Below are 40,823 nucleotides of genomic sequence, written 5' to 3' on the forward strand. Positions count from 1 at the left end.
CAACAGGTCCGTGGGCCCGAATGTCTTCTCGGCCTCGCCAATGGCGTTGGCCAGGGCGGATGGGTCGGTCACATCGACCTGTCGGCACAGGCTGTCGGAAAGGTTCATCGCTTGCATGGGTTCGAGTCGGCGCGCCAGCAACAGCAAGGGGTGTCCGGCGCTGGAGAAATGGCGGGCGATTGCGGCACCGATGCCAGAAGAGGCTCCGGTAATGACAACGAGGGGCTTGGTCATGGGTCACCTTTGCGTGTGAAAAGCCGTGCGAGACGGCCTTTGTGAATCGACAGGGGCGCATTCTGGGGCTTGCCGCTATGATGAAAAATCCATCCATTGCAAAATGACTGTTCACATTTTATGAACGATATCCCTTGGCGCTGGACGCGTGCCTTTCTGCTGGTCGCTGAGCACGGCAGTTTTACCGCGGCAGCCCATACTTCTGGCCAGTCCAAGGCGAACCTCAGCCAGCAGATCACCGAGCTGGAACGCGCGCTCAAGGTGCAGTTGCTTCACCGCACCACGCGCCGCTTGCGCCTCACCAGCGTGGGGGAGGGGTACTTCGAGCGCGCGACTCTGGCGTTTCAGCAGCTCGATGCGGCCACCGAGTGGGCCATGCAGTCGACGCGAGAACTCAAGGGCGTGATTCGAATGAACGCGGTGGGTGGTCTGGTAGGCGAAGAACTCATTGCACCGCTGGTGTTTCGGTTCCAGCAGGCGAATCCCGGGGTCGAAGTGGAGTTGGACTTCTCCAGCCTGCGGGTAGACCTGCTGACGAGCCGCTACGATCTGGTGATGCGCATGGGCGAGCTGGAAGACTCCACGCTGGTGGCCAGGCGGCTGCACCAGGTCTCCACGCGCTATGTGGCAAGTCCGGAGTTGCTTGAGCAACACGCACCTGTGCGCAGGCCCGAAGATTTGCAGGGGCTGCCGTTGATCTACGGGAGCGTTGATCACTGGTTATTGAAGCGGGGTAATCAGCAGCGGGTAGTGCACGCCCGCGGAGGCTTCAAGATCGTCAGTGGCCATGCCATGCGTCAAGCCGCGTTGTCTGGCCTTGGTGTCACCCGCTTGGTCGATGTCTACGTCGAGGCGGACATCGCCCGGGGTGACCTGGTCGAGGTATTACCTGATTGGTCTGATACGACTCCCTTGTCGCTGGTCTGCCCGCCCCATCGCTATCAGCTTGAGCGAGTGCGCGCGCTGATGAGCTGGTTGATCCAGGAGTTTACTGACGTGTACACCCGGGCCCTGCGCGAGGGGCTAGCAGCAAAGCGCGTGCGTTAGAGGGTTTTGATGGGCCTATGATGAGCATGAGGGGCTTGGCGAAGGGAGGGCTGTAGCGTCAGTCCCGATGTAGTCGCTGTTTAATTGGCTTTCTTCGTGTGCGTCTTTGCTTTTCCTTGCGTGTTCTCCTTTCGCCGTTCGTCGTTCTCCTTCCACCTCCATCTCCACCTCCACCTCCACCTTTTTCATCTCGACATCTCTGCGTCATGGGGAAGGGGAGCGATGGCAACAGCCGAATGTTGCGTCGGACACCTCTAGAACTTTGGTCTCGAGTATTGAAGAAGCACTGGATTGTGAAAAATACGGTGCTATTTTTCACTTGTGTGAATAAAAAGTTTATCTGATCACATTCCAGTCGCTTTGATCGTGCCGCGATAGAGCTGCGGAAATGTGATGACGTCAGCGGCTCGCTTGCGCCACCGCAGCGACCAGCAAGCGTGGGCACGCCTTGGCGCAGAGCGATTGAGCACTCAAGTCAAAGGAGTTTTCGATGACACAAGAATCGATAACGCATGTCGAAAGCATTCCACCCCCAGGCACTATTGGTCGCCTCTTTGGCCAATATGACCGCTCTCTGTTCTGGCCGGTGCTGCTGATCTACAGCCTGATCATGGCCTGTGCACTGCTATGGCCTGAGCGCATGGGGCAAGCATTGTCATCGACCAGGGATTTTTTGATTTTCAACTTTGGTTGGGGCTTTTTGCTGGGAATGGGCGGTGCCCTGCTGTTCTGTCTGTATCTGGTGATCAGTCCCTACGGAGACTTGAAACTTGGCGCGGATGATGAAGTCCCGGAGTTCTCATACAGCGCATGGATTTCGATGCTTTTCAGTTGCGGATTCGGTATTGGCTTCGTTTTCTTCAGTGTGGCCGAGCCGCTAACGCATCTTTATCAGTCTTCCCATGTCATCGATATGGGGGTTGCCGGAGAGTCGGCTGGAGTAGCTAAGGCCGTACAGTTGACGTTGCTTGATTGGGGCATGCATGGCTGGGCAGTATTTGCGATCGCGGCTTGGGCGATCGCTTTTCCGGCCTACCGCCTGGGCCTGCCGCTTACGGTGGCTACCGGTCTCTACGGCATTCTGGGAGAGCGCTGTAACACCAGCCTATGGGGTCGCTTGGCCAACGCACTGGGGATTATCGGCACCATCGGGGGCAATGCCACCATGATCGGTCTTGGTGTTGCATCCATCAACTATGGCCTATCGACCTTGTTCGGTTTGAATTTCGGCCCTATCGGGCAGGCGTTTGTAATGATCGCGGTCATTGTGGCCTACGTGATTTCTGCCGCCACCGGTGTGGAGCGGGGGATCAAACTGTTAAGTCAGGCGAATATGGTGATCGCCGGCTCTATCTTGCTGGTGCTGCTGTTCTTCGGCCATGCGCCGACCCAGTACTTGCTCAACCTCGGTACGCAACAAATTGGCGATTACTTTGGTGAAGTCTTTGCCCTGCAGTTCTGGAGCGATGCGGGCAACTTTGAACAGCGCGAATGGCTTGGCTGGTGGGTAGTGTTCTACTGGCTTTGGTATATCTCCTATATACCTTTCTGTGGCGGATTTATCGCCCGAATTTCGCGAGGACGAACGCTTAGAGAGTTCATTGTCGGTGTCATCCTTGTGCCGATGTTGCTGGCGATCGGATGGTTCAGTATCTGGGGTGGGTCTGCAGGTTATGTAGAAGTCACTGGCATAGCTCCGCTGTGGGAGGGAGTTCAGCAGAAGCCGGAATCTGGCATCTACGCCCTGCTTGAGACCATGAAAGGTGGCTGGTGGATGAGCTTGGCGGTGCTTTTCAATATTGTCATTTTCGCGGTTACGACATCTGATTCGGCTTCTTTCTTTGCTGCCATGCAGGTCGCCAATGGTGATGAAAATCCACGTGTTTCAATGCGCCTTCTCTGGGGTGTGGTGATTGGTCTTACTGGCATCATGTTCCAGCTTACAGGTGGATTCGATGCGATAAGGAGCTTGGCGATCGTCGTAGGCGCTCCTTTCTTCGTGGTCGGAATCGCTTACATGGTATCGGTCTATCGAATGCTTAAATCGGCTAAGAAAGGTGGCGTCAGTAATGACAGTATCGGCATCTTTCACCGGGGAATGGCGCCTTACCGACTCGGTGGTAAGCCGTCTCATAGCGATGCAGAAGAAGGAATATAAAAGTGGAGAAAGAGGCCAGTTTATTACGTGTTGATGTTCGCCTCGCTCACCTTTCGAAAAGGAGCGTCTGATGCCAGTGCTATCGCCATTTGATCCCAACTATGACCCGCTCAAGAACACTTCTCCCGGTGAAGGACGCGAGTACGCCCCAAGTTATTGGCGCCATCACGCCGGGCCTCCGCCCGAGGATGATGGCCCGGTGGATCGCGACATGGATGTCGACGTGGTGTTGATTGGCGCCGGTTTCACGGGCCTTGCCACCGCGCTCTTTCTCGCCCGTGAGTACGGTATCAAGGCCTCCGTGCTGGAAGCCAACCAGATTGGCTGGGGCTGTACCAGTCGTAATGGCGGGCAAGGACATCTTGCCTGGGGGAGGCTGAGTCGCAGCCAGTGGGTCAAGCGTTGGGGCGAGGACACTGCCCGACGCTTGCATGCCAACAGCCTGGAAGGGTTCGAGGTGTTCCAGTCAATGGCGGAGGATCCTGAGATCGACTGTGAACCCCAGAACCACGGTAACCTGCTGATCGCCCACAGTGCCAAGGCGCTGGATGGTTTGAAGGAAGAGTCGCGACTGTGCAATCGGCTCCTTGGCTACAGCACTCGGGTGCTTGGTCGCGATGACGTACTCGAGGGCTACATCGGCGACCAGGAGGCCCATGGGGCCATGCTGGAGCCGGTCGGCATTGCCGTGCAACCGCTCAAGTTGGCCTATGGCTACGCCCGGATGGCACGTCGATTGGGTGCCCGGATCCACACCGCAAGCCCGGTCGAGGGTTGGACAACGACAGATGGTGTACATCACCTCCAGACCCCTGGCGGAGTCATTCGCGCCCGGGCGGTAGGTATTGCAACCGCCGGGTATACCAGTCCCCAGCTGCATAAGGCAACTGCCTATCGCAACATGCCGATCATGGCCAACTCGGTATGGACCAGGACGTTGACCGATGACGAGATCGAGGCCTGCGGTTTTCGTTCCACCGTTCTGACCACCGATACCCGCAAGCTGCGCTATTACTATCGCTTCCTGCCGGAAAAGCGCCTTCAAATCGGAACGCGCAGCGCGATTAGTGGGGCTGATGCGCAGAACCCACGGCACCTGAAAGTGGTGCACGAGGCCATTGCCCGCAAGTTTCCCGCCATTGCCGGTATCGAGACACCCTGGTTCTCCCACGGCTGGATGGACATCTCCCACGACATGATGCCGCGAATCGTCAAGCCAGATCCGGGTCAGAGCGTTTTCTACGCCCAGGGCTACAGCGGCAACGGGGTCGCTTTTTCTGCCTACGCCTCAAAGAAGCTGGCGGCATTGATCGCGGGGCAAACCCTCAAGGAGGCGGATCTACCGATCTTCAGCACGCCCTTGCCCGGGCACCCGCTGAGGCCGGTGCGTCGCCTGGGCCAGCGAGCCCTCTACCGGTACTTCCAGGTTCTCGACAGCCTGCGCTAGGCATGGGCAGTCGAACGGGGGCGGCGGGCCTTGTCTCGCTGTCTCGATAGTGACGACCACAATGACAGGAGTGATGACGCATGACCATGATCACGAATGAGCAACTCGATCGCCTCTTCGCAGCCTTCAATGCCCACGATGGCGATGCAGTGATGCGCTATTTCGCAGACGATGTGGTCTTCGATACGGTGGCCGGCGACCAGGCCCATGGCACGCGAATCGAGGGGCGCGAGGCGGTCAAGGCCGCTTTTGAGAACACCTGGGGAACCATGCCTGACGTGCAGTGGATCAATGGCAGACACTATTTTGTCGAGGGCGCCAGCGGGTTTGTCGAGGGCGCCAGTGAACAGCAGATGATCGTGTCCGAGTCGACGTTTGTGGCCACCCAGCCCGATGGTAAGCGCGTGGAGGCAGACGGTATCGATCTGTTCACCGTGCGTGATGGCAAGATCACTCGCAAGCAGGCGTTTCGCAAGCAGCGGCCACCTTTCATCCCTCGGTGACGCCTCTCCTTCTTACCGTCGTCTGGTAGTCTAGGATGATCTAACCGATGGCGGAGCAAGCGATGGTCAGCAGTAGGGGGGCGTTCCATGGACGGTAACAGCAGTCGCGCGCCAGAGCAGGATGCCCTGCGGCTTGGCCAGCAGATTCGCGATCTGCGTAGGGCCCGCAAGATGACCTTGGCGACGCTGGCCGAGCGGATCAACCGCTCGGTCGGCTATTTGAGCCAGGTCGAGCGGGGCACGTCATCGCTGCCCATCGGCGTACTGCAGTCGATCAGCGATGTGTTGGGGGTTAGGGTGAGTTGGTTCTTTGATGCGGACGCTGACATAGCGGAGCAGGAGCGCGATGTGATTGTGCGTGCCAGCGCGCGGCGAGCCATGGAGTTCTCCGGTATCGGCGTCCGCGAGGAGCTGCTGTCCCCGCGCTTGAGCGGTCAGTTGATCCTGATCATGACGCGGCTGGAACCGGGGGGGAGCGGCGGAGAGGTGCCCAGGCAACGCAAAGGCGAGGAGGCCGGTTACGTCGAAGCCGGGCAGCTCGAACTCACCATCGGCGATCAGCAGCACCGGCTCGAGGCCGGTGACAGCTTCTCCATTACCGGCGACGAGCCCCACCTTATTCGCAACCCCGGTGACAGTGAGACCCGGGTTATCTGGGTGATGACCGGGGTGGAGTATTGAGAGGTGTTGGTGATGCCCGTCACTCTCGGCGTGTCGCTAGCTCGAGATAAGGAATGACGTGTCCTGCCCAGTGAGAGGCGCTAGCAGTCTAGAGCCTGCTATTCGCATGATTGTTACCGCCCCATCCATCCTCCATCGACCGTCATGACGCTGCCGTGCATATAGTCCGAGGCGCGGGAGGCGAGAAATACGACAGGTCCCTTGAAGTCATCGGGGCTGCCCCAGCGTCCAGCGGGGATTCGGGCCAGGATGTCTCGGGATCTGTCGGAATCTTCCCGCAGTGCCTGGGTGTTGTCGGTGGCAATATACCCGGGCGCGATGGCATTGACGTTCACGCCATGGGCCGCCCATTCATTGGCAAAGGCCTTGGTCAGCTGGGCAATGCCGCCCTTGCTGGCGGCGTATCCCGGTACCGTGATGCCGCCCTGAAACGACAGCAGTGAAGCAGTGAAGATGATCTTGCCGCTGCCCCTGTCGACCATGTGTCGACCGATCTCCCGGGTCAACACGAAAGGTGCACTTAGATTGATGTCGATCACCCGGTCCCACAGCGCGTCCGAGTGTTCATGGGCTGGCGCGCGCTCGATGGTGCCGGCGTTGTTGATCAGGATATCGATACGTCGCTCACCAAGTCCCTCCACCAGCGTCATCAGCGCCTTGCGGTCAGACAGGTCGCAGGCGATACCCTCGAAACGTCGTCCCAGCTTGCGCACCTGTTCACCCAGCTCGTCGCCATCGCTGGCCATGCTGGCGCTGATGCCGATGATATCGGCACCGGCTTCAGCCAAGGCCAGCGCCATGGCCGCGCCGATGCCTCTGCGAGCCCCTGTTACCAGCGCCGTCTGTCCAGTCAGGGAAAAGTGGCTAAGCATTGTCATCCTGTGTCTCCTTGAGCCTGGTGTATCCGTTGGTGGTGAAGAGCAGCTTCTCATCTCGACATGGTGAGGTGCCATCTGCGATCCATCCGTAGGGGGTGGGGAACAGACGTCGTGTCGACTCCACGGCCTGGGTTAATACAAATATTGCCTTGTTATACCTATGTCTAATCGCCAGGATGGCGTCGCTACCTGGCGTGCTATTTTTACGTAAAAAATGTTTTATTTCAGCGTTTTGGTGATTGATGTTGAAAGCGATGTAACATGCTTCTTGGCTCTGAAGAGGTGTGGGGATAGATAAGTTGTAAAAAGTTGTTTGAAAAGCGGCAGGGCGATTTCTATAGTGACCACGTCACTTACCGGCCCGGTGGGCCCAGAACAGGCGAAGCCCATGAGCATCATCAACGATTACCCCCACCCCGAGTTGTCCAGCCTGACCCGTGAGCGCCTGATGCGCGCGTCGACGGCATCGCTGCACACCTTGCTGCACAAGCGTGGCCTGAAAAATACCTACATCCAGAACGTCGGACGCATGAACACCGCCCCGGTCAAGATGGTGGGGCAGGCGTACACACTGCGCTATATCCCGGCCCGGGAAGATCTCGACACGGTCGCTGCGTTTCGTGATCCAGAGCATCCCCAGCGCCTGGCCGTCGAGACAGTGCCACCGGGGCGTGTTCTGGTGTCCGACTGCCGTCAGGATGCCAGCGCCGCCAGTGCCGGGAGCATCCTGCTGACCCGGTTGCAGGTGCGCGAGTGCGCGGGCTTTGTGTCCGACGCGGGAGTGCGTGACTCGGAGTACGCCGAGACCATGTCGATGCCGGTGTTCTGTACCAAGCCCAGTGCCCCGACCAACCTGACCAAGCACCATGCCGTGGACATCCAGCAGCCCATCGGCTGTGGCGGCGTCCCGGTCTACCCGGGCGATGTCCTGGTGGGTGATGGTGACGGCGTCATGGTCATTCCGCTGGAGCTGGCTGATGAAGTCGCAGAAGAGGCGGCAGGTATGGAGGCCTTCGAGGCCTACGTGCTTGAGAAAGTCAGCGCTGGGGCCAAGGTCATCGGCCTTTACCCGCCCAACGAGCAGGCCCAGGAGGAGTATCAGGCCTACCTGCGTCAGCAGCAGTCGCGTTGAGGTTGCAGCACTGATGCAGCCGCGCTGACGCCTCACTGCAACACGATGACTGGTCACTTCCAGTGGCCACTCACTCGACTATCACAATCAATAATGAAAGGAGCCGCCATGACTGCTCACACCTTGCTCTCGACTCGCCAGTGGTCACGCCTTGCTTCCGTCACGACCGGGGGTACCCTGGCAAGTGTTCTCCTGGCTGCCGCAGTCGCCGTGCCTGTGGCCCAGGCCGACTTCCCCCAGCGCGACGTGCGAATGATCGTGCCGTGGCCGGCGGGAGGTGGTGCCGATGCTATCTCGCGCAAGATCAGTAATCTGGCCGAGCAGGCGCTGCCGACCTCTGTCTACGTCGAGAATATCGGTGGTGCTGTCACCGCGACCGGCCTGATGCAGTTGGCCAAGGCGCGTCCTGATGGCCACACCATCGGAGTGCTGACCTACGATAGCGTGGTGACCTTGCCGCGGGGCAATATGGTCCCGGGCTACTCGCTGGATAAGCTTGAACCCTTCGCCCGTGTGACCCAGGAGGCCGATGCCATCGTGGTGTCGAAGCAGTCTGGTTACGGCTCCTACGAAGAGCTGATCGAGGCGGCCCGAGCGAACCCCGGTACTGTGCGCATTGGTGTAGCGCCGGAAGGATCTGGCCCTTACCTGGCGGTGCGCCGACTGGAGGCCGCGACGGGGGTGAGCTTCAACGTGATCTCCTATCCGGGATCCTCCACTGCGGAGGCCGAAGCCCTGTTGTCCGGAGAAATCGACGGAGCGATTTCGAGCCTGGGAGACTTCTCCGGCATCCTGTCCTCCGGCGACGCGCTGGGTGTGGTCGAACTGTCCGGTTCACAGAATCCTGCGTACCCGGAGGTCCCGCCGATATCCGAGTTTGGCATCGAGCTTGAGACCGGCAGTTTCATTGTCCTGGCGGCCCCCGCGAATACACCCGAGGACGTGATCGACACGCTGGAGTCCGCCTATCAGGACGCCTACGAAAGTGATGAGTTCCAGCAGTGGGTCACCAGCATTGGAGTGACGCCAGGGTGGCTGGGCAGCGAGGAGGTCGACGACTGGATCGCCAGCTACCAGCAGAGAACCTTTGCCGCGATGGATGAGCTGAACCTGTAAGACTGACGCGAAGGTCGCCAGCATCTGGCGATCTTCGCCGATCGCCACCCACGGAAACGGAGCGGAGGACCTTAGGAAGCGCTGAATACATCAGCCGAGCGCAATGAGATGCTAGGCGCCCGCAGCGCAGAACCCGGAGCCTATGCGGTATAGGTGAGGAGTTCGAGCAGCGCGCAACGCAGCGACTCGTCCGCGCAGGCATTTATGCAGTGTTTCCCTTACGTCGCTGTCCGTTTCCGTTCCTACCCAATGATCATTGTGTGGTCGGCTCCTGGTTGCGGGGGCCGAGAGAGGTTCCCTATGTCCCGATTTTCTGTCCCCACGATGGCGCGTGCACTGGGCACCGGCGCCGCCTGCTTTCATGGTGTCCTGGCGCTGATGTCGCTCGGTTACCTCATCGTCACCTTGACCATGGGGCCACCGCTGCAAAACGGCAAGCTGACGCCGTCCTTCTTTCCTTTACTGATAGGTGCGCTGGCGAGCGTGCTGTGCCTGTTGCAATGGCGTTCTGCGGTTCACGAGAACCTTGCAGCGACAGCCTCGGACGCATCGCAAGCGACGGTGCAAGCGCGGGCACATCGCTTTTCGCCTGAGCTTCTGTTGATGCTCGCAACGCTGGTGTATGTCCTGGCCTTTCAGGGGATTGGATACCTGCTGTCTACCCTGATCTACGTGCTGACGGTGATGATGCTGTTCTCTGGCGTCGATAGGTGGCTGTCGAAGGTAGCGATCGCCATGGCCATCACCGGGGTGGGCTACCTGCTGTTCCAGCAGATCTTCAATGTACGTCTACCGGCGCTATGGGGGTGAGCCATGGATTTTCTGACACAAGTGGTAGCGAGCTTTGCTCTGCTGCTCAACCCCACCGTAATGTTCTACGTGGTGGCCGGCTTTCTGATCGGCACTGTGTTTTCGGCGATTCCAGGACTCACCGCCACCCTGGCGTTGGCGCTGCTGCTGCCGCTGACCTATAGCCTTGACGTGACCACCGCGCTGATGGCCTGTGCCAGCATTTATATGGCCGGCATGTGCGGCGGCAGTATCACCGCCACTACCATCAATATTCCCGGTGCTCCCTCGTCGATGATGACCGCCCTGGAAGGCTATCCCATGCAGCAGCGGGGCGAAGGGCCTCTGGCGCTGGGGCATGCCTCCTTCGCCTCGATGATCGGGGGCGTCTTCGGAGCGGTACTGCTGGTGCTGCTGGCGCCCTTGATCGCTGACCTGTCGCTGCTGGTGCAGACCACTGGCAAGTGCGCGCTGATCCTGTTTGCGCTGATCGTGATTGTCATTGCCCAGCGGGGCAACGTCCGCCGTGCCGGCATTGCCGCGTGCCTCGGGTTGATGTTGGCGACGGTGGGGCTCGATGCCATGGTGCCGGTGGCCAGGTTCAGCTTTGGTAGCGGTGACCTGGCGGCAGGTATCGATCTGATGCCCGTCATTATCGGCACCTTTGCTATCAGTGAGCTACTGACACAGTTGGCCGAGAACGACAAGGCCTTGAGTATTCGTGAGAAGTTGAAGGGGGTGGCAAAGATTCGCCGTCGCGACTTCATCCCTTCGCGCTCGGCGATTCGTCGTATCGGCGCCGCCTGCTACCTGAAATCCTCGACCATCGGCTACCTGGTCGGCACCCTGCCCGGCGCAGGTGGCTCCATGGGCGGCTTTCTGGCCTACGTGGAAGCGGTACGTACCTCGAAAGAGCCTGACACTTTCGGCAAGGGCAATCCCCAGGGAATTGCCGCAGCGGAAAGCGCCAACAATGCGGTGTGTGGCGGTGCCCTGGTGCCGATGCTGACCTTCGGTATACCGGGTGATCCGATTACCGCGATCGTGCTTGGCGTGCTAGTGATCAACGGCATCCAGCCCGGACCCCAGTTGATGGAGTCCCAGGCCGGGTTAATCGCCCCGATGCTGGCGGCCCTGATCTTCAGCGCCTTGATCCTGATTCCGTTGACGATGTACCTGCTGGGTCCGTACTTCATCCGTATTGTGCGCATTCGCCGCGACGTGCTGTTCGGCTCGATCGCCATGCTGGCAGTGGTGGGCAGCTATGTGGCCACTTACTCCACCTTCCAGATGATGATGACCCTGATCATGGGGGTGCTGGCCTTCTATCTGCGCAAGCACGGCTACCCGGTGGTAACCCTGCTGCTGGGTTTCATTCTCGGCCCAGGCCTGGAAGAGTACCTGCGGCGTGCGCTGACGTTGTCCAATGGCGACCTGACGGTGTTTGTGACCCAGCCTGATAGCCTGTTCTTCTTGGTGCTGACCGGCGTCTTTGTCTACTTCCTGGCAATCCGCAAGCCAGTACAGCTCAAACGTCGCGAAAGCACCGGCTGAGGGCGGCGATACCTGGCATACCTTCGCGCCTGATCCTGTCACGTCGACGGGGTCAGGCGTTTTGTTGCACGACCCCGAAGGCACGGCCGTGTCTGAATCAACTCGCCTTTGGGGGGGAGAGAGAAGGGGCCATGGGCCGCCAGGCACCGATGACCGCTATCAACAAGAAGGCCCTCGCCGGTGGCGAGGGCCTTCTTGTCTTCGTGGTGGCGGTCTTCTCTTGGGTCCCGCGACCCTGGCAAGCGTGGCGGCTAGGCCGGTCTTTCGAAAGGCCTAGCCCTGGCGCTTGCCGTTGACCTGGCGTGGCAGGCCCAGCGGGTTGTCGGCCTTGAGACTGTCCGGCGCCAGCGCCTCGGGCAGCGCCTGATAGCACACCGGGCGCAAGAAACGCTGGATAGCGGCACTGCCCACCGAGGTGGTGCGCGTGTCGGAGGTCGCGGGCCAGGGGCCGCCATGGACCATGGTGTGACACACCTCGACGCCGGTGGGCCAGCCGTTGAACAGGATGCGGCCAGCGCGGCGTTCGAGCAGTGGCAGTAACCGCTCGGCTAGCGCATGGTCGGCCTGGTCCAGGTGGACTGTGGCGGTTAGCTGGCCCTCCAGGGCACTCAGCACCTGCGTCATCTGTTCTACCGACGCACATTCGACGATCAGTGCGCAGGCGCCGAACACCTCGTCGTGCAGAGCGTCATTGCCGATGAACGCGCTGGCGCTGGTGCGGAAAAGGTGCGGCTGGCAGGGACAGGCGAGGTGCCCGGTATCCTTGCCCTTGGCGACCAGGGCAACGTCCGGCTGATCGGCGAGTTGGGCTACGCCCTGCTGGTAGGCGGCGTGAATGCCAGGAGTCAGCATCAACTGGGGCCCCACCTCTCTGACCGCCTTGCCGGCCTGGTCGACAAAGCGTTCCAGGGCATGGCCGGACAGTGCCAGGATCAGGCCCGGGTTGGTGCAGAACTGCCCGGCTCCCATGGTCAGAGAAGCGACGAAGGCCTCACCCAGATCCTCAGCCGCCGTTTCCAGCTGGTGTGGCAACAGCAAAACAGGGTTGATGCTGCTCATCTCGGCGTAAACCGGGATCGGCTGCGGGCGCGCCTGGGCGGTGCGAAGTAGCGCAGTACCCCCAGTGCGTGAGCCGGTGAAGCCAACCGCCTGGATGCGTGGGTCTCGCACCAGGCCCTGACCGAGTTCGCGGCCGCTGCCGTAAAGCAGCGAGAAGACTCCTTCGGGCATGTCGCACTCCCGCGCGGCTTGCTGAACGGCACGTCCGACCAGCTCCGAGGTGCCAGGATGAGCGGAGTGAGCCTTGACGATCACCGGACAGCCCGCTGCGAGGGCAGAAGCGGTGTCGCCTCCTGCCACTGAGAATGCCAGCGGGAAGTTACTGGCGCCAAATACCGCCACGGGACCCACTGGCACCTGCTGCTGAGCCAGCGCTGGGCGTGGCATGGGCGTGCGTTCAGGAAGGGCATCCTCCACGCGCACGCCCAGGAATTCGCCACTGCGCAGCACCTCGGCGAACAGCCGGAGCTGCCCGCAGGTGCGGCCGCGCTCGCCTTCCAGTCGGGCCTTGGGCAGGCCGGTCTCGGCCATGGCGCGCTCGGTCAGAGCATCACCCAGGGCATCGATGTGGTCGGCGATGGTGTCCAGAAAGCGGGCTCGATCACCAAGTGGTAGCTGTCGGTATGGCAGGAAGGCATCTTCCGCCAGCTGGCAAGCTCGCTCGATCTCGGCGGCCCCCGCGCTGGGGTAGGTGGGTGACAGCATGTCTCCCGAGGCGGGATTGATGGCGGCGATACCGCGTTCGCCAACATCGCCTGCCAACGACCGGAAGCCGATCAACTGGTGTCCTTCAAGTGTCATGACCATCTCCTGTTCGAAGGGGCGCTCAGGGGCACATCTGGCCGCCGTTGACGTCGATCACCTGGCCAGTGATGTAACCGCTGGCGGCGTGGGAGGCCAGGAACAGGAACGACGGCGCCACTTCCTCGGAGGTGCCGACACGACCCATGGCGATAGTGGAGGCGATTTTTGCCATCAGTTCGGGGCTCTTGTCGGCGTGGAAGGCGGTGTCGATAGTGCCCGGTGCGACGATGTTGAAGCGCACCTTGTCCTTGGTGAATTCCTTGACCCAGTTGCGGTGGAGGTTATGCAGCATGGCCTTGGAGCCGCCGTACAGAGAGGCGCCCAGGCCGCCGCCTTCGCGTCCGGCGATGGATCCGGTGCTGATGACGCTGGCGGTCTCTCCGCGCTTCTCGGCAGAGGCCTTCAGGTGCGGCATGGCGAAGCGGGTGGTCATGATCACCGAACGCAGGTTCAGGTCCATGACCAGGTTGAAATCGTCGTCTTCAAGGGACTCGAGACCCTTGCGTACACCCAGGCCGCCGGCGTTGTTGACCAGCACGTCGAGGCTGCCGAACTGCTCGACGAATTCGTTGACCAGGGTCTCGCACTCGCCGCTCTTGGTCAGGTCGCGCTCATAGTAGGCGAAGCGCGCACCTTCAGACTCCAGCTGGGCAATCAGCTCCTCGGCGGCGGCGTCCTTCTGGCTGCTGTTGATGCCGACGATGGCACCTTCGCGAGCGAAGGCGACGGCGGCGGCGCGCCCGATGCCCTTGGTGGAGCCGGTGATAAGGACGGTCTTGTCGTTGAGGTCGGCGAACATGAAATGCTCCTGAACTAAGCGGGCCTACGACAGGCCGCATCATGGGATGGTTCGGTGCGGGGAGGGCGCAGGGCGCCACCCTCGATGTTGTGCAGCCAACCTTAGCCCAGAGTCTTATGGTCTTCAAACAAATAAGAACAAGTAGGGCTCGTACTTTGGTCTTGTTGGGGTGGTGAGTGGAGAGGTTAAGTGCTGTGTCAGGCTTGCGATGTGTTTTGTTTGTGATTGTTCAAAATACTGTTTTGTAACATTTTCATTCGATTTCGTGTGCGGGTTTTTAAGCGCTTTTGCGTCTAGATGATGCGTCTGTCCTGTTCCCGTTAGCATAAAGTATAAGTTGTAATAACTTGTCTGTTTTACGGTCCGAGGGCACTCTTGCAAGCGTTCATTCCGGTGCCGAGCAAATGCGTTGACGCCGGAGCTTCCGACGCTAGCTGACAAGAGAGATAACCCATGCGAACGCTTCCACGCCTGCTATGTGCTTCCCTGCTGGTGGCGACCTCCTCGGTCGCGGTCGGTGACGACTATCCCACCAAGCCGATCACCCTGATTGTGCCCTGGTCTGCCGGCGGCGGCACCGACGCCGTGGGTCGACAGTTCGCTGCCGGGCTGCAGCAGGAGCTGGGGCAACCGGTCAATGTGGTCAACCGCACCGGCGGCTCCGGTGTGGTCGGTCACATGGCGATGAAGATGGCGCGTCCGGACGGCTACACCCTCGGCCTGGGTACCGCTGAGATCGCTACCTATCGGCACATCGGCACCGCGGATCTGTCCTACGAAGACTTTACCCCGATCGCGCTGCTCAACCTCGACTACGCCGCCTTTACCGTCAACGCCGAGGCGCCCTGGCAGAACCTGGAAGAGGCGCTGGCGGATCTGGCCGAGTCACCCAACGAGTACACCGTGTCGGGCTCCGCGCCGGGTGCCGCCTACCACCTGTCCTTTGCCGGCTTCCTTGATCAGCAAGGCATCGATCCCAACACCGTCAACCTGGTGCCCAGTGAGGGGGCGGCGCCAGGTCTGCAGGAGCTGGCTGCGGGCGGTGTCGATATTGTCTTCTCGTCGCTGCCGGAAACGGAGTCCATGCGTGAGTCTGATCGTGTGCGCACGCTGGCGGTGCTATCCAGCGAGCGTGAGAACGCCTTCCCCGATATTCCCGCCGCTGGCGAGGTGACCGGCGATGACTGGTCCCACGGTTCCTGGCGTGGCCTGGTCGGCCCCGAGGGGCTGCCAGAAGACGTCACCGAGCGCCTGCTGAGCGCGGCTGAGGCCGTGTGGAACTCCGAGGACTTCCAGGCGTTCATGGAAGGCCGCGGTTTCGGTGCGGTATGGGAAGGACCGGAAGGCTTCGAGGCGTTCATGGCCGAACAGGACGCCAACAACGCATCCATCATCGACAAGCTGGGCCTGGCCCAGTGATCGACCTTCGGTCTTCACCTGCTGATGGTGGGTGGGGACCGTCAGTGACACTTTGTAGAAGCGCCGCTTGGGCGGCGCCTCTCCGCTGATGCGTCTGCATCAAGGAGACATGTCTCATGCGTACCAGTGATGCAATATCAGGAACCATGGCGGCGGCCTTGGGGGCTGCCCTCATCGTGGCTTCTGCCGATTTGAGCCCATTGCCGCGGCAGGTCTACGGCGCCGGGACCTTTCCCAAGGTGGTCGGCGGGCTGTTGTTGCTGATGGGGGGGCTGCTGATCCTCAAGGGCTTGCGACAGCGCCAGGCCTTGGTGCGCTGGTCGGGCAAGGTGGCCGGGCGCCCCTTCCTGCTGGCGCTCGGTGCGGTGGTGGCGAGCGTCATTGCCTATGTGCTGCTGACTCCGGTGCTCGGCTTTCCGGTGGTGGCGGTGACGCTGTTGACGCTGCTGTTCCGGATGTATCACCGCCGCGGCTGGGGCCGCGCGCTGCTGATCGCGGTGATGGCGACGGCAGTGATCTGGATGCTGTTCGCCCAGGTGCTGCACGTCCCCCTGGCTCCCGGACTGCTTGAACAGGTGCTCTACTGATGAACGAATTACTGCAAGCTGCCTCCATGGTGCTCGACGCCGAGGTGATCCTGGTGATCATCGCGGCCTCCCTGTTCGGGCTGTTCATGGGCGCTATTCCTGGTCTTACCGCGACCATGGCGACCGCCTTGCTGGTGCCGGTGACCTTTTTCATGGAGCCGCTGCCGGCGATCGCCGCCATCGTCTCAGCCACCGCCATGGCCATCGTCGCGGGTGATATACCTGGGGCGCTGCTGAGGATGCCGGGTACGCCGGCGTCTGCGGTCTATGCCGACGAGGCCTATCTTCTGGGCAAGAAGGGCAAGTTGGGGCTTGCCCTCGGCATCAACGTCACCTGCTCGATGCTGGGTGGCATTATTGGCGTAGCGGTGCTTGCCCTGTTTGCCCCGCGGATCGCTGAATTTGCGCTGCAATTCACCAGTGACGAGTATTTCTGGCTGGCCTTGTTGGGGCTGTCCTGCGCCATCCTGGTGGCCGGTGGCGATCCGCTCAAGGGCGCTATTTCGATGCTGATCGGCCTGTCTCTGGCGATGGTCGGCATGGACAGCGTGTCCGGCCAGATGCGCTTCACCATGGGCAGCTATGACCTGCTTGCCGGTATCTCGTTGCTGCCGGTGCTGATTGGTTTGTTTGCCATTACTGAACTGCTGCGCAGCCTGCCTGGGGCGGGACAGAGCGCCGCCAACGTGGAAACGCCCAAGGGCAAGCTGCTGGACGGCGTTGCCGGGACAACCTGGCGCTACAAGGGGGGCGTTGCCCGAGGGGGCCTGCTTGGCACCATGATCGGGGCGCTGCCCGGCGCCGGCGCCGATATCGCGTCCTGGATCAGTTATGCCATCAGCCGCAAGCTGTCCCGTGAGCCACAGAAGTACGGTACCGGTCATCCAGAGGGGTTGGTCTCGGCCAGCGCCGCCAACAACGCGGCCCTGTCCGGCGCCTATATCCCGGCGCTGGTGTTCGGCATTCCCGGGGATACCGTCACCGCTATCATCATCGGCGTGCTGACCACCAAGGGCATCACCCCGGGCCCGGACGTCTTCACCGAGCAGGGTGCCCTGGTCAACGCCATCTTCATGGTGTTCGTGCTGGCCAATCTGCTGCTGCTGCCGCTGGGGCTGATGGCGATCAAGGGGGCCGGCAGGTTGCTGGCGGTGCCCACAGGGGTTCTCTACCCATTGATCCTGATGTTTTGTATCGTGGGTGCCTTCTCTGCCAACAACAGCATGTTCGACGTCTGGATCATGCTCGGCCTGGGGCTGGTCGGGGTCTTCCTGATGGAGAACGACTTCCCGCTGGGTCCGCTGATTCTAGCCTTTATCCTCGGTCCCATCATCGAGAGCAACTTCATGCGCTCGATCCTCAAGTCCGACGGCGACCTGATGGCCTTCGTCGACCGGCCCATCGCCATGGTGCTGGCGGGGCTGGCGATTCTGACCTGGACCCTGATCATTGCCAACGGCATCTGGAAGGGGCGTCAGGCTAGCAGGCCCGGCAAGGCCAAGACGGTGGCCTGAGCGGGAAAATGCGCCAGTGTTGGGGCAAGGAACGGCGAAAGGCGGCCGGGTGCGACCTCAAGGTCCAGTGCAGGGCGCCGTTTGCGATGGTAAAAAGGGAGGGGGCCACGGCGGAGTGACGAGCCGGACGGGCAACTTCCAGGGAACAAGAGATCCGGAGCAAGGCAAGATGGCATTAGAGGCGAAATTTTCACTGGCTTCGGCGGTCTACGAGAAGATTCTGGAAGCGATCATCGAAGGCCAGTATCCGGTCAATGAGAAGTTGCCCACCGAGGCGCAGCTGTGCCGTCGCTATGAAGTCTCTCGTCCGGTGCTGCGCGATGCCCTGGCCCGACTCAAGGAGGATGAGCTGGTGGTGTCCCGGCGCGGCTCCGGCAGCTTTGTCATTCGTCAGCCTGACAGCGCGGTGCTCAAGTTTGCGCCTATCTCAAGCATTGCCGACATTCAGCGCTGCTTTGAGTTTCGCACCAACGTCGAAGCGCGGGCAGCACATCTGGCGGCGTTGCGACGCACCCAGGAACAGCTCGACCAGATTCGTCGCTGCTACGACATCATCGATGAGGCCAATGCTCGCCACGATCTGGCTACCGACGAAGACTATCGCTTCCATCTGGCGATTACCGAAGCGGCCAGCAACCACTACTACACCACCGTATTGAAGTCGCTCAACGAGAGTATCAAGGAAGGGATGAACCTGACTCGTGGGCTGTCACTGATGGCGTCGCAGGCGCGCCTGCGACTGGTACAGGACGAACATCTGGCCATCGTCGACGCCATCGCCGCCAAGGATGGAGAGGCTGCTGAAGCCGCCATGCGCGCCCATATCGACAATGCCCGACATCGGATGTTTGAAGGCACGCGTTAGCCACTCGTCTGGCGTGCGCCTGGCAGGCTCCATGGAATCGATGAACCCTCAGAGCCGGCTATCGCCAGAATGTCCACCAGCGACGCTCCTTGCCCGTTGGGCGCCGGACGTGCAGGGCATCGATGAAGGGATTGATGTCGTGAGTCAGGGTGAGAAAGGCCCGATCCACCGCAGCGCTCCCATATTGCGCTTCCAATTCGGCCCACCTGGCCTCTGGCAGCACGCTGAAGGCCAGGGTATCGCTGCCTTCCGATTCCCATACCATTCTGATGCTGTAGTCAGGGGCCATCAGTTCGTTGATCGTCATCAACGTGATGTGCCGGTCCCCCGGTGACTGGGTCAGCGGCACTGCCCGTGACCGTTCTGCGTAGGTGATGGTCAGCACGTCGTCGATCCAGTGGGAGCCCAGCATACCGGTGTGGGCGACGGCCTCGCAGTAGTCAGCCAGCACGGCGTCGTTATCTCGCCAGTCGACCCAGAAGACCTCTTTGTCATCGGCCAGCAGAAGATCAAAGATATCATCGGTCGGTTCAGCGATGAGTTTCTCTACCAGGTCCATGGGATGCCTCCATGTCAGAGAGGGGCTGGTGATCGCAGGCTGGAGATTGTCGAGGCCGGCAGAGGTCAGGCGACGAGAACGGGTGAGTGTCGATGTTTCCTGCTGCATGAGAGGAGAGTGATACTCGAGTCTACCGCCGGGCAGGGGCGATAGAGCAAGCTTGGGAGCGACATCTGGGTGTTTCCGCATAATTCCTGCGAACGTTGCCAGGGTGGCTTCAGATGTTGGCTCCCGCTAGGTTTATCTGGGGACGAGACAAGTATCTGGCTGGGTAGCGAGTGCTGAATCCCGAGGCGAGTGTCGGCACTGCGTCGATAAAGAAGGCTCCGCCGGGAGACTGCTGCGGGACGGAGCCTTGTATGGATTGCGGACGGGCCTAGAGCCAACCGAACAGCAGCGGGTCCAGCAAGCCTTGCGGGTAGGTCAGGGTGAGGAAGGTTGCCATGCTGACCAGGAATCCCGTCACCCCCATGGCCATCAGCAGGGCCAACCACCACCGCAGCTTGGCAATAGCCAGCAGGAAGACCAGAGTGAACAGCGTGGCGGTGGTGATAAAGCCGATCGAGAGCATGGCACCGACCAGCGCAAAGAACCCGATGAGCCAGACGCTTTCACGCTCCAGACCTTGCTGCTGCCAGCGGGGACGGCGAATCACGCTGCGCGCCACTTCCGCCAGACAGGCCACGGCCATGATGGCGATGGCCAGGCGGGGCATGATGCCGCCGATGAGTGACAGCTCGGAGACGTTGATCCAGGCGCTGGCCGCCAGGACCAGCAGGGCCACCAGCAGGATGATGTCGATGATGCCGAGCTGGTGCGGCGCCACGTCGTCGTTGGTCTGGGTAGCAGCGGCCCCGACAGACATGGCCTGGCGGCGTTTCTTGACGCCGGCACCAATGATCGGGATGAACAGCGCAGCCAGGATCATGGCGCCGATGATCAGCACACCGGGACGCAGGAAGGCGTCAGCACCCTGAAACTGTACCGCCTGGTAGAAGTAGGCCTCAGCCCCTGGGGCGAGGACGAAGCCGATCAGGAAGGCGGGGCGTGACCAGTTGGCGCGCTTGAACAGCACGCCGATGACGCCGATGGCACCCAGCGCCAACAGATCACCGGTGGCTCGCGTCGCCTGGAAGGCGGCGAAGATGATGAGCACGGTGATCAAGGGGGCCAGGGTGGCGAAGGGCACCCGGGTCAGGTTGGCCACCGGGCGTGCCAGGAGCAAGCACATGGCGGCGCCAAGGATGTTGGCAAGGGCCAGTGACCAGATGATGGTGTACGTCAGATCAAGATGGGTCTCGATCATGCCAACGCCAGGTTGCAGGCCCAGCAGCAAGAGACCGCCGAGAAACACGGCGGCAGTGCCCGAGCCCGGTACCCCGAACAGCAGTGTTGGTACCATGGCGCCGCAGGCGCAGGCGTTGTTGGCGGATTCCGGGGCGATGACGCCACGAATGTCGCCCTTGCCAAATGCGGACTTGTCCTTGGCGGTCTGGACCGCATGACCATAGGTCAGCCAGTCGACGACAGAGCCCGCCAGGCCAGGAATGGTGCCCACCAGACTGCCGATGGCGGCGCAGCGGGCGACCAGGCCACGCTGTTGGCCAACATCCTGGATGCCGCGGCGCCAGCCTTCACCAAGGCGGCAGGGCTTTTCGGCGATAGCGCCACGTTTGACCAGCAGGTCGATGATCTCGGGCAGGGCGAAGATGCCCAGGCCGACAACGACCAGAGGCAGGCCATCAAACAGGTAATCGATGTCCAGATTGAGACGAAACTCACCGGTGGCCGGGGCCATGCCGATACCGCCTACCAGCAGGCCGAGCCCGCAGGCGGCAAGCCCCTTGAACAGATCTGCGCCTGACAGCACCGCCACCATGGACAGGCCAAGCAGCGTCAGCATGAACAGCTCTGATGACGAGAAGGACAGTACCAGCGGGCGGGCGATCAGGATAAATCCGGTCAGCACCACCGCACCAATCAGGCCACCGATCATGGAGGACAGGAAGGCGCTGGACAGGGCCCGGGCTGCCTGGCCCTTCTTGGCCAACGAGAAACCGTCGATAACGGTGGCTTGAGAAGCGCTGGAGCCAGGGATGCCGAGCAGCACGGAGGCAAAGGTGTCGCCAGTCGGGATGACGGCGACCAGTCCCATCAGCATGCCCAGTGCCACCGTAGGCTCCATGCCGTAGAGGAAAGGGAGCAGCAGGGACATGCCAGCGATGCCCCCGAGTCCGGGAATGATGCCGACGATCAGGCCGACCATCACCCCCAGCAGCATGAACAGCATATGGGACAGGGTGAACAACTGTCCCAGGCTGGAGAGGAAGATATCAAGCATGGCGTTGGACTCTCGTATTGTCGTAGCGCTGGGGCGTGCCCCCAGCGCTGTTATCGTCACGTTGTTGTGGTCGATCTGTAAGCCGAGCGGTGAGCCGAGCTCCTTTCGGCAGTCCTAATGGAGAAGCTGCTGTTAGTCGCTGATAGCGCCGGAGTCCGCTGGTATCTGGAGGAGGACTGCGCGGCGCTTGGGCCATTCAGATCTGGGCGTTGTGTTTTTCCTTCAGCCAGTGGGTGAGCCACTCACGGGTCGCATCATCAATGCTCATGGCGTCTTCCAGGTGGCGCTGGATGACCTCGCCGACCACCGGATCATAGGGTCCCAGCTGAGCTTCAGCGTCCTGCTTGAAGGCGTCGGTAGCGATGAACTCGAGTGCTGCGTCACGATAGGTCTCGATCAGGTCTGCCGGGGTGTCCTTGGGGACCACAATCAGCTTCTGCAGCGCGTAGCCCGAGGCGAAGAACTTGCGAAAGGCTTCGTAGGCAGGGCCTGTTGGCGCTTCGCCGTGGCGGGCGGCGTAGACTTCATTGAAGGTGGGCAGGTCGGGGAAGGCGGGGTCACGTACGATCTCGCCTTCATCGTTAAGCAGCCCCAACGAAAACAGCGGGACCGCCTTGCCGGACTCCACCAGCGGCAGGACGTTGCTCAAGTAGGCTGAACTGGTTTGAAAGTCGATGTCGGCCTCACCTCGCTCGAAGGCCAGTCGACCTTCGCCACGGCTGCGCATGCCGAATACGGCCTGGACGTCGGCGCCCAGCAGATCCAGAGCGATCAGTACTGGCAGTTCCAGGCCGGTCGGGTTCTGGGCGGCGATCTTGACCTGCTGGTCGAGCATCGCATCAATAATGGCGTCGGCGTCTTCGCCGAGACTCGGCTGGCCGTAAACCACGCCGCCAGTAGGCGTGGCCAGGATCGGCGTCCATTCCTGGTAGTCGTAGCGAACACGGCGGTCACCCAGCATGGCCGGGTACTGAGTCGATGCAGAGGTGCCTAGCCAGTGGGAGCCATCCGTCTTGGCACGCATGGCGAACAGGTTGGCTCCGTTGATCGAGCCTCCACCTGGGACGTTATCAATCATGATGGTGGGTTCGCCGGGCAGGTAATCGCTGAGCCAGGGCGCGAAGAAGCGAGCCCACACGTCGGTGCCGCCACCGACGCCAAAAGGCACTGTCCATTTGATGTTGCCAGGAACATCGGCGTCATCTGCGTGGGCCGTGCCGCAGAGCGTCGCAGCGGACACCGCGAGGCCTAGCAGGGTGGCGCGGGCCATGCCGCGAAGCCGAAAGACTGAGGGTGATGACGTCGAGGAAGACGGCTGCGACGAGACGTTCTGTAGCGAGAAGTGCTGGAGCGAGAGGTGCTGTAAAGAGACAAGCTTTGGCTTGGTCATGGCGTGGTTCCTTCTGTGTTGTCGTTATCAGGGGCCTGCCGTTGTCGGCAGTGCCCGTAGCGCTGACATCATCGTCATGCGACGAGGCCAGAGCGGGACCGGGTTGAGTCGGATCAATCGGGCAGGGCGTAGAACAGGGTGCCGGCCATGATCTTGCGCGCGGTTCGGATCAGCGAGGCGCGCGCGATGTCGGTGGCGTTGCTGCCGCGGTGTTCGACTTCCAGATCAATGAAGCCCGATGGGTGTTCGATACTGACCCGGGAGGCCAGCTCGTTGGCTTCCAGTGATCCCGCGCCAACGGCGATCAGATTCGCTACGGTTCCCGGCACGCTGACTGACGACGCGACGGCGATGGCGCCGGTCACGGCGATGGCCTTATGGCAGCGATGGGGCACGAAATAGCGGGCGCACAGGGTGCGTCCCTGTTCCAGTGCAGGGGACACCAGCACCGGCTTTGGCAGCACGCTCTGGCTGACATCGCCCAGGCCCATCAGCTCGCCGGCGTGTCGGCGGAGGCGCTCTATACGCGCCAGCAGCTGACGGTTCGCGTCCAGCTGGTCAGGGGACTCGTGCCCCGTCAGCCCCAGCTCTTCCGCTCTGATCATGATGATGGGCGTCGCTGCGTCGAGGCAGCTCACGGCGACGCCATCGATCAGATCCACCACATTGCCGGTGGGGAGAAGGCCACAGGTCTTGGTCCCGACGATATCAAGAAAGCTCAGTTGAATGGCCGACGAGGTCCCGGGAACGCCGCTGATACGGGTGTCGCCATCGTAGAGAACCTGGCCGCCCTGGGTCGGAACATGGCACTCGATCAAGCGCTGCGTATTCAGGTTGCGCACCCTTACCAGCGTGAAATCCTGCTGCGGTTCCACCAGGCCGGACTCAATCGCGTAGGGCCCCACCGCCGACAGCATGTTGCCGCAGTTGGGATTGAAGTCGACGCGGTGATTGAGCACGTCGACCTGGGCAAACAGGTAGTCCACGTCGGCATCGGGATGCGCCGAGCGCTCAACGATGGCGACCTTGCTGGTCAGTGGGTCGCCACCCCCTATGCCATCGATCTGTAGGGCATGACCGGATCCCATCAGGCTGATCAGGATATCTGCCCGAGCCTTCTCATCCTCGGGAAGGTCTGACATGCGCAGGAAGGGGCCTCTGGAAGTGCCGCCTCGCATGATCATGCAGGGGATGCTGTTCATCATGGTGATGTCACGTCGTTGTTGGAGGTCATGACAGCAGCTTGTCACCAGGCATTTGATGCTTCAAATGCAAAGAGCTTTATGTATCAATGCGAAAGCCGGATTAATGCGCTATGGTTATCAGTGGATCACCGATCATGCAAGAGTAGAGATATGCTGCACAGGCTGGAATTTCTTGATCTACAAGCGTTTATTCAAGTCGCCGAGCTGGGGTCGTTCCACGAAGCGGCACAGCGTCTGCACCTCTCGCAGCCTGCGCTCTCGCGGCGAATTCAGAAACTCGAGGAGTTGCTGGAGGTCAGCCTGCTGGAGCGCACCACGCGGCGTACTCGCCTGACGGCCATTGGCGCGGACTTCCTGCCGAGGGCTAGACGCATGATCGAGGAGTACGAGTCCTCGATTCTCGGCATTCGCGAGCTGGCCACCCACCAGACCGGCACGGTCACGATTGCCTGTCTACCGACCGCCGCGTTCTACTTCTTGCCGAGTGTGATTCGTGAGTTCAGCGAGGCCTGGCCGGGTATTCGGATTCGCATACTCGACGTCAGCGCCAATGAAGGGCTGGAGAAGGTTATCAGTGGTGAGGCGGACTTCGGCATCAACATGTTCAGCGCTCAACGCCCTGAAGTGTCGTTTACGCAGCTACTGAGAGACCCCTTCGTACTGGCGCTGCGATCGGATCATCCGCTGGCCGCCAAGACGCAGATCGCCTGGGCCGACCTGGAGCAGGTAAGGCTGATCACCGTCAGTCGCGATAGCGGCAACCGCACCCTGCTGGACAGTGCCATGTCAGCCGAAGGCATCCACCTCAACAGCTTTTACGAGGTGCAGCATCTATCGACGTCGCTGGGGCTGGTGGAGTCTGGATTGGGGGTGGCGATACTGCCGCGCATGACCATGCCGGGCCCGGACCACGAGATCTTGTGTTCGCGCGAACTGCCCGAGCCACGCATTCTGCGCACCATCGGCCTGGTGCGCAGCAATCTGCATAGTATTTCGGGGACTGCCCAGCTGTTTATCGACCTGCTGCTGGAGAAGTGGACGCATCAAGGCTGAGTATGGTCAAGGTGCTGGCTAATGAGCGGCAGCTTCTTGTTGATTCCCCTGTCGACCACGCCTGGTACAAGACCATTGAGCGCGTCGAACAGGCGCTCGGCTGCCCCCAGGCGCCTGCGCTGTTGGCCGCTTTTCAGTTGCGCGACGATGGCATCGGCAACGGCCTCGGGGGTGTCGACCGCATTGCCGAGGGAGGCGTTCATTGCCTCGGCCGTCTTGTCGTTCATGCTGGTGCGGGTGGCCCTTGGAGCCAGGTACTGGACGCGCACCGAGGTGGCTGCCAGCTCTCGCCCCAGTGCCTCGGTGAATCCCTTGAGCCCGGCCTTGCTGGCGCAGTAGGCGGCGTATCCCGGATGGCCGATGTGGCCAAGTAACGAGCCCACGAAGTAAAGCGTCGCGGCCGGTTGTTCAAGGAAAAGAGGTAGCAGCGTGTGGGTCAGCAGAAGGGTCGACGTCAGGTTGGTGTTCAGGATGTCGGCGATGTTCTGTTGTGGGTGGTGCTGAAACCACCCCAGGTGATTGATGCCGGCCAACTGTATCAGCGTCGAGGGTCGCTGCTCCAAGGGCGTTTCCTGCAGCCAGGAAAGTACCCGTTGGCGCCCGGCGGGAAGGGTAAGGTCGACCTCGCCCAGTAGCCGGTGCCGGGGCAGGTCGCCACCTAGCTGTTTGACTAGCGCGCGCAGCTTGCCGGTATCTCTACCCACCAGCCAGAGGGTGGCTCCCTCCTCATCAAGTTGGCGGGCAAGCGCTGAGCCGATGCCACCTGAAGCCCCCGTGAGCAGCACCCGTTGATTGCACAAGGTGCTCATGGTGCGTCCTCGCAAACCTGGCCCTGCCAGTGTGTGGCGTCCTGGAGCGCCGCTTCATGCACGGCGCCATAGAGACGATAGAAGGCCTTCGCCGCATGGATGATGTGGGCCTGTTCATCTGGCGACGTCAGCGTGTCCATCAGCTTGGCAAAGAAGGCCATGTGCGAGACATCGAGCTCACCGTGGGAGAACAGATAATGGAAGGCATCGTCGCCGAGCCCCAGACTGTCGCGGATGGCACGGCCTGCCTGACTGGCAGCCGATGTGCTGGTGCCTTCCAGTACGAGCACCATGCCAAACATGGTGAGGGGATGGCGTCTGCGAATGCTGTCGTAGGCGTAGGCGACCATCAGCTCGGTCTCGTGTAGCGGCGGCCGTGAGCGAGCTACCTCGCGATCAATGCCGGTCGCCTCAAGATCATCGAGAATCCACTGCTCGTGGCCCTTCTCTTCCTCGATGTAGTCGGTAAGCGCATTGGCTAGCGCCTGATAGCGATGATGTCCTAGCGCTGGTGCGTACCGGCTAAGCTCGCTGCCACAGGCCATCATCAAGGTGACGGTGTGGCTGACATGGTGATAGGCCTGGGCCAGGAAAGCACGGTATTCCCCCAGGCTAAGTTCACCCGCCAGGCCTCGCGTGACCAGTGCTCCGTTCATCAGCCTTTGCCGCTCGCCCTGGGTGGCGTCAAGCAGCGCCTGATAGAAGCCCGGCTGGGCACCGGTGTCTGGCAGGGGGGTTGCCGGGGCAGGTACTGCGTGCATGGGGTTATTCATCGGATGGCCTTCCTGGCTGTCGGGTAACACGTTGAGGGGAGAAGCGGTAGAGCGGTTCAACAAGGGAGTTGGTGACGCTATCTGCGCTGTCGCCAGGCATTGAGTGCAAGGGATCGCATGGAGTTTGCTCTGGCGGGGGCGCTTCACAGAAGGTTTGCTCCGCCAGGCGCTGCATATCGCGATGCCTGCGCAGGCGAACACTGTCACGGCGCAGTCGGCCGTTGCTGGTCAGTTCGTGACTGGCTTCTGACAGTGGCGTGGGTAGCCCGGGCAGCGCGGCGGTCAACGCTGCCCAGCCGCGGATCCTGGCGTAATCTGGTAGCCGTTGGTTGAGTGAGGCGATGGCCGAATCGATGGCCGTCGTATCGACCTGGCAGGATGACAGAGAGATCAGCGCCAGTAGGCCTGGCAGGCCATCGCCAAAGACAAAGGCTCGGTCGATACCGGCAAGGGTTGCCAGTTCGGCCTCTATCCACTCGGGGCTGAGGTTGCGTCCCGTCGACAGGATGATGACATTGCGTTGACGTCCGCTAAGGTACCAATGCCCGCCATGGCGCTGCTCACCCAGATCACCGCTGGGCCAGGGCACATCCATTGGGCCAGGCCCTGTATCAGTCGCCTCGCCCAGATAGCCGAGCATGCGTGGGCCATGCACGAGTAACTGCCCCGATGGGTCTGTGGTGATATCACGTCCTTTCAGCGGGCGCCCGACGCGGCCATCCTGGGGTTCATCGGGGCGACTCAAGCAAACCACCGAGCCCATTTCGGACATCCCGTAGCCCTGTGCGACGGGCAGCTTCAGCGCTTTGGCATCGGCAAGCAGTACCGGAGGTACATGGTCACCGCCTACGGCAACCAGGTTCAGCGATGTCATCCATGGGGCGTCGTCTTCTTGTCGAGCTATCTGGCACAGAGCCGCCAACAGGGCGGGGACGAGGATCAAGCTGTCGGGTTGGCGACCGGCTAGCCAGCGCTGCCAGTGGGGGCACGATAGGTTGCCACTGCCCTCGAGACCGGTCACCTGAGGAGGGTCGATGATCACTTCTGCCCCTCTCCAAAGCGCGTACAGAGCCCCTGCCAGATGCTCAAGAAGCACCGCCAATGGCAGCACGACGCCATGTCGTGTCAGCTCAATGCCCTGCAATCGGTCGTCCAGTCCGAGTAGCACCGACTCAAGGTGGGGGCCCGATAGACAAACGCCTTTCGGGGTACCCGTGGTGCCGGAGGTGAAGGTGATCAAGCGTGTTTCCGCGGGCATTGGAGCGGGAATGCTGGCCCGCTGAAACAGGGCCACGTCGGGTTCGACGCCGATGCCGTGGGGCGGTTGCTGTTCAGGTAAGAGCCCGCGGTCGAAGACCGGCAGTAGGCGAGCGTCGACCCAGCGGTCAAGTGAACTGCCGTCGGTGATCAGGATGCCATCCAGGCCCGTGGTGGAGAGCAGGTGGGTCACCTGATCATCGCTGAAGAAGGAGGGTATCGGGGTGACAGGTAATCCTGCGCGCCAAGCCGCCAGTTGAGCGACCAGCCAGGAGGGGGAGTTGTGGCCGGCAATACCGATATGACGAACGCCTGTCTGGGCAAGCTGCTGTGCCAATGCGGTGACGCTATCGTGCAACTGGCGGGCATCCAGCGCCACCAGTTTGCCGCTGGCAGTAGCGCCTCGCAGGCTCGCTGAACGTGGCGCGAGGGTCGCCCGTTGTTCCAGCCGCTTCAGCAGGTTATCCATGGCAATGGAACTCCGGAGCTGGCACTGGCGGCAGCGCCGGAGTAGGCGTCACGGCGTGGGCGGGTAGCCGAGGGGCACTGGACAAGAGCATGTTGCCCATTGGCGTCGAGCGCATGCTCAGCGCGACCTGCAGAGGCCGAATGACCACGACCCTCGGGTCCCCCTCGTAGTAGCGTCCCCAGTTCTCGGTGGCAGGCAAGCAGTGGCGGCGAGCGCTGCCAAGAGGCGTTAGCGCAATGCCCAGGCGCCCGAGACCATTCCTGACGTCACGCGACGCAGTGACGACCAGCCAGTCGATGTTCAACTGTTCCAGTACGAGGACCAGAGCCAGCATCAGGCGTCGGCCAGCCCCGGGGGAGGCACTCGACAGGGCGCCCACTTCCATGATGGTGTGACGCGTCGGGGCCGACGTGGCCAACCCCTGGGAGGCTAGCACCTGGTCGACGGGGGCCGTCAGGTAGCGCTCTACCATCAAGCTGCCCTCATCCGCCCGCTTCAGCCCGGTGGTCGCCAGCAGCTCACCGCTGTCAGCGTAGAGGGCCAGCAGGCGAGCATACTGGTGGCGGACGACAGCATTGTGCCGACGTTGGAAGGCGGTGCTCACCAGGTGGGCTGCCTCCTGGCTGTGCTGGCCGGAAAGCCAGGCCAACGTCTTGGCCGAGGCGCAGGCAGCAGGGACCGTGACACCCACCGCGATGTTTGTCGGCGGTGTGGCTGTGGGGCCCTGGTGTTGGTCTAGCGCGGGCCTGAAGAGGGCCTGCCTCGAGGCTGGGAGTGGTGTGGCCATGTCATCGCGTCCATGGGGAAAGGCATGGCCATCACTGTAGGTGTCGAAGCTTATCGAAAGCTTAATCTTCCTTGTCGAACTGTTGCGAATCGCCTTTTGGCAGCGCAGTGCTGACCCTGGGCCATCGTTCTGCTGGCCCGGGGCAAGAAAGGGTGGTCATCTCACGCGTCGAGTAGACGTCGTACCTCCGCGATGGCGGTGGCACTTTTCAGTAGCGACAGGGCCTGTTCCATGTCCTGATGCAGCGGCCGACTTTCGTCATAGTGATCGATACGCTCTCTGACCAGGCGCCGTGTGAGCTCGGCTCCCAGGCCAAAGCCCGTGTTCGGAATCAAGTCCAATGCCTGCACGGCCAGTAACAGCTCGATACTGAGCACGCGAAGAGCGCCTTCCAGCGCCTGGTCGAGCTTGAGGGCGGCGCTGTCGCCGAAACTAAGGTGATCTTCCTGCAGGCCAGAGGTGAGATAGTTATCGACCGATGCGGGCAGAGCCAGCCGCTTGACCTCTGCCGCCAGCGACGCTGTCGTGTACTGGGCAATCATCAGTCCGGACTTCACTCCGCTGTCACGCGTGAGAAAGGCGGGAAGCTCGCTGGCCTGGGGAGTGACCAGGCGATAGCTTCGACGCTCCGAGATCGATGCCCACTCACACACCGCCATGGCGAGGCTGTCACAGGCCAGGGCGACCGGCGCCCCATGAGGATTGGCCTGTGACACGATTCTGGCATGGGTGCCTTCGTCGATCACCAGAGGGTTGTCGGTAGCTGCGCTGATCTCTCCGTCGACCAGGCGTATCGCGTGCTCAAGCTGTTCTCGGCAACTGCCATGGACCTGGGGCATGGCCCGCAGGCTGAGCGCATCCTGCAGGTGGTGGCCCTGACACTGCTGCAGGTGCTGGCTGTCGGCTAGCAGTCGCCGTAAGTTGGCGCCACTGCGCACCACGCCAGGCTGACCCTTCAGCGCCAGCACCTCAGGCGTGAAGGCAGCCTGCTGGCCTGACAGCGCCTCGAAACTGGCAGCGCCGATGGCGTCGGCCCAGTCGGCAAGCACATGGGCATCGTCCAGGGCGATACAGGCAAGCCCTGTCATCGCGGCGGTGCCATTGACCAGACTGAGCCCATCCTTGGGACCCAGCACGACGGGTGTCAGCGCATGCTGAGCGAGCACGTCGCTGGCGGGGCGTCGTTCACCGGCATGGTCGACCTCACCGACGCCCAGCAAGGCCAGACCAATATGGGCCATGTGTGTGAGGTAGCCCACGGACCCCCGGCCTGGCACCACCGGGGTGATCCCCATATTAAGAAATGCCAGCAGTCCCTGGACAATGCCCGGGCTGATGCCCGAATGCCCATGGCTCCAGTTGATGACAGCGCAGCACATGATGGCACGGACCTGTTCGACCCGCAGGGGGGCTCCGACTCCGCAGGCGTGGCTCATCAGGGTATTGCGCGACAGGTCACTCAGTTGCTGGCGATCCAGCACCACGTCACACAGCGCTCCCAGGCCGGTGTTGATGCCATAGTAGGGGGTGCTGGCATCCGCCATCTGCTCCACCACCTGGCGGGCCCGCTCGATGCGTGCCCAGCGACCCTCATCCAGCGTCAGCTCGCGTCCTTGGCGGGCGACGGCGATGACATCCAGCCAGCCGGGGGCTACGTCTGAGACTACTATCGGGTTACTCATTCACGCCTCCCGTCACCGGCTGAGAGACCTCGGCCGGCTGCTTGGCAGCACCCTGGGGGGGGCGAGTCATGAAGGTTCGCACGGCGCTGATCAATATCAGCACGAACAGGAAGACCACGGTAAAGCCTCCCGCTGCGGCAAGATACTTGATGCCATCGACGCCTTGGGCGCCTCCGCCGAAGGCCACCATCACATAGGCGATAGCCGCGATCGACAGGCCCCACAGAATCTTCTGCTGCTTGGGCGACTCCTCGTCTGCGGACATGTTGCTGGTGCAGATGGTCGCGATGGTCGATGACATGGAGTCTGCCGCCGTTGCAAATGAAATGACCAGGGTGAAAATCGCCAGCGGTACCAGCAGGCTGGCCATGGGCAGGTGCTGGAGGAAGCCCCACAGTCCGGATACCGCGCCACTGTCATTGATGATGCTGATCAGATCCAGCGTTCCATCCATCTGCCATTTGAGGGCGGACCCACCCCAGATGGCAAACCAGACCAGGCCGAAGACAGAGGGCAGAATCCAGTTGATGATGAGGAACTCCCTGAGCGTTCTGCCGTAGGAGATACGGGCCAGAAACAGTCCCATGAGGGGGGCGTAGGCGATCCAGATCGACCAGTCATACATCGTCCACCAGGTGACCAGCGCTTCGCCACCAGACTCCTTGGTATCGAAAGCCCAAAGAAAGAAGTTGTCTGCCCAGTAGCCGAGGCTTGTCACCGACAGGCTCAGAATATAGTTGAGTGGCCCGACAATGATCAGAATCGCGACGAAGGCATAGAAGATATAGGCGTTGATCGATGACAGCACGCGGATGCCGCGTTTCAATCCCGAGACAGCGGAGGTGATGAAGATCGCCGAGATGGCAATCGTCAGCACCAGCCAGGTCATGGCGTTGGATTCGATGCCGTACTGTGCTTCGATGCCTGAGCTGATCAATGCCAGACCTGCGCCAAGAGAAGAGGCCAGGCCGAGCGCGATGGCCAGAACGGAATTGATATCGATCAGGGACCTTACCCAGATCTTGCTGCCGTGCCTGCCCAGTACGGGGCTGACGGTTGAGGAGATCGAGAAGCGTTCTCTGCGGTTAAAGTGCATGTAGCCGATCATCAGCCCCACGATGGAATAAAGTGCGTAGGGAATGAATGACCAGTTGTGGAAGCTTCTTGCCAAGGCAAAGATGGCGGCCTCGCCACTGCCGGGAGCGAAGCTCTGGTGACTGATTTCGCCGTAGATGTTGCCTAGATAGATGATCGGTTCATTGACGGAGTAAGTGACGACCCCCGTGGCAATCCCTCCCGTCAGCGCCATGGCGAAGGTGGCAGCGAAGGAAAAGGTAGGCGTTGCATCCTTGCCACCCAGCCGAATATCACCGGCCCGGGAGAAGAAGATGAAGCCCGACACCACCAGGGCCGTTACGGCAATCAGCTGATACAGCCAGCCAAAGTCAGACAGGGAGATGTAGAAGACCCCTTTGGCAACATCGACCAGCATGTCGTTGTTGATGAGGCCAGTGGCCACGGCCACCATGATGATGGAAAAGGTGGGTATGAAGACGGCTTTTCTTAGCGGCCTTCTGCTGGAGGCGGACATATTCTTGTTCTCCACGGGTGATGGCGTTACCAGGTGGCGCAGTGGATCAGCATTGTCGGGTGTTGTCATCGGCCGATCTCACAGATGCGTGTGGCAGGCTTAGGGAAACGCTGCACCGATGCCTGAGCGGAGGTGCTCAGCGCTTCCTTGGCGAACCGCTGATGCGGTCCGTCAATCCGTCATAATGTATATACAATAAAGATCGAAAAGGCTAGAGCCGAGTGAGCTGGCGATCACGTCAGCTCCCTTTCATGATGAAAGATAGATCACTCTTATATTAATTTATTTTTGATAAACAATACGTTGAATATCCTTCTAAGCGTCGATCCGATAATGGGTAGTACCAAAGTAGGGGGTGGTAACAAGGTAGACGAGAGGGTCAGGATAGAGGGGGAGAATGGGCGAGAGTCACAGCGGGAAGGCAAGCAAAGCCCAAGGCCGTGCAGGTCGAAAGACGTCGCTTAAATGTGTATACATTTGATTGGTGAAGGGGCCGGGGCGCGATAGGGTTGTCGCGGCGTGTGCCAGGATGGCAAATCAGGGTAGGCCCTTTCATCTGCTTGATACTCGCTGTCTTGTTCCGGGCAAGGTGATGGGCTAAGGTCGAGATCGCATGACACGGGGTGTCCTGGCTGAGCCAGGGCTGAGAAATACCCGTCGAACCTGATCCAGTTCATACCGGCGAAGGGATGTCAGCGCAGTCGTCTGTCCCTGGCTCGACGTGCGTTCCCCGCCTCGACCAAGGACTCATCGCATGACCGCTCCCGATACCTCTTCTGTTGTCGACCCCGTTGCGCCTGATATCTCCGCTCAAATTGTGCTGATTACCGGCGCAGGGCGTGGTCTGGGCGCTCACCTGGCGCGCGCCTTCCTGCGAGAAGGCGCTCGCGTGGTGGTCAACTACCGCTGCAGCGAAGAAGGCGCCCGGGCGCTAGTCGCTGATTACCCGGAACATGCCTTGGCCGTCGCTGCGGATGTGTGCGATCGGGATGGCGTGGAGGCCATGTTGGCGAGGGCCAGTGAGGGCTTCGGTGGGCCTGTGACTACCTTGGTCAACAATGCGCTGCCGGACTTTGCATTCAATGGGGACGCACGGCCTGGGCCTGACTCGCTGAGCTGGGAGCATCTGGACCATCAACTTCAGGGTGTGGTGCGTGGTGCGCTCAACACGGTGCAGGCAGCGCTTCCCGGCATGCGCGAGGCGGGTGTCGGGCGTGTCATCAATATTGGTACCAACCTGTTCCAGAACCCGGTGGTGCCGTATCACGACTACACCGCGGCCAAGGCGGCGCTGCTGTCGCTGACGCGTACGCTGGCGCAGGATCTCGGCCCAGACAATATCAGCGTCAATATGGTGTCCGGCGGCTTGCTGCGCACGACGGACGCTTCCAGGGCCACACCAGACGCGGTGTTTGACCTCATCGCCGCCAACACACCGCTGCGACGGGTGACCACCCCGCAAGAGTTTGCAGACGCGGTACTGCTGTTGGCTTCCCCGTGGGCCAGGGCCATCACCGGGCAGAATCTGATTGTCGATGGCGGACTGGTGAAAGGCTGATGACCTCTATGCACTTGAATCTCTTCATCCTGGGCTGCGGTCATCACAAGGCGGCCTGGCGACACCCTGATTCCAGCGTCGAGCGATTGGCGGATATCGCCTACTACGAAGAGCTGGCCAAGCTTGCCGAACGCGGTCGCCTGGATGCGGTTTTCTTTGCCGATGGCCATGCCGCGGGCAATGTCGCAGACGGTCCGCTGTGGACCTTGGAGCCGCTGACAATGCTTGCCGCGATGGCGCGTGCCACACAGCATATCGGCCTGATCTCGACCGTCTCCAGTACCTTCTATACGCCCTTTCATGCGGCTCGCATGCTGGCATCGCTGGACCATATCTCGGGCGGACGGCTTGGGTGGAACCTGGTGACGTCAATGTTCGACAGCGAGGCGCGCAATCATGGCCTGGAAGGTATGCCGGGCCACGCGCAGCGCTACGCTAGAGCGGAAGAGTTTGCCAATACCGTGCTGGCGCTGTGGGACTCCTGGAGCGATGGCGCGCTGCTGCGAGATCGCCACGGCGATTATGCGGATGCTGCTCTAGTGCAACCGATTCATCACCGCGGCGAGCATTTTCTGGTCGATGGCCCCTTGACGGTGCCTCGCTCGCCACAGGGCCATCCCGTGCTATTTCAGGCGGGGGCATCAGAACAGGGGCGAGACCTGGCGGCACGCTATGCCGAAGCCATTTACGCGGTGGCCTACGACCTGCCATCGGCCCAGGCTTACTGCGGTGACCTCAAGGCGAGGGTAAAAGCCGCAGGCCGTTCAAGGGTGGCGATCATGCCGGGGCTTGTGACCTACGTCGGGTCTACCGAGGAAGAGGCCCGACGCAAGCAGCGTGAACTTGACGAGTTGCTGCCGGTAGAGGCCTCGCGACGACAGTTGAGCCAGTTTATCGGCCAGGACGTCAGTCACTGGGAGCTGGATGCGCCCGTGCCCGCGCTGCCGCCGCTGGAGGCTTTTACGGGTCCGAAAGGACGCTATGCCACCATCCTGCGCATTATCGAGAGCGAACGGCCAACCCTGAGACAGCTAATGGGGCGGCTCGCCGCCGGAGGTGGGCACTGCACGATGGTCGGCACGCCGGAGGGAATTGCCGATGAGATGCAGCGCTGGGTCGAACAGGGTGGGGCCGAAGGCTTTAACCTGATGCCACCCTCACTGCCTCAGGGCATCGAGGACTTCGTCGAGCAGGTCGTGCCGGAATTGCAGCGACGTGGGGTCTTCCGCCGGGAATATGAGGGCAAGACGCTGCGCGACCATCTTGGATTGTCACGCCCCAGCTGCTGAGCTGGCGTCTTGTTCACACTGCTGCTAGGCATGACAGCCTCTACAGACATCCGCCATAACAGCGGGGGAGCTCGCCCCGCCGTTATGGTTTCGGTTCAGTGGCGTCGGTTTGATTGCCTTAGGGAAACACTGCATAAATTACTGCGCTCGATATCTCGGCTGCTGGCGGTGCTCAAGATCCTCATTTAACCGCATGTAAACTCCGGTCTTTCCGCTCCGGCAGCTACCGACCTGTCATCGCTCGAAACATTTATTCAGCGTTTCCTTAGTTCTGGAAGCGTCTCACCAGGCCGCTCATTCGGTCGAAGTCGTAGCTCTCCCGAGATGGCATCAGCTTCATCAGGACGAGAGATACCAGCACCGGAACAAAGGCAGCCAGCAGGAAGGATTCCAGTAGCGTCGCGGTGCCACCGTTAGGCGAGGGGAACATCCACAGTCCGGCCAGCAGACCTGCTGCGGTACTGATCACAGCATTGCGACCGTGATAGCGGCGGTTGAACAGGCCGAAAAACACCGGAAAGGCTGCGGCAGAGCACAGCAGGTCTGCCAGCAGGAACAGGTAGAGGACGCTGTAGCCCTGCGCAGCGACCCACGTCACTGGTATTGCAGCGACGACGATGAGCCAGCGCGCCATTCTCATCAAGGCCGCCTCACTGGCCTGGGGCAGCAGCCTGTGCATGTCGACGGCGATAATGCTGGAGGTGGCATTGATCGTTGTGTCGGCGCTACTCATTACCAGCGCAAGGCCAAGAGGAATCAGGGCCAAGGCAAACCACAGCGGCACGTCGGACAACAATACGCTGAACAGAGCGACGGAGCCGTCTCCCTCAAGTCCCAGGCCGATGAACGCCAGACCGAACAAACCCATGAGCACGATGACCGGGAAGTTGAAGAGTCCCGCGATCCAAAAGCCACGCCTGAGCACGCGAGTATCCCGGGCCGCATAGATCCTCTGCCAGGTTCCTTGGTAGAACAGACCCGTTAGCATCACCGCGAGAAAGAAGGTCAGGCCAGCGCGCAGGCCGCCAGCATCGGTGATATCCAGCAGTTGCGGAGCACGCTCGTGCAGCCCCTCGAGCGTCGGAGCAACGCCACCCGCCGCCTGCCAGCCAAACATGAGCAAGAGAGCCAGCAGTGGCAGGATCACCAGCATCTGCACCTTGTCAGTGAAGATGGTGGTGCGCAGGCCGCCGTAAAAGGTGTAGAGCAGGGTAGCGACCATCACCACGCTGGCGGTCAGCCAGAGGGGGATTGGGGCCAGCAGGGTCACCATGTGGGCGATGGCGGTCAGCCCTGCAGCCAGAGAGATAAACAGGTAGAACAGCATAATCGCCAGGGTGAAGGCATACATCGTGCGGCCGTAGCGGTGGATCACGAACTCGGTCAGGCCGTGGCCTTCGGGAATCAGCTCCCGCATGCGTCGACCAAGAGGAATCATCATCAGGCGAGGCACCATGGAGCCGAGCGCGTAGCCAATGACCGCCGCGATACCGCCCCAGGTGGCAGCCTGGGCCGGTCCAAACAGGATCCAGGTGCCCAGTGTGGTGGCAATCAACGTCAGCACCGTGGCACGAGTGTTTTGGCTGTTACGTGCGGAGATGTAGTCATCAAGGCCGCCCCGACGGCGTCGGGCGTAGAGCAGGCCTGGAATGGCAAAGATGGCAGCGCACAGCAGCAGCCACAGCGCCGTCCAGAGAGGGTCGAGCATCATCGAGAGAAACCTCTTTCTTATCGTTGTCCGCAGGGACCAGTGGACATCGGGACGGACGGCGGGCAGGAAGAAAGAGGGAGTGCGGCAACCATCCTTCCCTTCGCCGGCATGACCCGGATCAGGTTCAAAGGGTTACCGCGCAATGCGGAATCTCAGCCCCGTACTATGGCCTTGGTGCGATACAGCGCTGTCGCGGCGCTGTCACGACCTGTATGGCCAGTAGGGCTCCCCTAGGAAGAGGTCCAGACTAGGGCCGGCTCGCGGGGCTGTCAATTGCAGAAAGGTAGGGCGCTCGTTGCGGAAGCATCGCGCCGCTAACGCCCCTCGAGTGACAGTGTTTGGCAGGCCCGATCCAGCCAGTGGGTCGTCTCCGAGAGCCTGGGGTGGGGGTTGTTGTTGCAGTCGAAGCAACCCGAGCTCTTCGCCACCTCTGCCAGCGACGTATCAGAGGTAGCGTTCAGCACGAGGGTGCGCCGATGCCCTCCGCCGCCGGCAAGAAAGTGGGCAGCTTCAGCGTGCTGGACTTCCATGGGAAAGGACAGGTCTGACATGGGAAAGGACAGGCCTGACGTGGGAGTGTCTGGTGAGACAGTGTCCTCGGCAAGCGCAGTGCCTGGCTGGCCTCTGCACCAGATGACTTCGAATCCCCTCTGATGGGCATGCAGGCCAATGCGATGTACGTCCCTGATCTGCCCAGCCATTACCAGGCGCAGCGCAGGTTGGACCAGCAGCGCAAGCAGCTGATCGCATTGCTGTACCAGTGGCTCATGTTGCTCGGCACGCCTCAGTCGGGCGGGGGAGCCATTTAAGTTGATAAGGCGAACCAGCGAAGGTTGTCCGAGCAGCGTCGCGTGCAGGACTTCCAGATGGGTCTGTGTCGGGCTGTCCGGCAGCAGTAGTTCCGCGACGTGGTCGCGACCCTGGCTGACATGGACTGTCGTCAGGGGGGAGTGATGGACGTCGGCGTGCTGGCGCTGGTCCTTAAACGGATGCGGTAGTCGATAGGCGTTGCCGTCGTCGTCAACCGGCTCCGCTTGAGTGGTCTGCATACGGTAATCCACAAGACCGTAAGCGCTGCCCAGTTGAGTCACCAGCCAGGCGGCATGTCCTTGGTACGTGAGCGAGAGAGCTCTCTCGATCGCCATCAAGTTCTGGTAATACATGGCATTCGCCTCTTGAGCACCGTGAGCGAACGTGCTGTCCACGCAGCGTGGAAAATTCTGATGCATTCAACCATACAAACAGCCAAATTCATGAGCAGGCCAGAAGGATGCTTGTGCGTCCTATCACGTCAGGGGAACGACCAGGAGAGCCAGCATGGACCAGTATGCCTGGGTGCGAGAAGCATTGACGCTTGCCGGGACGGTACTCGTCAGGGTGTCGCCAGCGGCGGTGGTGCTAGACGTGGCCGGCGATTGTGCGTCGGTGTTGGGAGGATCTCGCGATGAGGTTGTCGGACGTTCGTTGTCGGAGCTGCAGGGGCACTCCGCCAGGCTTGCAGAAGCCATGGCGGGTGCGGGCAGGCAGTGGGATGAGCAGGGAAGGGGGCAAAGCCGTAGCTCGGCTTACGTGATGCTGCCTGATGGCAGCATGGTGCTGCGTCTGCCGATGCAGCAACGACCTGACCATGGTGTAGTGGCTCGGCTAGCGGATCATCTTCCAGTCATGGTGGCCTATGTGGATCGAGACCTGTGCTTTCGCTTCAACAATCAGGCATATCAGGACTTCATTGGCCTTACGTCGTCTGAATTGGCAGGTCAGCCAGTGGCATCGGTGCTCGACGCCTCCTCCTATGCGAAGATTCAGCCGCGCTTCGCGCGTGCCCTGGCGGGGGTAGAGGTCAGCTACGAGGATTCACTGGTATTGCAGGACGGCAGGAGAGCATTTTTCAAGGTGAACTACTTGCCGGATATCGTGGATGACGGTGTCGCCGGCTTCTACGCCATCATTCAGGACGTCTCTGAATACCGATCGATGATTCAGCTGCTACGGGATGTGCACACCGGCGTTAACCGCACGGATATCGAGACGTCCGAGATTGTCGACATGCTGCTGCGAGATGCCCTTGTTTACCTGGGCCTGGACATCGCGCTGGTCAGCGAGGTGGTGGGTGAGCAGTACAGCGTGCGCTGGGCGGCCAGTGATGGGGCGCCGGTAGGTCCTGGGGATACCTTTCCTCTGGGGGATACGTATTGCCGTCTTACCCTTGATGCGTGTGACGTCTTTGCTACCCATCATGCCAGGTGTGATGAGCGTGTCAGCGGGCACCCCTGTTACCAGGCGTTTCAGTTGGAAACCTATATTGGTGCGCCCATTTGGATAGAGGGCTCCGTCTGGGGAACGCTTAATTTTTCCAGCGCTAGACCTCGTCGCCAGCCCTTTTCAGAGGTTGATATTGAGCTGGTGCGTCTGCTGACCGGTGCAGTAGAGCGAGTGATTACCAACGAACTGGACGTAGCGCGAATCAAGAGGGAGCGCGACGAGCTGGAAGATCAAGCATTGCGTGACCCGCTCACGGGCTTGCCCAATCGGGCGCAGCTCGATCGCTATGTCGACGAACTTATAGAGGAGTGCACTTCACGGGGGACGGGCTTTGCCCTGGCCGTGCTGGACATCGACTTCTTCAAGCAAGTGAATGACCACTATGGGCATGTGGTAGGAGACCAGGTCTTGGTGTGGCTCGGTCAGGCCGTTGAGCAGTGTCTGCGTGATGGTGACCTGGTGGCCCGTACCGGAGGCGAGGAGTTCGTTATCGTCATGCGTCATGCCGCATTGGAGGAGGCCATGAGCGCGGCGCAGCGTGTATGCCAGGCCATCAGCCAGAGCCAGATCGAACTTGCAGACGGTCAGCAGTTGAACATCACCATCAGCATGGGCGTCGGTGCGTACACCAAGGGGGAGACATTTACGTCGCTATTTGAGCGCGTGGATCAAGAGCTGTACGCCGCAAAACACGCCGGACGCAACCGGGTATGTGGCAAGCGTCATATGGCCTAAACAGAGGCTGGTCTTTGGATGGTCTTTGGATGGTCTTTGGATGGTCTTCGCTTTCGGCGCGCTAGTGCTCGTTCCCTGCAAGGTGTCTTGCGAGGCGTCTTGCGAGGTCTCTTGCCAGGTGTAGTGGCGTGAAGGCCTTGGCGATGCCAGGGCCTTTTGCGTGCTGATGCCTTGCGACGGTGTATGGATGTGGCAATGACGGCGACTAAAGGTGGGTCCCCGCGAACGTTATGGCGAGGACATAACAGAGCCGTCATGCGCTGATGAGTTTTTTTGATTCAGGCTATTGCCAAGCTGCCTCGAGATCCGTAAAGTACGCATCCGCTGCCGGCGACGAGCAAACGTCACAGGCGGTGAAGAGTGGTAAAAGTAGTTGATTTGAAAAGGCTTTTTGAAGCTTCTCGGAAAAATCACTGCTTGACGAGCAACGAGAAATCGGTAAAATGCTCGCCACTTGATCGGGGTCGCCGACAGGGCATCGAAAGATGCACTGAGGCACGCTTCGCTCTCTTTTGAAGTCTGCAAGCATCGCTTGCGGGACGCAAAAGAAAGCGCTTGACGAAACGCTTCGATTCTGTAGAATGCGCCTTCCTCGCAGGGTGCTGGGCAAAGCGCTCGGCAATAGCGAGGCGCTCATTGAACTCACCAGAGTCAAGAGCACGCTCTTTAAAAATTGATCAGGTAATTCATGTGGGCGCTTGCCGATGAGTCAGTGACAATGTCACTGAAATATCAAGGCAAGCGACTCGTCAAACGAGACGTTTGA

At 61.0% G+C, this 40,823-nt stretch carries 33 protein-coding genes and 2 riboswitches (1 of these 35 cut by a window edge); of the genes, 17 read left to right on the forward strand and 16 right to left on the reverse strand.

What is annotated here, in order from left to right:
• Positions 1 to 234 carry the 5' end (the start) of an SDR family oxidoreductase gene (locus tag KUV45_RS15420; RefSeq protein ID WP_222162059.1) on the reverse strand. It extends 489 nt beyond the left edge of the window, so only the first 234 of its 723 coding nucleotides appear in the window; its start codon is at positions 232 to 234; the stop codon falls past the left edge of the window.
• 120 nt (positions 235 to 354) lie between these two features.
• Here KUV45_RS15420 and KUV45_RS15425 point away from each other — a divergent pair, with 120 nt between their 5' ends.
• From KUV45_RS15425 to KUV45_RS15445, 5 genes are all read left to right on the forward strand, one after another.
• Positions 355 to 1,281: a LysR family transcriptional regulator gene (locus KUV45_RS15425; RefSeq protein WP_222162060.1), complete on the forward strand. Its 927-nt coding sequence runs from the start codon at positions 355 to 357 to the stop codon at positions 1,279 to 1,281.
• A gap of 490 nt (positions 1,282 to 1,771) precedes the next feature.
• Positions 1,772 to 3,439 carry a BCCT family transporter gene (locus tag KUV45_RS15430; RefSeq protein WP_222162061.1) on the forward strand — a complete coding sequence of 556 codons (1,668 nt, stop codon included), beginning with the start codon at positions 1,772 to 1,774 and terminating at the stop codon, positions 3,437 to 3,439.
• 70 nt (positions 3,440 to 3,509) lie between these two features.
• Positions 3,510 to 4,886: an FAD-binding oxidoreductase gene (locus tag KUV45_RS15435; protein ID WP_222162062.1), complete on the forward strand. Its 1,377-nt coding sequence runs from the start codon at positions 3,510 to 3,512 to the stop codon at positions 4,884 to 4,886.
• An 80-nt stretch (positions 4,887 to 4,966) separates the two neighbouring features.
• Positions 4,967 to 5,389: a nuclear transport factor 2 family protein gene (locus KUV45_RS15440; RefSeq protein ID WP_222162063.1), complete on the forward strand. Its 423-nt coding sequence runs from the start codon at positions 4,967 to 4,969 to the stop codon at positions 5,387 to 5,389.
• A gap of 87 nt (positions 5,390 to 5,476) precedes the next feature.
• The gene (locus KUV45_RS15445; RefSeq protein ID WP_222162064.1) at positions 5,477 to 6,070 is read left to right on the forward strand and encodes a helix-turn-helix domain-containing protein; all 594 of its coding nucleotides are present in this window, start codon (positions 5,477 to 5,479) and stop codon (positions 6,068 to 6,070) included.
• Positions 6,071 to 6,183: 113 nt separating this feature from the next.
• Here the strand turns inward: KUV45_RS15445 and KUV45_RS15450 are convergent, their stop codons facing one another.
• On the reverse strand, positions 6,184 to 6,948 hold the full coding sequence (locus tag KUV45_RS15450) for an SDR family NAD(P)-dependent oxidoreductase (protein ID WP_308126716.1): 765 nt from the start codon (positions 6,946 to 6,948) through the stop codon (positions 6,184 to 6,186).
• A gap of 388 nt (positions 6,949 to 7,336) precedes the next feature.
• Here KUV45_RS15450 and KUV45_RS15455 point away from each other — a divergent pair, with 388 nt between their 5' ends.
• The 4 genes from KUV45_RS15455 (at position 7,337) to KUV45_RS15470 (ending at position 11,539) form a co-directional block, all read left to right on the forward strand.
• Positions 7,337 to 8,080, forward strand: a complete 744-nt coding sequence (locus KUV45_RS15455) for a ribonuclease activity regulator RraA (protein WP_222162065.1) — start codon at positions 7,337 to 7,339, stop codon at positions 8,078 to 8,080.
• A 108-nt stretch (positions 8,081 to 8,188) separates the two neighbouring features.
• Positions 8,189 to 9,196, forward strand: coding sequence for a tripartite tricarboxylate transporter substrate binding protein (locus tag KUV45_RS15460; protein ID WP_222162066.1), 1,008 nt, complete (start codon positions 8,189 to 8,191; stop codon positions 9,194 to 9,196).
• Between the two features lie 300 nt (positions 9,197 to 9,496).
• Positions 9,497 to 10,006: a tripartite tricarboxylate transporter TctB family protein gene (locus tag KUV45_RS15465; RefSeq protein WP_222162067.1), complete on the forward strand. Its 510-nt coding sequence runs from the start codon at positions 9,497 to 9,499 to the stop codon at positions 10,004 to 10,006.
• 3 nt (positions 10,007 to 10,009) lie between these two features.
• A complete protein-coding gene (locus tag KUV45_RS15470) occupies positions 10,010 to 11,539 on the forward strand; it encodes a tripartite tricarboxylate transporter permease (RefSeq protein ID WP_222162068.1) in 1,530 nt (509 codons plus the stop codon).
• Positions 11,540 to 11,812: 273 nt separating this feature from the next.
• Here KUV45_RS15470 and KUV45_RS15475 read toward each other — a convergent pair whose 3' ends face one another.
• Both KUV45_RS15475 and KUV45_RS15480 read right to left on the reverse strand, forming a co-directional pair.
• The gene (locus KUV45_RS15475; protein WP_222162069.1) at positions 11,813 to 13,399 is read right to left on the reverse strand and encodes an aldehyde dehydrogenase (NADP(+)); all 1,587 of its coding nucleotides are present in this window, start codon (positions 13,397 to 13,399) and stop codon (positions 11,813 to 11,815) included.
• Between the two features lie 25 nt (positions 13,400 to 13,424).
• A complete protein-coding gene (locus tag KUV45_RS15480) occupies positions 13,425 to 14,201 on the reverse strand; it encodes an SDR family NAD(P)-dependent oxidoreductase (protein WP_222162070.1) in 777 nt (258 codons plus the stop codon).
• Between the two features lie 453 nt (positions 14,202 to 14,654).
• On the opposite strand from KUV45_RS15480, the gene KUV45_RS15485 reads away from it, so the two are divergent.
• The 4 genes from KUV45_RS15485 (at position 14,655) to KUV45_RS15500 (ending at position 18,586) form a co-directional block, all read left to right on the forward strand.
• A complete protein-coding gene (locus KUV45_RS15485) occupies positions 14,655 to 15,620 on the forward strand; it encodes a tripartite tricarboxylate transporter substrate binding protein (RefSeq protein WP_222162071.1) in 966 nt (321 codons plus the stop codon).
• A gap of 116 nt (positions 15,621 to 15,736) precedes the next feature.
• Positions 15,737 to 16,207, forward strand: coding sequence for a tripartite tricarboxylate transporter TctB family protein (locus KUV45_RS15490; protein WP_222162072.1), 471 nt, complete (start codon positions 15,737 to 15,739; stop codon positions 16,205 to 16,207).
• Positions 16,207 to 17,721: a tripartite tricarboxylate transporter permease gene (locus KUV45_RS15495; protein ID WP_224851774.1), complete on the forward strand. Its 1,515-nt coding sequence runs from the start codon at positions 16,207 to 16,209 to the stop codon at positions 17,719 to 17,721. Before KUV45_RS15490 ends, KUV45_RS15495 begins: the two co-directional genes overlap by 1 nt.
• A gap of 115 nt (positions 17,722 to 17,836) precedes the next feature.
• The gene (locus KUV45_RS15500) at positions 17,837 to 18,586 is read left to right on the forward strand and encodes a FadR/GntR family transcriptional regulator (protein ID WP_308126717.1); all 750 of its coding nucleotides are present in this window, start codon (positions 17,837 to 17,839) and stop codon (positions 18,584 to 18,586) included.
• A gap of 58 nt (positions 18,587 to 18,644) precedes the next feature.
• On the opposite strand, the gene KUV45_RS15505 is transcribed toward KUV45_RS15500, so the two are convergent.
• The 4 genes from KUV45_RS15505 to KUV45_RS15520 form a co-directional block, all read right to left on the reverse strand.
• Complete coding sequence (locus KUV45_RS15505; protein ID WP_222162073.1) at positions 18,645 to 19,145, reverse strand: hypothetical protein; 501 nt, start codon at positions 19,143 to 19,145, stop codon at positions 18,645 to 18,647.
• A 376-nt stretch (positions 19,146 to 19,521) separates the two neighbouring features.
• The gene (locus tag KUV45_RS15510; protein ID WP_222162074.1) at positions 19,522 to 21,486 is read right to left on the reverse strand and encodes a tripartite tricarboxylate transporter permease; all 1,965 of its coding nucleotides are present in this window, start codon (positions 21,484 to 21,486) and stop codon (positions 19,522 to 19,524) included.
• Between the two features lie 196 nt (positions 21,487 to 21,682).
• Complete coding sequence (locus tag KUV45_RS15515; RefSeq protein WP_224851772.1) at positions 21,683 to 22,876, reverse strand: tripartite tricarboxylate transporter substrate binding protein; 1,194 nt, start codon at positions 22,874 to 22,876, stop codon at positions 21,683 to 21,685.
• Positions 22,877 to 22,989: 113 nt separating this feature from the next.
• The gene (locus KUV45_RS15520; RefSeq protein WP_222162075.1) at positions 22,990 to 24,081 is read right to left on the reverse strand and encodes a 4-oxalomesaconate tautomerase; all 1,092 of its coding nucleotides are present in this window, start codon (positions 24,079 to 24,081) and stop codon (positions 22,990 to 22,992) included.
• Positions 24,082 to 24,231: 150 nt separating this feature from the next.
• On the opposite strand from KUV45_RS15520, the gene KUV45_RS15525 reads away from it, so the two are divergent.
• A complete protein-coding gene (locus KUV45_RS15525; RefSeq protein WP_222162076.1) occupies positions 24,232 to 25,134 on the forward strand; it encodes a LysR family transcriptional regulator in 903 nt (300 codons plus the stop codon).
• Here the strand turns inward: KUV45_RS15525 and KUV45_RS15530 are convergent.
• The 6 genes from KUV45_RS15530 to KUV45_RS15555 all read right to left on the reverse strand — a co-directional run bounded on the left by KUV45_RS15530 (position 25,125) and on the right by KUV45_RS15555 (position 32,571).
• A complete protein-coding gene (locus KUV45_RS15530) occupies positions 25,125 to 25,943 on the reverse strand; it encodes an SDR family oxidoreductase (protein ID WP_222162077.1) in 819 nt (272 codons plus the stop codon). The two genes, KUV45_RS15525 and KUV45_RS15530, sit on opposite strands and share 10 nt — an antisense overlap.
• A complete protein-coding gene (locus tag KUV45_RS15535) occupies positions 25,940 to 26,716 on the reverse strand; it encodes a TenA family transcriptional regulator (protein WP_224851770.1) in 777 nt (258 codons plus the stop codon). The genes KUV45_RS15530 and KUV45_RS15535 overlap by 4 nt, the downstream gene beginning before the upstream one ends.
• Positions 26,709 to 28,442, reverse strand: a complete 1,734-nt coding sequence (locus KUV45_RS15540; RefSeq protein WP_222162078.1) for an AMP-binding protein — start codon at positions 28,440 to 28,442, stop codon at positions 26,709 to 26,711. The genes KUV45_RS15535 and KUV45_RS15540 overlap by 8 nt, the downstream gene beginning before the upstream one ends.
• A complete protein-coding gene (locus tag KUV45_RS15545) occupies positions 28,435 to 29,229 on the reverse strand; it encodes a thermostable hemolysin (RefSeq protein ID WP_224851769.1) in 795 nt (264 codons plus the stop codon). The genes KUV45_RS15540 and KUV45_RS15545 overlap by 8 nt, the downstream gene beginning before the upstream one ends.
• 161 nt (positions 29,230 to 29,390) lie before the next feature.
• On the reverse strand, positions 29,391 to 30,911 hold the full coding sequence (hutH, locus tag KUV45_RS15550; protein WP_222162080.1) for a histidine ammonia-lyase: 1,521 nt from the start codon (positions 30,909 to 30,911) through the stop codon (positions 29,391 to 29,393).
• Positions 30,904 to 32,571, reverse strand: a complete 1,668-nt coding sequence (locus KUV45_RS15555) for a BCCT family transporter (protein ID WP_224851767.1) — start codon at positions 32,569 to 32,571, stop codon at positions 30,904 to 30,906. The genes hutH and KUV45_RS15555 overlap by 8 nt, the downstream gene beginning before the upstream one ends.
• Positions 32,572 to 33,111: 540 nt before the next feature.
• A riboswitch (TPP riboswitch) is annotated at positions 33,112 to 33,209 on the forward strand.
• Positions 33,210 to 33,256: 47 nt separating this feature from the next.
• Here KUV45_RS15555 and KUV45_RS15560 point away from each other — a divergent pair.
• Together KUV45_RS15560 and KUV45_RS15565 are read left to right on the forward strand one after the other, a co-directional pair.
• The gene (locus tag KUV45_RS15560; protein ID WP_222162081.1) at positions 33,257 to 34,060 is read left to right on the forward strand and encodes a 3-oxoacyl-ACP reductase; all 804 of its coding nucleotides are present in this window, start codon (positions 33,257 to 33,259) and stop codon (positions 34,058 to 34,060) included.
• A complete protein-coding gene (locus KUV45_RS15565; protein ID WP_224851764.1) occupies positions 34,060 to 35,349 on the forward strand; it encodes an LLM class flavin-dependent oxidoreductase in 1,290 nt (429 codons plus the stop codon). The genes KUV45_RS15560 and KUV45_RS15565 overlap by 1 nt, the downstream gene beginning before the upstream one ends.
• Before the next feature lie 265 nt (positions 35,350 to 35,614).
• Here KUV45_RS15565 and KUV45_RS15570 read toward each other — a convergent pair whose 3' ends face one another.
• The gene (locus KUV45_RS15570) at positions 35,615 to 37,060 is read right to left on the reverse strand and encodes a sodium:solute symporter family protein (protein ID WP_222162082.1); all 1,446 of its coding nucleotides are present in this window, start codon (positions 37,058 to 37,060) and stop codon (positions 35,615 to 35,617) included.
• Between the two features lie 78 nt (positions 37,061 to 37,138).
• Positions 37,139 to 37,302, reverse strand: a riboswitch (TPP riboswitch).
• A gap of 72 nt (positions 37,303 to 37,374) precedes the next feature.
• Entirely contained in the window at positions 37,375 to 38,223 is an 849-nt protein-coding gene (locus KUV45_RS15575; RefSeq protein WP_222162083.1) for a hypothetical protein, read from the reverse strand.
• Between the two features lie 154 nt (positions 38,224 to 38,377).
• Here KUV45_RS15575 and KUV45_RS15580 point away from each other — a divergent pair, with 154 nt between their 5' ends.
• The gene (locus tag KUV45_RS15580) at positions 38,378 to 40,057 is read left to right on the forward strand and encodes a diguanylate cyclase (protein WP_222162084.1); all 1,680 of its coding nucleotides are present in this window, start codon (positions 38,378 to 38,380) and stop codon (positions 40,055 to 40,057) included.
• Positions 40,058 to 40,823 lie beyond the last annotated feature (766 nt).

Source organism: Halomonas sp. DP3Y7-2 (assembly GCF_019800795.1).
Classification (GTDB): domain Bacteria; phylum Pseudomonadota; class Gammaproteobacteria; order Pseudomonadales; family Halomonadaceae; genus Halomonas; species Halomonas litopenaei_A.

What these genes read in the sequence shown, in the direction of transcription:
- KUV45_RS15520 (WP_222162075.1), bottom strand. Translation starts at nt 24,081, where the DNA reads ATGATGAACAGCATCCCCTGCATGATCATGCGAGGCGGCACTTCCAGA.
- KUV45_RS15455 (WP_222162065.1), top strand. Translation starts at nt 7,337, where the DNA reads ATGAGCATCATCAACGATTACCCCCACCCCGAGTTGTCCAGCCTGACC.
- KUV45_RS15425 (WP_222162060.1), top strand. Translation starts at nt 355, where the DNA reads ATGAACGATATCCCTTGGCGCTGGACGCGTGCCTTTCTGCTGGTCGCT.
- KUV45_RS15505 (WP_222162073.1), bottom strand. Translation starts at nt 19,145, where the DNA reads ATGGACCTGGTAGAGAAACTCATCGCTGAACCGACCGATGATATCTTT.
- KUV45_RS15555 (WP_224851767.1), bottom strand. Translation starts at nt 32,571, where the DNA reads ATGACAACACCCGACAATGCTGATCCACTGCGCCACCTGGTAACGCCA.
- KUV45_RS15435 (WP_222162062.1), top strand. Translation starts at nt 3,510, where the DNA reads ATGCCAGTGCTATCGCCATTTGATCCCAACTATGACCCGCTCAAGAAC.
- KUV45_RS15575 (WP_222162083.1), bottom strand. Translation starts at nt 38,223, where the DNA reads ATGTATTACCAGAACTTGATGGCGATCGAGAGAGCTCTCTCGCTCACG.
- KUV45_RS15440 (WP_222162063.1), top strand. Translation starts at nt 4,967, where the DNA reads ATGACCATGATCACGAATGAGCAACTCGATCGCCTCTTCGCAGCCTTC.
- KUV45_RS15495 (WP_224851774.1), top strand. Translation starts at nt 16,207, where the DNA reads ATGAACGAATTACTGCAAGCTGCCTCCATGGTGCTCGACGCCGAGGTG.
- hutH (WP_222162080.1), bottom strand. Translation starts at nt 30,911, where the DNA reads ATGAGTAACCCGATAGTAGTCTCAGACGTAGCCCCCGGCTGGCTGGAT.
- KUV45_RS15580 (WP_222162084.1), top strand. Translation starts at nt 38,378, where the DNA reads ATGGACCAGTATGCCTGGGTGCGAGAAGCATTGACGCTTGCCGGGACG.
- KUV45_RS15570 (WP_222162082.1), bottom strand. Translation starts at nt 37,060, where the DNA reads ATGATGCTCGACCCTCTCTGGACGGCGCTGTGGCTGCTGCTGTGCGCT.
- KUV45_RS15485 (WP_222162071.1), top strand. Translation starts at nt 14,655, where the DNA reads ATGCGAACGCTTCCACGCCTGCTATGTGCTTCCCTGCTGGTGGCGACC.
- KUV45_RS15560 (WP_222162081.1), top strand. Translation starts at nt 33,257, where the DNA reads ATGACCGCTCCCGATACCTCTTCTGTTGTCGACCCCGTTGCGCCTGAT.
- KUV45_RS15430 (WP_222162061.1), top strand. Translation starts at nt 1,772, where the DNA reads ATGACACAAGAATCGATAACGCATGTCGAAAGCATTCCACCCCCAGGC.
- KUV45_RS15480 (WP_222162070.1), bottom strand. Translation starts at nt 14,201, where the DNA reads ATGTTCGCCGACCTCAACGACAAGACCGTCCTTATCACCGGCTCCACC.
- KUV45_RS15465 (WP_222162067.1), top strand. Translation starts at nt 9,497, where the DNA reads ATGTCCCGATTTTCTGTCCCCACGATGGCGCGTGCACTGGGCACCGGC.
- KUV45_RS15530 (WP_222162077.1), bottom strand. Translation starts at nt 25,943, where the DNA reads ATGAGCACCTTGTGCAATCAACGGGTGCTGCTCACGGGGGCTTCAGGT.
- KUV45_RS15535 (WP_224851770.1), bottom strand. Translation starts at nt 26,716, where the DNA reads ATGAATAACCCCATGCACGCAGTACCTGCCCCGGCAACCCCCCTGCCA.
- KUV45_RS15460 (WP_222162066.1), top strand. Translation starts at nt 8,189, where the DNA reads ATGACTGCTCACACCTTGCTCTCGACTCGCCAGTGGTCACGCCTTGCT.
- KUV45_RS15545 (WP_224851769.1), bottom strand. Translation starts at nt 29,229, where the DNA reads ATGGCCACACCACTCCCAGCCTCGAGGCAGGCCCTCTTCAGGCCCGCG.
- KUV45_RS15515 (WP_224851772.1), bottom strand. Translation starts at nt 22,876, where the DNA reads ATGACCAAGCCAAAGCTTGTCTCTTTACAGCACCTCTCGCTCCAGCAC.
- KUV45_RS15565 (WP_224851764.1), top strand. Translation starts at nt 34,060, where the DNA reads ATGACCTCTATGCACTTGAATCTCTTCATCCTGGGCTGCGGTCATCAC.
- KUV45_RS15475 (WP_222162069.1), bottom strand. Translation starts at nt 13,399, where the DNA reads ATGACACTTGAAGGACACCAGTTGATCGGCTTCCGGTCGTTGGCAGGC.
- KUV45_RS15510 (WP_222162074.1), bottom strand. Translation starts at nt 21,486, where the DNA reads ATGCTTGATATCTTCCTCTCCAGCCTGGGACAGTTGTTCACCCTGTCC.
- KUV45_RS15450 (WP_308126716.1), bottom strand. Translation starts at nt 6,948, where the DNA reads ATGACAATGCTTAGCCACTTTTCCCTGACTGGACAGACGGCGCTGGTA.
- KUV45_RS15445 (WP_222162064.1), top strand. Translation starts at nt 5,477, where the DNA reads ATGGACGGTAACAGCAGTCGCGCGCCAGAGCAGGATGCCCTGCGGCTT.
- KUV45_RS15490 (WP_222162072.1), top strand. Translation starts at nt 15,737, where the DNA reads ATGCGTACCAGTGATGCAATATCAGGAACCATGGCGGCGGCCTTGGGG.
- KUV45_RS15525 (WP_222162076.1), top strand. Translation starts at nt 24,232, where the DNA reads ATGCTGCACAGGCTGGAATTTCTTGATCTACAAGCGTTTATTCAAGTC.
- KUV45_RS15470 (WP_222162068.1), top strand. Translation starts at nt 10,010, where the DNA reads ATGGATTTTCTGACACAAGTGGTAGCGAGCTTTGCTCTGCTGCTCAAC.
- KUV45_RS15540 (WP_222162078.1), bottom strand. Translation starts at nt 28,442, where the DNA reads ATGGATAACCTGCTGAAGCGGCTGGAACAACGGGCGACCCTCGCGCCA.